Here is a 57,671-nt window from a genome sequence, read left to right as displayed (position 1 = left end):
TGACCAGTCTGCCTACCCCCGTCCCATCCTGTTCCAGGCATCCAGTCCGGCGATCTTGTAGGCTTCGGCAAGCGTCGGATAGTTGAAGGTGTTGTTGACGAAGAAGTCGACGGTGCCGCCGAGATTGATCACCGCCTGGCCGATGTGGATGAGTTCGGTGGCGCCCTCGCCGATGATGTGCGCGCCGAGCAGACGGCGCGTTTCGATCGAAAAGAGCAGCTTCAGGAAACCGGTGTTGACGCCCATGATGTGGCCGCGCGAGGTTTCGCGAAAGCGCGCCACGCCGACCTCATAGGCCGCACCGCTTTCACGCACCTGTTCCTCGGACTGGCCAACCGTCGAGATTTCCGGCACCGCATAGATGCCATAGGGGAATGTTTCCGGTGGCGGCGGCAAAGGCACGCCGAAGGCATGGCAGGCGGCTACCCTGCCCTGCTCCATCGACGTCGAGGCCAGGCTCGGAAAGCCGATGACGTCGCCGGCGGCGTAGATGTTCGGCACTCTGGTCTGGAACGTATGCGGATCGACCTTGATACGGCCCCTGGAATCGGCGTCGATACCGACCACATCGAGGCCCAGGCTGCCGACATTGCCGGTGCGACCGGCGGCGTAGAGCACGACCTCGGAACGGATAGTGCGGCCATCGGCCAGTTCCACCTCGGCGACATCAGGCTTGGAGCGGATTTCCTTCACCGCGCTGCCCAGCCGGATGGTCATGCCACGATCGCGCATCTGGTGAATGAAATCGTCGACGATCTCGCGGTCGACGAAATCGAGGATGGAGTTGCGCGGCTCGACCAAGGTTACCGGCACGTCAAGCGCGGAAAAGATCGTGGCATATTCGACCCCGATGACGCCGGCGCCGATCACGGTCAGCGTGCGCGGCAAGCGATCAAGCTCCAGCATCTCGTCACTGTCGAAGATGCGGGTCTTGTCGAAAGGCACGTCGCGCGGCCGGTGCGGCCTGGTGCCGACCGCGATCAGCGCATTGGCAAAACCGACCTCGCTGTAGTCGCCGGTGTCGGTGGTCAGGCTGACCTTGTCGGGGCCAAGGAATTTCACCGCAGCCCGGGCGCTCTTGACCGTGTTGCGCATGAACTGGTGCTGCAGCACCTCGACCTCATGGTCGAGCGTCTTGTGCAGGCGCTCGACCAGATCGCCGACCGAGATGTCTTGCTTGACCCGGTAGCCGCGCCCGTAGAAGCCGCGCTCACGCCAACCCGAAAGGTTGAGCACCGTTTCGCGCAGCGTTTTCGACGGGATGGTGCCGGTATGCACCGAGACACCGCCCAGACGCCGGCCGCGATCGACCACCAGCACCGACTTGCCGAGCTTGGCCGACTGCACCGCGGCCCGACGACCGGAAGGGCCGCTGCCGATGACCAGCATGTCGTAGTCCATATTGCCCCGTCCCCTGCCATGTGCGCTTTTGCTGCGCCGCAGCAAGCTAATGCTATCCGCGCCGCAAGTTCAACCGGTTCAGATTGCGCCTGGCGCCTTGAAGGCCGGCGCACCGCAAGAAGCCCGATCTTGATTCCGCCACAGGCCTTCACCATTTCATGGCTGAGCGGTCCGCACCCTATGTCGGACCTTGTTACGAGGAAATGACATGGACGCGCGCGTTCTCGACAGCGAAATCATCACCAGCAGGCTCGACGATGTCAGGGCCTATGACGGTGTGCGCACGAAGCGCATTCTGGCTTTCGTAATCGACTATGTCATCGTCGCGCTGCTTACCATTCCGTTTGCCATTCTGGTGTTCTTCCTCGGGCTTTTGACCCTCGGGCTTGGCTGGATGCTGTTCGGCATCCTGGTACCGGCCGTCGCCATCCTCTACATCTGGAACACGCTGGGCAGCACCGACCAGGCCACCACGGGCATGAAGATGATGGGCATCCGCCTTGACCGGCTCGACGGCAGGCCGATCGACGGCCTCACCGCGGTCGTCCATTCGGTGCTGTTCTGGGCCGGCAATGTCATCCTGTCGCCGCTCGTCCTGCTGGTGACGCTGTTTTCCGACCGCAAGCGCACCTTGCACGATCTTTTGCTTGGCACGGTCGTCAGCCGCACCGACCGCTGAAACGGCCCTCTGAAGAGCAGTCGCAACCGATTGAGCGTAAATGTGAAGGCGTCGAGTCGACCACGCCCACACAATCCTGTTGAATTTTTCGCCGTCCGCGCCAAAGGTAGAGCGATTCGAAGGAGTGTTTCCAAGGCTCGATGACGCAGCATCCGACCCAGTCGCCGCAGTTCTTCCTGACCGCGCCTTCGCCGTGCCCCTATCTCGACGGCCAGTTCGAGCGCAAGGTGTTCACGCACCTGGTCGGCGACAAGGCGGCGGAGATGAACGACCTCTTGACGCAAGGCGGCTTCCGGCGCTCGCAGAATATCGCCTACAGGCCGGCCTGCGAGACCTGCCGCGCCTGTGTTTCGGTACGCATCCTCGCCCAGGAATTCGTCGCCAGCCGCAACATGAAGCGCGTGCTGCAGCACAATTCCGACCTCGTCGGCCACATGCACAATGCCGAGCCTTCGACCGAACAATATTCCCTGTTCCGCAGCTATCTCGACGCCCGCCACCGCCGTGGCGGCATGTCCGACATGACGGTGCTCGACTATGCGATGATGGTCGAGGATACCCATGTCGACACCAAGGTGATCGAGTATCGGCGGCGTGGACCCGATACGTTCATCACCGGCAAGGGACAGGGCGAGCTGATCGCGGTGGCGCTCACCGACAAGATGGCCGACGGCCTGTCGATGGTCTATTCCTACTTCAATCCCGATTTCGAGGAACGGTCGCTCGGCACGTTCATGATCCTCGACCACATCGCCCGCGCCAGGGCGATGGGCCTGCCCCATGTCTATCTCGGCTACTGGGTCAACGGCTCGCGCAAGATGAATTATAAGATGCGCTTCATGCCGCAGGAGCATCTCGGCCCGAAGGGCTGGGAGCGCTACACCAACGAAGCGGTCGCGCGCTGATTAGTCTTTCCCAAGTCCGGGCTTAAACATTTTCAATCGAGACGATGCTGGTCTTTCCGCTGGTTGGCGGAGAGCGTGAGATTGCGCCGGTCCGCCATCCTCTCCCGAATTCATTGTGAAAGTCGCTGCATGTCATCTCACGATACTCACACCAAAGGACTTCTGCTCACCGCATTTGGCGGGCTGACGCTGACCGTGGATATCCCGCTGATCCGGCTCGCCCACGGCGAGGCGTGGACAATCTTGCTGCTGCGCACCGGCTGCACCTTGGCCGCGGCACTGATCATGTGGACCATCTGGCGCTCGTTCAGCAAGAATGCGCCGCAGCTTGTCCCGGGCTGGTCTGGTCTGATCGTTGCCGCGATCTACGGGCTCGGCGCGATTGCCTTCATCACCGGCGTCTACAACACTTCGACCGCCAACCTGGTTTTCATCCTGGCCTTCACCACCATGTTCGCCGCGCTGCTGTCGTGGGTGTTCCTGAAGGAGCGGCCGCGGCCGCTGACCCTTGCGGCACTGGCAATGATGATCGTCGGCGTCGCCATCATCGTCGGCGATTCCGTCGGCACCGGAAATCTGTTCGGCGACGTGATGGCGTTGTGTTCGGCCTTCCTGATCGCTTGCGCCATCACCATCTCGCGCGCCAGCGGCAAGGACATGGGCTTTACCGCGCTGATCGGCGTCATCCTGCCTTTCGGGCTGGCGGCGTTCATGGTTTCCAGGACCGGCTTTCGGGTGGAGGCGCCATGGTGGATCATCCTCAACGGCGCCGTCATCATGCCGATCTCGTTCTTCTGCCTCGCCAATGGACCGAAATACATTTCGGGGCCTGAAGTGGCGATGTTCTACCTGCTCGAAACGGTGCTGGCGCCGGTCTGGGTGTGGATGATCTTTGCCGAAACGCCGACGCGCAACAGCCTGGTCGGCGGCGGGATCCTGATCGTGACGCTGATCGCCCATTCGCTGTGGCAACTGCAGGAGGGGCGCAAGCGCCGGGCGGCACTCGCCGTCGCTTACCCGACTTAGAGGGTGGACAGCCGTCGTTCCAGACCCTCAGTGCACTCAACGCGTTGCAGTATCTGAAAAAGGCTCTGCAACGATCTGGTATTCGTCCTCGTAGACGACATATCCTAGACGGGAACTCTTCATGACCTCGACATGATGCCCATGCTGCGCAAGGAACGCCGCGAGATCATAAGCCCTTGCCAAATGTTCAGTTGCTGTTGGCTTGAACCAGCTTATTCCCTGGGTCGTCTGTTTCCGGTAAAAACCTTTCGATCTTGAAAGGTTGAAACGTGCGGTATCGGAAGGTTCTGTCGAAACCAGGCAAGACTATCTTCCAGCCGATCCAACGTGTGTTGATCAACATCCGTTTGGCCTCGCAATTCGTAGGCAGCGGCAAAAAAACCTTCGCGCGCCTGCGTGCCCTCAATGATTCTTGGCCGAACGAATCGCAAAAACATGCGCAGGATACTCCCCAAACGCGATGCCAGGTGAGCCGTGTTGTGATCCTGAAGATCAGACTCTGGCCTTTTTCTCGGCGACAATCTCGATCTGTGGTGGCCCGCCTTCGATCTCGGCCACGGCATCGGGAGCGACGTCATCGGCCAGTTCGACCTCGCGCAGCCATTCGCGCCAGATTGCGACCAGCAGGGCCATCAGCACCGGGCCGATGAACAGGCCGAGAAACCCCATGGTCTTGACGCCGCCGATCAGGCCGAAAAAGGTCGGCAGGAAGGGCAGTTTTATCGGCCCGCCGACGAGTTTCGGGCGCAATGTCTTGTCGACGATGAACAGCTCGACCGCGCCCCACAGGAACAGCGCCAGCCCGGCCATCGGCGATCCGCTGGCGGCGAGGTAGATCGAGACCAGCGTGAAGGACAGCGGTGCACCGCCGGGGATCAGCGCCATGACGCCGGTCAGGGCGCCGAGGGTTACCGGCGACGGCACGCCGGCCAGCCAATAGGCAATGCCGAGCACCAGGCCTTCGCCGATGGCGATGACGGTCATACCGGTCACCGTCGAAGAGATCGTTGCCGGCACGACGCGCGAGATCCGCTCCCATCTGGCCGGCAGGATGCGCTCGCCGAGGCGGTCGACCTGGCCGGCAAAATGCTCGCCGTCGCGATAGGCGAAGAACAGCGCGATCATCATGAACAAAAGCGTCAACAGCAGGCCGAAAGCGCTGCCGCCGGCCGCCAGCACACCGCGATAGATGCTGCCGATATTGGCGCCGCTGACCAGCTGGATCAGTTCACCGATGCCGCCTGGATGGCCGAAATTGGTCGTCCACTGCTGGTTCAGCCACTCGCCCACGACAGGCAGCGTGGCGATCCAGTGCGGTGTCACCGCGCCATGACGGTTGGTCTCGATCGCCCAGGCGACCCATTCGCGGACCTCGTTGATCGCATAGGTGCCGGCGAGCGCGATCGGGATCACCAGGAAGGCGAGGATGAAGAGGATGGCTAAGGTCGCGGCGATGGTGCGGTTGCCACTGACCGCGACAAGCAGGCGGCGGTAAAGCGGCCAGCTGGCGAAAGCGATGACGAGCGCCGCCAGCACCGGAAACAGGAAGCCGTGGAAGAAATAAACGCCGGCGGCGACGATCAGCACCAGCAGCCAGCGCGCCGCCGACAGCGGCGGGATGACGGCGGACCTGAGCGGCGTCGACAGGCCGAACAGGCGCTGCTGCCGTTCCGGTTTCTGGATTCTTGCTTCCTTCAAACGCCTGGCTCTCCCAAACACCCCTCCTGTCTATGCACTGATATAGTGCAGCAATCGTGACGATAGTCCAAATGGTGATGGAGCTGCGCGCGCCATTGGCGTCGCCGCGGGCCAGCATCCCCCTCTGTCCTGCCGGACATCTCCCCCGCAAGGAGGGAGATTGGCTGTCATGTCGGCTTTCGCAAATCGCCAACATTGGAAAAGCGGGCAGAAAGGGCGAAGCTTCCGATCTCCCCCCTTGCGGGGGAGATGTCCGGCAGGACAGAGGGGGGTGTGAAGGATTGCTAGCGCCTGAGATTTTCAAACCTGAAAACTGCCGCTACCCAAATTTCCCCGTCCTCGGGAATCCCTTCGGCACCATGCGTCCGGCTGAGGCGCGAGCGCCGATCCACTCAGTCAGTTCCTCACGCGACCGGATGAAAGTGCGGTCGGCCGAATCCTGCCAGGATAGGCCGGTCTCCAGCGTGAACGGCTTGAGGTCGAGAAGGCCGCCATCCTTGTATTTCTGCAGGCGCACGCCCTTGCCGCGGCCCATCTCCGGAATCTCGGCGAGCGCGAACACCAGCATCTTTCGGTTCTCGCCGACGATGGCGAGATGGTCACCGGTGACCGGGATGCAGCGCTTGGCTTCGTCCGGCGCCTTGACGTTCATCACCTGCTTGCCCTTGCGGGTGTTGGCGACGACTTCCTCCTCCGGCACGATGAAACCGTTGGCGTCGTGCGAGGCCAGCAGCAGCTTGCGCTTTGGGTCGTGAACGAAGGCGGTGACGATGTCCTGGTCATTGTCCATGTCGACGATGATGCGGATCGGCTCGCCATGGCCTCGCCCGCCAGGCAGCCGGTCGGCGCCGATGGTGTAGAATTTGCCGCCGGTGGTGAAGACCAGCACCTTGTCGGTGGTCTGGGCATGGAAGGCGAGCTTGAGGCTGTCGCCCTCCTTGAAGGTCAGCGTCGAGAGATCGGCCAGATGCCCCTTCATCGCCCGCAGCCAGCCCTTTTCCGAGACGACGACGGTGACCGGCTCGCGCTCGATCATGGCATGTGCGATGTCGGTCAGATCATGCTCGGGCGCGTCGGCGAACTGGGTGCGGCGCTTGCCGAGTTCGGTCTCCGGACCGAACTTGTCGCGGATGTTGGTGACTTCCCATTTGATCGTCGCCCACTGCTTCTCGTTCGAAGCAAGCAGTGCCTCGATCTGCTTCTTCTCGGCGCTCAGTCCGTCGAATTCCTTGCGGATCTCGAATTCTTCCAGCTTGCGCAAAGCGCGCAGCCGCATGTTGAGGATGGCTTCGGCCTGGGTGTCGGTGAGCGACCAACGGGCCATCATGACCTGCTTTGGCTCATCCTCCTCGCGGATGATCCTGATCACCTCGTCGATGTTGAGGTAGGCGATCAGGTAACCGGCAAGGATTTCCAGGCGCCGTTCGATCTCACCGAGGCGGTGTTTCGAGCGGCGGACCAAAACGTCGCGGCGATGCTCGAGCCATTCCTGCAGCACGCCCTTCAGCGACAGCACATTGGGCACCTTACCGCGCGACAGCACATTCATGTTGAGCGGGAAGCGGCTTTCGAGTTCGGTGAGCTTGAACAGCGATTCCATCAGGATGCCGGGGTCGACCGAACGGCTCTTCGGCACCAGCACGACGCGGATGTCCTCGGCGCTTTCGTCCCTGATGTCCTCGAGCAGCGGCAGCTTGCGCGCCATCAGCAGCTCGGCGATCTTCTCGATCAGCCGCGCCTTCTGCACGCCATAGGGAATTTCGGTGACGACGATGCTCCAGGTACCCCTGCCCTGGTCCTCCTGGAACCACTTCGAGCGCACGCGAAAGCCACCGCGGCCGGTTTCGTAGGCTTCGAGGATCGAGGCGCGGCTGTCGACGATGATACCGCCGGTCGGGAAATCCGGCCCCTGGACAAAGTCCATCAGCTTCGCCACCGGCGCGTCCCGGTTTTCGATCAGGTGAAGTGCGGCATCGCAAAGCTCCGCGGCGTTGTGGGGCGGGATCGATGTCGCCATGCCCACCGCGATGCCGGACGAGCCGTTGGCCAGCAGATTCGGAAAGGCGCCGGGCAAAACCACCGGCTCCTCGTCTTCTTCATTGTAGGTCGGCCGATAATCGACGGCATCCTCGGTGATGCCGGACAACAGTTCGGTCGCCACATCGGTCATGCGCGCTTCGGTGTAGCGCATGGCGGCGGCGTTATCACCGTCGATGTTGCCGAAATTGCCCTGCCCGTCGACCAGGGGATAGCGCATCGAAAAATCCTGCGCCAACCGCACCAGCGCGTCATAGATCGACTGGTCGCCATGCGGGTGGAACTTGCCCATCACCTCGCCGACGATGCGGGCGCATTTGGCAAAGCCCTGGTCGGGGTTGAGCCGCAGCAGGCGCATGGCGTGCATGATGCGGCGATGGACCGGCTTCAGTCCGTCGCGCACGTCGGGCAGCGCCCGGTGCATGATGGTCGACAGCGCATAGGCGAGATAGCGCTCTTCCAGCGCCTTCTTCAGATCGACCGGCTCGATATGATCGCCACCGCCATTTTCAGGCGGCAAAAGCCTTTTTCCCATGGGCTCGGACTAGCCGAGCGGGTGATTCGCGGCAAGAGCCCGACAGAGATACCGGCCCTTCTGCAACATGAAACCGCACCGCGGGGGATGTCGGCCAACATCAGGCTGTTACATGCGGGTTCTATGGCCAAGCGTGACGAGTATCCGGCTATCGGCTCTTCATGACAAATTCACCGGTTTGCGCAAAGACGGCGGGATCAGGTTTGCCTTTCACCGCGATTTTTGACCATTGTGCCGGGACACGCCTTTTTCCGGTCCAGTTCGTCACGGAATGGTGATGGCGCAAATAATTGAAAAACAATTTCAGGACACTCTCAGGGACCTTGCGATGACAATCAAACGCTCAACTCTTAGGAAATTAGCCCTTTCGACCTTCTTGCTCACGCTGCCGCTGAATGCGGCCCTCGCACAGGATACGGCAGTGGCCGACCGGCTGAAGGCCGCGCTTGTCGCACAAGGTGTCGACATCACCTGGACCGGCGTGACCGGCGACAACACCAGCATGGTGCTGCAGGGCGTTGCCATCAAACCGGCGGCGGAGAAGGAAGCGCTTCCCATCGGCGACGTCAAACTCGAAGGTGTGACCGAGGCAAATGGCGGCTATGACATCGCCACCGTATCGACGGCTGCCTTCACACACAGCAAGGACGGCGTCACCCTCGACCTCAGCCCCTTCGTCATCCATGACATGACAGTTCCGGCCGACGGCGCCACCGGCCCGCTCGGCTCGCTGATGATGTACAAGTCCGCCGAACTCTCGAACATGACCGTCAAGGTCGCCGACAAGACCGCCTTCTCGATGGACGGGCTTGCCATCGAAATCACGCCGCCGGCGGACGGCAAGGCAATGGAATTCACCGCCACCACGGAGAAATTCAACGCCGACCTGACGCTGGTGGACGATCCCAAGTCCAAGGAAGTCATCAACGCGCTCGGCTACCAGAACATCGCGGGCAATCTCGAAATGGCCGGCACCTGGCAGCCCACGGACGGCAAGATGGAACTGTCGAAATACGACATCTCGGTCGAGAATGCCGGCACGCTCGGCATGACCTTCAATCTCGGCGGCTACACGCTGGATTTTATCAAGTCGCTGCAGGAAATGCAGAAGAAGATGGCGGCACAGCCTGAAGGCGCCGACAATTCGGCGCAAGGCATGGCCATGCTCGGCCTGTTGCAGCAGCTTTCGTTCAACAGCGCCTCGATCCGCTTCGACGACGATTCGCTGACCAACAAGGTTCTGGACTATGTCGGCAAGCAGCAAGGCATGTCCGGCAAGGACATCGCCAACCAGGCCAAGGCGATCGTGCCGTTCGGCATGGCGCAGCTCAACAATCCGGAACTGACGGCGCAGGTTACGGCCGCGGTCAGCAAATTCCTCGACGATCCGAAGAGCCTCGAAATCTCGGCCGAGCCGCCGGCATCCGTGCCGTTCGCACTGATCATGGCGGGCGCCATGTCCAACCCGCTCGACCTGCCGAAGACGCTCGGCGTCACCGTCAAGGCCAACGAAGACTGATCGAAGCGATCTCAATATGCGAAAAGCCCGGCATGCCGGGCTTTTTTTGTCGGGATCAGCGAATCGAAAGAATCGGTTCGGGCGGTTCTTTAAGGCATCGCCCGAAGCGCGATCAGGCGTCCTTCTTGGGCACGGCAACGCGCAGCGCCAGCTCGCGAAGCTGCTGCGGGCTCGCTTCCGACGGTGCGTTCATCAACAGATCGTAGGCCTGCTGGTTCATCGGGAACATGGTGATCTCACGCAGGTTCTTGGCGCCGAGCAGCAGCATGACGACGCGGTCGACACCGGCGGCCATGCCGCCATGCGGCGGCGCGCCATACTGGAAGGCACGATAGAGGCCGCCGAAGCGCTCCTCGACCGTGGCGCGATCCAGCCCGACCGTCTCGAACGCCTTGACCATGGTTTCGGGCAGATGGTTGCGGATACCGCCGCTGGCGATCTCGAACCCGTTGCAGACCATATCGTACTGGAACGCCTTGATGCCGAGCAGGTCCTCGCCATTCAGCGCATCGATGCCACCTTGCGGCATCGAGAACGGGTTGTGGGCGAAGTCGATCTTCTTCTCTTCCTCGTTCCACTCGAAGAACGGGAAGTCGACGATCCAGCACAGTTCGAAACGCTCGCGATCGACAAGGTTCAGTTCCTCGCCGGCGCGCGTGCGCGCGGCACCCGCAAAGGAGACGAATTTCTTCGGATCGCCTGCAACGAAGAAGGCGGCGTCGCCATCGGCAAGGCCGAGTTGAAGGCGGATCGCCTCGGTGCGCTCCTCGCCGATGTTCTTGGCGAGCGGGCCGGCGCCTTCGAGCTTGTCGCCCTCCTTGCGCCAGAAGATATAGCCCAGCCCCGGCTGGCCCTCGCCCTGCGCCCAGGAATTCATGCGGTCGCAGAAGGCGCGGCTGCCGCCGGTCTTGGCCGGAATGCCCCATACTTCGGCCTTCGGATCGTTGGCCAGGATGTTGGCGAACACCTTGAAGCCGGAATCGCGAAAATGGTCGGAAACGGCCTGCATCTCGATCGGGTTGCGCAGGTCCGGCTTGTCGGAACCGTACTTGCGCATGGCGACATCATAGGGGATGCGCTGGAATTTCTGCGTCACCGGCTTGCCGTTGGCGAAGGTCTCGAAGACCCCGCGCATGACCGGCTCCATGGTCGACAGCACGTCGTCCTGTTCGACGAAGCTCATTTCGAGGTCGAGCTGGTAGAATTCGCCGGGCAGACGATCGGCGCGCGGATCCTCGTCGCGGAAGCAGGGCGCGATCTGGAAATAGCGGTCGAAGCCCGACACCATGATCAGCTGCTTGTACTGCTGCGGCGCCTGCGGCAGCGCGTAGAAGGTGCCGGGGTGGATGCGCGACGGCACCAGGAAGTCGCGCGCGCCTTCCGGCGACGAGGCGGTGAGGATCGGCGTCGAGAATTCGGTGAAGCCGACATCGCCCATGCGCTTGCGCATTTCCGCGATGATTTTTGTCCGCGCAATGATGTTCTTGTGCAGCGTCTCGCGGCGCAGGTCGAGAAAACGGTATTTCAGCCTGATATCCTCGGGATAGTCGGGCTCGCCGAACACCGGCAGCGGCAATTCCTTGGCCGCCGACAGCACCTCGATCTCGCGGGCGAATATCTCGATCTCGCCGGTCGGCAAATTGGCGTTGGTGGTCTCGGGCAAGCGCGCCTTGACCTCGCCGTCGACCCGAATGACCCACTCGCCGCGCACGGTCTCGGCAACCTTGAAGGCAGGCGAATCCGGATCGGCGACGATCTGGGTCAAGCCATAATTGTCGCGCAGGTCGATGAAGAGCAGGCCGCCATGATCGCGCACGCGATGCACCCAGCCCGACAGGCGAACGGTCGAGCCGACGTCGCTCTTCCTCAACTGGGCACAGGTATGGCTGCGGTAACGGTGCATTGTCATTGGTAAAGTCCGGGGTGCTCTAGTTGCCGGCCGAGGCATCACGGCCCGGCCCTGAAAATTTGCGCGAAAAGCGCATGGGAGGCCGGATTTGTCAAGGCAAGCGGCCCGTGTTGGTATCTTGGTTCCGCTTTCCCAGGCGACCTATGAGCCCAGTGCCGATAGCCGAAGACGCTGGGCAAGGTGCTCGACGACCAATGCAGCGCTGGCGGACGACGTTGCGGCATGATGAAGGCGAATTTCCGCCCCCGGCAGCGGGGGCACATGCCGGCCGGGATGGACATCTCGCAGGCCAGGCGCAAGCATGCTGCCTTTGACCACGGTGACCGCCAGGCCCTGTTCGACAATTGCCTCCGTGGCTGAGAGGCTCGGGCTGACATAGGCCAATCGCCATGGCCGGCCTGCCTTGTTGAGCGCCTCAATGGCCCAGGAGCGAAACAGGCAATCGGGGCTCGACAGAGCTACGGGCAGCGGATCGAGCTCCTCGACAGCCCGCGTCGCCGCCGCCGCCCAAATCGCCCTTTCGCGGCATATCAAATCCCCCTCGGTCGTGCCTTCCGGGTGCATGGCGATGACGGCGTCGAACGACGACCCAAGTCGTTTCAGGAGCCGGGCGGTGAGACCAATCTCCATTTCGACCTGCACCAACGGAAATCGCTCGGCGATGCCGGCAAGGAGGCGCGGCAGGATCTTGGTGCCATAATCTTCCATGACCCCGATACGAACCTGTCCGGCCACCTGCTGACCGGAAACACGCGCAATCGCCTGCTCATTGAGAGCAAGAATGCGGCGGGCATCGATCAGAAAGCCCTCTCCGGCGGCGGTGAGTTCAACGCGGGCTGTCGAGCGTCGGAACAAGATGGTCTCGATGCGCTCCTCAAGACGTTTCACCTGCAAGCTGACGGCCGCCTGCGTTCTGTTGAGCTGCTCGGCGGCTCGCGTGAACGAGAGGCGCTCGGCAACGACGACGAAGGCCCGCAGAAGGTCCGGATCGAGATTCGGGATGCTCATAGTGGAATGTTATCAAACTCATTGAGCTTATTCGATTCCTTATGGCCCGCCTGCCCGATATCCGTGGTTCAGAGTTGGCTAGGTCAGGAACCATGGAAATCACAGGAGTGCTCGCCGCGATTCTCTCCAGCGCTTTTGGGGGCACCGCCGTGGGCGCAACGCGATATCTCGCGGGCACGCTCGATCCTCTCGCTATCGGTGCGGTCCGGTTCGGCGGCGGCTTTCTGGTTTTGGCCGCCGTAGCTCTCTGGCGACGAGACAGGTGGCCGCCGAAGAGCGACTGGCTCGGCACTGGTGCATTGGGTCTTCTGTTCTTCGGGCTGTTTCCGGTGCTCTTCAATGGAGCCCTTGTCTACACGACGGCCGCGCGAGTTGCGCTTGCGCTTTCGACACTGCCTCTGCTCACAATGCTTGCCGCGGCAGTTCTGAGGATCGAGCCGCCGACCATCCGCAAGATCGTCGGTGTCCTGATCGCAATGGCAGGGGTGGCCGTAGCGCTCGGCACGAGCCTGACGACTGCTCCCCCAGATGCCTGGCGCGGAGATCTCCTCATGGTCGCAGCCGCTTTCTGCATGGCGCTCTACAACGTCTGGTCGAGACCATTTCTATCCCGCACCGCGCCAATCCCGTTCGTGGCGTTTGGGATGGGCGTGGGCGCGGTCTGCCTATCGGTCCTGGTGGTTTCGAACGGAGGCTGCGCGCGACTTGCCACTCTCAGCGCACCTCAGTGGATCGCGAGCGCATATCTGGCCATAATTTGCGGCGCCTTCATTTTCTTCCTCTGGGCATTCGCGCTCGGGCGCGCGTCGCCGACACTGGTTGCCGTCTCCGTTGCGGTTAATCCGGTGACGGCATCGATCTTCGGTGTCGTCTTCCTGGGCGAACAGGTAAGCGCAAACCTGATTGTCGGGCTGGTGGCAGTCCTCGCAGGAATAGGCATCGCAACGGGAGCAGCCGAGCGGCTCAGCCTGTGGCCCGACGATCGGCAGTCACGTCGAAGGCAGCCTTGAGCGCTGACCAAGCAAAACGCGGAAACGAATCCAGGCGAATACAGCGATCATCCCTGTTGCGCAGGGAATTGCTGCTGGCGTTGGCCAGGGTGATGGTTCAAGAAGGGATCACCGACACGTGATCGCCTCTTCATGTCCTCCATCCGCCCGATGATCCCGCTCCTTCTCGCCGCCGGCATTTTGCTCGGCGGCAATGGGCTGCAGAGCACGCTGATCGCGCTGCGCGGCGCGCAGGAAGGGTTTTCGGCTTCCGACATCGGCCTGATGGGCACCTTCTACTTCGCCGGCTTCCTGCTCGGCTGCCTGGCCATCACCCGCATCATGAAGGCGGTCGGCCATATCAGGGCGTTTTCGGCGCTGGCGGCAATCGCCTCGGTCGGCACCTTGCTTCTGGTGCTGGTCATCGATCCGGTGATGTGGTGCGCGGTGCGCCTTGCCGGCGGCTTCTGTTTCGCCGGGCTGTTCACCATCGTCGAAAGCTGGCTGAATTCCGGCGTCGGCAATCACGACCGGGCACGCGTGCTGGCGATCTACCGGATGGTCGACATCGGTTCGGTGACATCAGCGCAGTTCCTGATCCCGGTCTTCGGCGCTGGCGGTTTCGCCATCTTCGCCATCATGTCGATGATGATCACCTTGTCGCTGGTGCCGGTGTCGCTCGGCGACCGCTCCAACCCGGCGCCACCCGAAGAGGTCAAGCTCGACCTGGCGCGCGTCTGGCGGATTTCGCCGCTGGGCTGCTTCGGCTGCATCGCCGTCGGCGTCACCAACAGCGCCTTTCGCACCCTGTCGCCGGTCTATGCCGAGCAGATCGGCATGTCGGTCGCCGATGTCGTCACCTTCGTCAGCGTCGGCATTTTCGGCGGCGCCATCATCCAGTATCCGCTGGGTTACCTCTCCGACCGCTGGGACCGGCGCCGGGTGCTGCTGATGACGACGTGCTGCGCGATGTTCTCGGCGCTGGCGCTGGTGTTCATCGCCGGCAGCAATCCGGCGCTCAACTTCATCTTCATCTTCATCTTCGGCTGTTTCGCCATGCCGCTCTATTCGCTGTCGGCGGCGCATTCCAACGACCGCGCCGACACGGGCGAGTTCGTGCTGATCAACGCGGCGCTGATGCTGTTCTATTCCTTCGGCGCGATTGGCGGGCCGTTCGCCGCCTCGACGGCGATGCAATATTTCGGACCGGGCGCCCTGTTTGTATTCAGCGCGGTGGTCTATGCGATCTTCATCGCCGTCATCCTCTACCGGATGCAGGCCCGGTCAAGCGTGCCGGCAGGCAGGCGCAGCCGCTTCACCGCGCTGTTGCGCACCTCGACGGTTTTCGCACGATTGGCCAAGAGAAACGGCGATTCCGACGGGCCGGCTGGGTCGTGACGATGGCGCCAAAGCTTGACGAAAGCCCCGCCGGCTGAAATCTAGGAAGACCTTACTCCTGCCAAAAGCGATTTGATGAACGTCATCACCACCCAGAAAGAACTCGAGACCGTTCTCGCCGCTTTCGAAAAGTCGGATTTCGTCACCGTCGACACCGAATTCATTCGGGAAACGACCTTTTGGCCGATCCTTTGTCTGATCCAAATGGCTGCACCCGGCGTGACGGCGCTGATCGATCCGCTGTCGTCAGACATCGACCTGAAGCCGTTCTTCAAGCTGATGGCCAATGAAGCGGTGGTCAAAGTCTTCCACGCCGCGCGGCAGGACATCGAAATCATCGTCCACCTCGGCGATCTGGTTCCGCATCCGGTGTTCGACACGCAAGTGGCGGCAATGGTCTGCGGCTTCGGCGACAGCGTTTCCTACGATCAACTCGTGCAGCGCATTACCGGCGCGCGGCTCGACAAGTCGTCGCGCTTCACCGACTGGCGCCACCGGCCGCTTTCCGACAAGCAGCTCGACTACGCGCTGGCCGACGTCACCCACCTGATCGAGGTCTATCAGCACCTCAGCGCCGAATTGGAGCGGGAAAACCGCGCCCATTGGCTCAATGAGGAAATGGAGGTGCTGACCTCGCGCGAGACCTATGACCCGCATCCCGAGGACGCCTGGAAGCGGCTGAAGATGCGGCTGCGCAAACCGCAGGAATTGGCGATCGTGCAGGGCGTTGCGGCGTGGCGTGAGCGCGAGGCGCGCGAACGCGACGTCCCGCGCGGCCGCGTGCTCAAGGACGACGCGATCTACGAGGTGGCGCAGCAGGCGCCGCGCGACACGGCAGCCCTCGGCAAGCTGCGCACGACACCGAAGGGCTGGGAGCGCTCGTCGGCGGCAACGGCGCTGCTCGGCGCGGTCAACACCGCACTTGCCTTGCCCAAGGAGCAGATGCCGAAATTGCCAAAGAGTTTCCAGCCGCCCGAGGGCTCGAGCGCCGCGGCGGAACTGTTGAAGGTGCTGCTGCGGATCGTCGCCGAAAAGGAAGGCGTCGCCTCGAAGGTGCTGGCCTCCAGCGACGACATCGACCGTATCGCCGCCGAGGGCGAGGAAGCCGACGTACCGGCCCTGCAGGGCTGGCGCCGCGCGGTGTTCGGCGAGGCCGCGCTCAAGCTGGTGCGCGGCGAGATCGGCATCAAGTTCGACAAACGCAAGATAGCGGTGTTCGATCTGTAGACGAGCGTTCTTTCCTTCTCCCGCAAATGGGGAAGGGAGAGCTGCTCTGCTCAGACCGCGCCGAGCAGGTGCAGCGCGAACCAGATCCATCCCAGCAGAAGAATCACCGCACTGACGAAGAATGACCGGCTGCGCAGCAGCAGATTGTTGCTGGTCAGGTGAACCCAGGCATGGAAATAGCGCGACGCGACGAAAATCCACATCAGCGCCAGGGTCAGATAGTTGACGCCGTTGGTCAGGTGCAGCGTCAGGCACAGCACATAGAACAGCACCGGCAGTTCGAACTGGTTGGTGAGATTGGCGGCAACGGTGACGCTGGAGGCCGGCTCGGTCGAACGCACCTTGAACTGACCGGGTTTCGCCTCGCCTGACCTGACTGCGCCGTATCTGCGGCGACCCAGGACGCAGTATACGATGTAGATCAGCAGCACATGCGCGAGAACGGGCCAGAAGATCGTGGTCTGGTTCATCAAGTGCCCCCTGCCCGGTTGGGCTTCGCGTGCGGCATCAGGCCTGGCGTTTCTGGCCTGCAAGCCAGAAGGCCGCAATGACGATCACCGGTATGGCGAAAAGCGCGAATTTGGTGACGGTGAGCGCCGAGGCGAAAGACAGCGAGTCCGGGTTGGCCGACAGGAAATCGGACAGAAGCCGCGCCACCGCAAAGTTCTGAACGTAATGTGCAAGCGTGTAGGGAAGCACCAGGACCAACGCGAAAATCGACTGCAGCTGCGCCGGCAGCACGCGGAAAGCCTTCAATCGCCGGCCGGTGGCCAGGATGAGGCTGACCAGCGTGACCGACAACAGCGCCGGGAACAACAGATCGAAGGTCAGATAATGCCAGACGAGAATGATCTCGCCGCCGCGCCGGCCGAGCGCCGTCAGCCAGGCCATGCCTTCGTCCGGCGTAAACCCTAAAATGCGCATGTCGAGTGACGGCAAGCCGCCGCTCAACTGGCGGAAATAGAAGAATTCCAGCGCCGTCATGGCGATGAAAACCACCCCTGACAGGAAACAGAGCGCGCCTGCGTGGCGCGATAGCCGCAGGATCGTTGCCGTCAGGTTCCGCCCGAGCCCGTACTGGTCAGGCTCCGCCGGGATAGTTCGGGCTTTCGCGGGTAATCGTGACGTCATGGGCGTGGCTTTCACGAAGTCCGGCATTGGATATGCGCACAAAAGTGGCGCGCTCGCGGAAATCGGCAAGATCACGGCCACCAACATAACCCATAGCGGCTTTCAAGCCGCCCGCAAGCTGGTGCAGCACGCCGGACACAGGTCCTTTGTAGGGAACCTGCCCTTCGATGCCTTCCGGGACCAGTTTCAGCGTGTCGCGCACCTCGGCCTGGAAGTAGCGATCGGCCGAGCCACGGGCCATGGCGCCGACCGAGCCCATGCCGCGATAGGCCTTGAAGGAGCGGCCCTGGTGCAGATAGACCTCGCCCGGGCTTTCGTCGGTTCCAGCCAGCAGCGAGCCGATCATGGCGGCACTGGCGCCGGCGGCCAGCGCCTTGGCAAGATCGCCGGAATATTTGATGCCGCCATCGGCGATCACCGAGACGCCGGATTTGTGCGCCGTCTCGACAGCCGACATGATGGCGGAAAGCTGCGGCACGCCGACGCCGGCAACGATGCGGGTGGTGCAGATGGAGCCCGGACCGATGCCGACCTTGACGGCGTCGGCACCGGCGTCGATCAGCGCCTGCGTGCCCGCGGCGGTGGCGACGTTGCCGGCCAGGATGCGGACCGAGTTGGATAGTTTTTTCGCCCGCGTGACAGCGTCGAGCACGCGTTGCGAGTGGCCATGCGCGGTATCGATCACCAGAAGGTCGACGCCGGCATCGATGAGGCGCTCGGCGCGTTCGAAACCGTCATCGCCAACGCTGGTGGCGGCGGCGGCGCGCAAGCGGCCCTGCGAGTCCTTGCTGGCGTGCGGGTTGAGCTGCGACTTCTCGATGTCCTTGACGGTGATCAATCCGACGCAATTGCCCTGCCTGTCGACGACCACCAGCTTTTCGATGCGGTGCTGATGCAGAAGCCGCTTGGCCTCGTCCTGGTCGACGTTCTCCTTGACTGTGATCAGGTTGTCACGGGTCATCAGCTCATGGACCTTCTGCGCCGGATCGGACGCAAAGCGCACGTCGCGATTGGTCAGGATACCGACCAGCCGTCCGATCTTGTGGCCGCCGCTGCCGCCGTTCTCCACCACCGGAATGCCCGAGATCGAATAGCTGCGCATCAGGCCAAGCGCGTCGGCGAGCGTCGCGTCGGGGCCGATGGTGACGGGATTGACCACCATGCCGGATTCGAATTTCTTGACCTGCCGCACCTGCTCGGCCTGTTCGGCCGGCGAGAAATTACGGTGGATGACGCCAATGCCGCCGGCTTGGGCCATGGCGATGGCGAGCCGCGCCTCGGTGACGGTGTCCATCGCCGCAGAGAGGATCGGCACGTTGAGGTCGATGTCACCGGCGATGCGGGTGCGGACATCGGTCTCGCCGGGCATGACCTCGGAATGGCCGGGCTGCAGCAGCACGTCGTCAAAGGTCAGCGCCAATGCGCCGGTAGACGTTTCGATGATTTTTGCCATGGCCAGTCCCTCGATATAAACGCGGTGGGGGAATACAAAAAAGCGCTGGACCGGAATGGACAGCGCCGACTCGTTTCTTCCCTTTCAGGATTGGCGCTGGCTGGTACCACGTCCGAGCGCCGATGAAAAGCCGATGATTTCACGCTCCCGGAAAGGTGACTTTTCGGCGAAGGATGCGACCTGTGGTTGCCGGTCGCACAAAAGTGACAGCAAATTAATGCGACATGCCGGCGAAGGCATGGTAACCGCCCGCCTCAAGGCCGACATGCAACCGGCAACGCAACATTCAAGTCTGGACGCGTTCCTTGAACCGCACCATTCCGCTTATACTGGCGGTCGCCCTTTTCATGGAAAACATGGATTCGACCGTCATCGCGACATCGCTGCCGGCGATCGCCGTCGACATCCACACCAGCCCGATCGCGCTCAAGCTGGCGCTGACCGCCTATCTGGTATCGCTGGCGATCTTCATTCCGATCAGCGGCTGGACGGCAGACCGTTTCGGCGCCAAGAATATCTTTCGCGCCGCGATCGCGGTCTTCATCGTCGGGTCGATCGCTTGCGCCCTCTCCGGTTCGCTGCCGGCTTTCGTGGTGTCGCGCTTCCTGCAAGGCATCGGCGGCGCCATGATGACGCCGGTCGGGCGGCTGGTGCTGGTGCGCGCGACACCGAAAAGCGAACTCGTCGCGGCGATGTCCTGGCTGACCGTTCCGGCGCTGGTCGGACCGTTGGTGGGCCCGCCGGTCGGCGGCTTCATCACCACCTACTTCACCTGGCATTGGATTTTCCTGATCAATGTGCCGATCGGGCTGATCGGCATCTGGCTGGCGACGCGTTTCCTGCCGGAGACCGAACCCGCGCAGACCCCACCACTTGATTTCATCGGCTTCGTGCTGAGCGGGCTGGCGGCATCCGGCGTGGTGTTCGGCCTGTCGGTGGTCAGCTTGCCCTATCTGCCGCCAATCGTCGGTGTCCTCACCGTGGCGGTCGGCCTCGTATCGGGCGCGCTCTATCTGCTGCATGCGCGCCACGCCAAAAACCCGCTGCTGGCGCTCGAATTGTTCCACAACCAGGTGTTCCGCTCCTCGGTGCTTGGTGGCGGGCTGTTCCGCATCGGCATTGGTGCTGTGCCGTTCCTGCTGCCGCTGATGTTCCAGATCGGCTTTGGGCTGACGCCGTTCCAGTCCGGCATGATCACCTTCGTCTCTGCAATCGGCGCCATCGGCATGAAATTCGTCACCGCGCTGATCTTCCGCGTCGCTGGCTTCCGCCGCGTTCTGGTTGTCGGTTCACTGGTCGCCGCGGCCTCGATCGCCATCAACGGCCTGTTCACACCCGACACACCCTATCTCTTGATGCTGGCCATGCTGCTCGTCGGCGGCTTCATCCGCTCGATGTTCTTCACTGGCGTCAATGCGCTCGCCTATGCCGAGGTTTCGGCTGAAGACACCAGCAAGGCGACGCCGATTACCGCGGTCTTCCAGCAGTTGTCGGTCGCGCTCGGCGTGGCGCTGGCCGGCGGAATCCTGGAAGTATCGACGTCAATCCATGGCGGCCCGCTGTCGCTGGACGACTTCCACATTGCCTTCTTCATCGTTGCAGCGGTCTCGGCGGCGGCATCGCTATCCTTCGTCCGGCTGGCGCCCGATGCCGGCAACGCCATCTCCGGTCACGGCCGGCTGACAACACCCAAGACGCTGGAAACGGTGAGCCCGCCCGGCAATTGATGCGGCTGGCTTTACGTTTCGTCGTCCTCCGGCCCCTCGCTATGGCTCCGGGCGCTCGAGTCCTTCGGAACGTCCACTGGACGTTCCGATCCGCCTGGCGGCGGACCGGCCTCTCGCCCTTTAAAATCCTTGGCCAGCAAATAGAGCTCGACCGATTCATCCCGCGACGCCGGCGGCTTGACGTGATGCACGGAGCGGAAGTTCTTCTTGAGCATGGAGAGCAGTTCGTTTTCGGCGCCGCCCTGGAAGGTCTTGGCAAGGAAATGCCCGCCCGGCTTCAGCACCGACAGCGCGAAATCGGCTGCCACCTCGCACAGATGCATGGTGCGGATATGGTCGGTCCGCTTGTGGCCGGTGGTCGGTGCCGCCATGTCGGACAGCACGATATCGGGATCCCCGCCCAACGCCTCGGCCAGCTTTTGCGGCGCCAGCGGATCGAGGAAATCCATCAACAGCACCGGCGCGCCGGGCACGGCGTCCATTTCGAGATAATCGATGCCGATGACATGCGGCTTGTCGGCCGTCGATTTCGTCCGCGCTGCCGCGACCTGGCACCAGCCGCCGGGGGCGGCGCCGAGGTCGATGACCTTCATGCCGGGTTTCAGGAGATGATGCTTGTCGTCGATCTCGATCAGCTTGTAGGCCGCGCGCGAGCGATAGCCGTCAGCCTTGGAGCGCTGGACATAGGGATCGTTGATGTGGCGCTGCAGCCAGCGGCGCGACGATTCCTTCAGCCCGCTCTTCTTCTTGATCCGCGTCTTCAGCACACGAATGCTGGCGGACCCTGGTTTTTCCGGTTTCTTGGTCATTGCTTGATTTCTTGTCTGAGTTTTCTAGCTCGCCGAGTTGTGGCCGTTTTTCGACGTCTGCGCGTTTCGTGAACGGCTTCCCCCACTCCGTCTCGGCTTCGCCGAGCCACCTCTCCCCCCTCCGGAGGGAGAGGAAGGGTGCCGAGGCCGGCGTCCTCGCGCCTTTCCTCTCCCCCGTCGATCGGGGGAGAGGTGTCGAGCGAAGCTTGACGGAGTGGGGGTCGACTGCTCACGCTCTGCCACGGCCATCGTTGCGCCAGACGCCATCATCGGCCATCAGTTCGCTCAAAATACCTTCGCGCAGGCCACGATCGGCGACTCGCAGCCGCTCGGACGGCCACACGGCGCGGATCGCCTCGAGGATAGCACAGCCGGCCAGCACCAGATCGGCGCGATCGGCACCGATGCAAGGGTTGGCGCAGCGCTGCTGGAAATCCCAGCCAACCAGTCTTTCGACCATGCGATCGACGCTGTCGCGGTCCATCCACAGCCCATCGACACGGCGGCGATCGTAGCGCTCGAGCTCAAGGTGAACGCCGGCCAGCGTCGTCACGGTTCCGGACGTGCCCAGCAGATGGAAATTCGGGCTGGCCTTGAGATGGCTCAGCCGGTCGCGACCGTCGAAGCTGGCCAGCCGGCCGGCAACGTCGTCGACCATAGCGGCGAAGATCTCGCGCGTCACCGTGCGGCCGCCAAAGCGCTCGGCCAGCGAGACGACGCCGACCGGCAGCGACGTCCACGACACGATATGATTGGCCAGCCTTGGCGAACGGCGGCCAGCGAGGTCGATGAGCGCGATTTCCGACGAACCACCGCCAATATCGAACAGGACGACGCCTTGGGTGTCGCGCTCGACCAGCGAGCCGCAGCCGGACACCGCCAGCCGCGCCTCGGTCTGGCGGTCGATGATCTCAAGCTTCAGGCCGGCCTCGCGTTCGACACGGTCGATGAACTCGACGCCGTTTTCGGCCGTGCGGCAGGCCTCGGTGGCGATCAGCCGGGCTTTCCTGATTTTGCGGTTGCGCAATTTGTCGCCGCAGATTTTCAGCGCCTCGACCGCGCGGTCCATCGCCGGCTGGCCGAGCCGGCCATTGGCGGTTAGCCCCTCGCCCAGCCGGACGATGCGCGAAAAGGCGTCGATGACGCGGAACTGGCCATGCCGCGTCGGCACGGCGACCAACAGCCGGCAATTGTTGGTGCCGAGGTCAAGCGCCGCAAACACCGGAAGCTCCTGGACCGGCGGCCGACGGGCGCTCTGTTCCGGCCGTGGCACTACAGCGGCGGGCGAGGCCACCGATTCCGACGGTCTGTGGGACTCCGCCGCCGGGACACCGGCTTTGCCCGGCGCCGGCGATCGATTCTCCGTGGGACGTGCCTCGTCGCGCGCAAAAACCTTGCGCCCGCGCCTTCGCTTGCGCCGCTTCTTGGGCTTGCCTTTGTGGGGTGCGTCGCCCGCCTGCCCGTCCGTGGAGCGGAGCTCCGTCGGGCGGCGTTGCTGCCAGCTTGCATTCCCCGGGCCAGCCGACCGCTGGGAAGCGCTGGACACGCCCACCTCCGGCGCGCCGGCGCCGGTGTCGTGGTCTTCCACTGTCGTTCCTTCCGGCGCCGCGCGAACCTATGATGGACGCAGCAGGCGCTTCAGTGTTTTAAGTTGCCGCCAGACTAACAGCGCCGCGCCCGATCACCAAGAGCCGCGTGCCGAATTTTGCCGGCAGGCCGCAAACCGCCGTTCCGGTGCGGCCGCGTAATGAACCCGCACGCCGCAGATGCCGGCGCTACGCCTGCCGGCGTCTCTTTCGGCCGCTCACGCCGGACAAATCTTGCCGGCCACCGCTGCGACAAGGGTTCGCGGTTGAATAGCCGGCTTCGATGAGGCATTTCTGAAATGAGCGGAAGAATCCGGCACAGCCGGCCTCCCACCAGCCACGGAAAAGGAAGCGGACCCGCAACGCATGGCATTCCGGCAATGAATTGGCAGGCAATGAACTGGAGACGCTATTTCTGGCCGGTTGTCGGCATCGCCGCCGTGATCTTCTCGCTGCTGCTGCTCTGGCACGAACTGCGCGGCGTTTCACTCGACGACGTCTGGGACGGTATCACGGCCATTCCGACCCGGGGTTGGGTCCTTGCCGCGCTGTGTTCGGTCATCGCCTATGCCTCGCTTGCCGGCTACGACCACATCGCGCTCCTGCATATCGGCAAGCGCGTGTCGTGGCTGTTCGTCACGCTGTGCTCCTTCACGACCTATGCGCTGTCGCACAACATTGGCGGTTCGGTGTTTTCCGGCGCCGTCATCCGCTATCGCGCCTACGGCACCAGAGGCCTGACCGGTCAGGATGTCGGCGTGCTGGTGGCGATCTGCTGGATCACCTTCGTGCTATCGACGATTCTCGCCTCTGGCCTCGTTCTGGTGTTCGAGCCAGAGGTACTCGACCGGTTTTCCGGCATCGCTCATCATGGCCTGTCGGAAGCGGCCGGTATCGCGATGCTGCTGCTCGTCGCCGCCTATGTCTTCGGCAGCTGGCTGCATCTGCGCCCGCTGAAGATCGCCAGCTTTCAGCTCCACTATCCGGCGCTGCCGATCGTCGCCCGGCAGTTGCTGATCGGCCCGATCGAACTGCTGGCCGCCGCCGCGATCATCTTCTTTGCCCTGCCAGCAGCCCACAATCCCGGTTATTTCGTCATTCTCGGCGTCTTCCTCGTCTCCTTCTCGATCGCACAGATCTCGCATGCGCCGGGCGGGCTCGGCGTGTTCGAGGTGGTGTTTCTCGCCGGCCTGTCGGACATGGATCCGGTCGGCGTGCTGGCGGCGCTGCTGGTGTTCCGGCTGTTCTACCTGATCATCCCGCTGATTCTGGGCCTGGGGGTGGTGCTGTTCTTCGAACGCTCGCAGTTCAGCCGGACGGAGCCTTGAGGCGCGGGATTGGACTGGGGGCCGCGCGCCGGCATCTGAAGAGTGGTGTCTGAAATCACCTGACGAAACCTGCCATTGAACCACAGAGCAGGCTTGACTATTTTCCGCTGGCGGCTACAAGGCAGCGCTCACAGCGGCTTGCCCGCTCGGCCCGCACGGTTCATGACCGCGCCTGCTGGGGAATAGGTTAACGGTAGACCCACGGACTCTGACTCCGTTAGTCCTGGTTCGAATCCAGGTTCCCCAGCCAAAATCCCACAAGCAAACCGATGATTTAGCACGCCAATTTGGCATCGTTTTCATCTGCATCGCTATGTCAGTTACGCACAGTACCGGGCTTTTACGGGCGCTACCCGCAGTTGCCCGCAATTGAGCCGGTCGAGATTCCCGGAGCGAAAAAGATCGTTGCGGCCGGCGCGTGCTACTCGCTAAGCTTCATGAAGGTTCCAGCACAATGCCGCGTCATGCTCACTGACAGCCAGTACATTTTCGAAAGCATCAAGGAGGGCTGCTTGACGCTCTCCGATGACGAGTTCGTCATCGACAGGCTGGTGAAGTATTTCGGCAATGGGAGGATCCGATGGCATGTCGAATTCCGTGGGCATCGCGTCGAGCTGACGACAGGCCAGCTCAAGAAGCAGCCGACCTTCCGCAGGAAGATACTCGAACAGGCTGGGGTGCTGCCGCCCCAGCGTGCCGGAACCGACTACAGGCGATGGGCACTCGATCTGAGGAAGAATGCCATCGAGCTTCCGTGGCGGGATAGGCCGGTGGACGTCGGTTTCGCCATCGACAGGCTGACCAGCCATGGCGATGAGCGCTGGACGGTCGAATACCAGGGCAAGGCCATCAAATTCACGACGACCAAACTCCGCAGGCAGGTGAGTTTCCGCAAACGCATGCTGGCCAAGGCCAAGGTGTTGCCGCCTCAGTTGGACCCGGCTGCCTATCGGAAGTGGATGGACTGGCTCATTCAAAACGCCACTGACCCGCAGCCCGGCGATGTCTTGATGACGGAAAAAAGTTGGCTCGACGACCTGCCAGAGCTAGCCGGCTGGCAAAAATGAAGCGCCGCTTAAGGACCAGCTAGCAGTGGTGGCAATATCTAGAACAACAGCCCAAACTTGAATGGAAGACATGGACCGCTTCGACCTCGGCACCTACCGCCGCCCCATCTCCACTCGCTCGGCAGAAACCCAGCGTTGGTTCGATATCGGCCTCAACTGGTGCTACGGCTTCAACCATGAGGAAGGCATCAAGTGTTTTCAGAAGGCGCTGGAGACGGATCCTGACTGTCCGATGGTTCATTGGGGCATCGCCTATGCCGCCGGACCTTTCTACAATCTGACCTGGAAGGAGCATGGCGAGGCCGAGGCCGGCAGCGCGGCCAAGCGCTGCTTCGAGCATGTCCAGCTTGCGCGGGCCAATGCGGTTGCCGCCAACGAAATCGAGAAGCGGCTGATCGAGGCGTTGGCCGCCCGCTTCCAGAAGCCGCACCGGGTGAGCCCCGAGGAATTCGAACGGTGGGGTGACGCCTATGCCGCCGCGATGCGGCTTGTGTACAGCGACTTTCCCGACGACCATGATGTGATGGCACTGCTGGTCGAAGCGCTGATGATGCGCACGGTGCGGCGGCTGTGGAACCTCAAGACCGGCGCGCCGGCTCCGAATTCCGATGTCGTCGAGGCGCTCGATGTCTGCGAGCGGTCGATCCGGCTTGCCGATGAAGCCGGCGCGGCACAACATCCGGCGATCGTCCACCTGCACATTCATCTGCTGGAAATGTCCACCATGCCGGAGCGCGGCATGCGCTCGGCGGATCTGCTCGGCGAGATGTGCCCCGATGCCGGACATATGAACCACATGCCGGGGCACATCTATGTGCTGTGCGGCGAGTATGAGAAAGCCAAACGTGCCAGCGAAAAGGCGGTGCGCGCCAACGACCTCTATCTCGCCTATGCCGATGAGCCGACCTACTATCTGCTCGGCTGCTGCCACGATCTGCATCTGATGATGTTCACCTGCATGTTGTCGGGCCAGTACCAGCCTGCACTGTGGGCCGCCGACAGGGTGCGCAGCCTGGTCGCGCGCGACGTGGTCGCCATCCCCGGCCGGCCCAAGCTCACGCAGACGGTGGAAGGCTACCATGCGATGAAATCGCATGTGCAGGTGCGCTTCGGCCGCTGGCGGGAGATCATCGACGAACCGGCGACCGCGGAGCCAGGCCTCTATGTGCTGACGGCGGCCATGCAGCACTACGCCAAGGGTGTGGCGCATGCGACGCTTGGGCAATTTGCTGAAGCCGAGCGTGAGCGCGAAGCGTTCCATCGGCATCTGAAAGGCATTGCGCCCGAGCGGCGCTTCCTCAGCAATCCGACGCAAGCCTCACTGGCTGTCGGTGCCGCCCTGCTCGACGGCGAGCTGGCGTACCACCAGGGCCGGCATGAGGAGGCGTATGGCCATTTGCGGCAGGCGGTCGAGCTTGACGACAATTTGTCATACACCGAGCCGTGGGCCTGGATGCACCCGCCGCGCCATGCGCTGGCGGCGCTGCTTCTCGACCAGGGCCACGCCCAGGAAGCAGAGCAGGTCTATCGCGACGATCTGGGTCTGAGCGGCACGGTGCAGCGCTGCGCCCAGCATCCGAACAATGTCTGGGCATTGCACGGGCTGGTGGAATGCCTGAAACGGCGCGGCGAGACTGATGAATTGCCGACATTGCAGACAAGCCTTGCCGCGGCGCTGGCCAAGGCGGATGTGCCGATCACCTCGTCCTGCCTGTGCAGGACGAGCGCGCAGCAAGGCTGCTGTCACTGGCGCGAAGTCAGCCTGTCGCCACTGTTGCGGCCGATCGGCTAGCCAACAGATTGTCGGCGCCGTTGGCGGTGGAAATCCCCGCCGCCCGGTCGTCACCTGCCGATCAGCCAAGGCTCCATGCCGCGTCGTTCCACGCCTTCCTCGATCAGCACGGAGCAGTCGATCTCATCGTGAAGTTGGGCATTTGGGTCGGACGAAAGCCAGGAAGCATAGGACCGAAGCTGCTTGAGCCTGGCTGTTTTCTCCAGCCGTGCCTGGCGCTCATCCTCGGCTGGTTGAGCCGGTCTTCTGTCCTTCTGGGCAGGAAATGTCATCCTGGCTCTCCTCGGTCACTGAGCCTATGAAAACAGGCGCTCAATGGGACCTTGGCCCATTGCCAACACAGGCGCTGACGAGAGTCGCCATCCATCTTGATGATGGCGGACCCTTATCAACATGCACCCGCGCCACCGCCGGGTGCTCCTGGTCCGGGTTCGCTGCGGCGCATCGGCACTCGGCAGCCGGACTCAGATGCAGGGAAATGGAACCAGATCGGCCGTGCGACGTCATAGAAGCAGGTGCTCATACAGGAGTGTGACCTCCATGATCAGGCTCGTTCTTGCCGCGGCCGCCATGCTCGTCATGGCATGCGATGCAACGGCGGCGGCAAAACTGGACGCGGCCACCGTCAACAACGCCCAATTTGACGGCAGCGAAGCGAAAGGCGTCAGTGTGACCGTGCTGAAGGCGCAAATCCTCCTGGATCGTGCACGCTTCTCGCCAGGCCTGATCGACGGCCGCCAAACAGAGAACTTCACCCGGGCAGTCAGTGCGTTTCAAGCGGCCAACGGATTGCCTGCCGACGGCAAGCTTAGCCGCGAGACATGGGACAAGCTGGTCGCGACATCCTCGCGCCCCGCGCTTGAGACCTACGAGTTGACGCGCAAGGATGTGCGTGGACCGTTCACCAGGCGAATTCCGGCGCGCATGGAGAGGATGGCCCGCCTGCCCCGGCTCGCCTATCACAATGCCTTGGAAAAGATGGCGGAGCGCTTCCACATCAGCGAGCAGCTGCTTGAACGGCTCAATCCCGGCATCGGCTTCAGAAAGGCGGGGCAAAAGCTGCTGGTGCCAGCTGTCGCCCGAGGTGATCCGCCGCAAGACATTGGGAACGTCGAGGTCGACAAGAGCGCTCGCCAGGTTCGCGTGCTCGACCCTTCCGGCAAAGTGCTTGCGACGTACCCCGCCTCGATCGGGAGCCAGGAGAAGCCCGCGCCGAGTGGCGAGGCAGAGGTCAAACGCGTGGTGCGCCACCCAACCTATCACTACGATCCAGAGTTTGCCTTCAAGGGGGTGAAGACCAAGCGCCCCTTCACGATCGCTGCCGGACCAAACAATCCGGTGGGATCGGTCTGGATCGATTTGTCCATCGATAGTTATGGCATTCACGGGGCGCCGGACCCAGGCAAGATCGGAAAGACCTTCTCGCATGGTTGCATCAGGCTGACCAACTGGGATGCCGAAGACCTCGCCTCCGAAGTGCAAAAAGGCACAAAGGTCGTCTTCAAGGACGAAGCGGCAGGATCGGTCGAACAAGGATCGCAGTAGGTAGGCGCTACCGGCTAACCCGCTTTCGATCGTGGGGCTGGCGTCACCGAAGGCATGGGGCGGCGCCCCCTACCCCAGCCACTTCTCATAGTCGGACACCAGCAGGTGGATCGGGGCAACGTCTTCGTCGATGTTGGAAAAACGGCCGATCGGTTCGCGAAACACATTGTCGGTGAGATCGTCATTGACGGTCGAGACCTCGCCGATCAGCACGTCCTTGCCCTCGGCCCAGAAGGCATGCCAGACGCCGGGCAGCAGCGTGACGCTCTGGCCCGGGTCGAGCTTCAGGAGCCCACCCGCAGGCAGCCTGTGGATGGTTCCGTCGACCGGCACCGAGACCTCGGCCTTGGGATCGATGCCGCCGTCGCGGTCATGCATGAACAGTTCCAGCACCAGCTTGCCGCCGCCACGGTTGATGATGTCCTCGGCCTTGATGTTGTGGCGGTGCATCGGCGACAGCTGGTCCTTGCGCGAGATCATGATCTTCTCGGCATAAAGCATGCCCATGCCCTTCTTCATGTCCTCGTAGCGGCCGTTGCGAACGGTGAACAGGAACAGGCCGAGTTCCCTGAATTTCTCTTGCCCGTAATCGGTGATGTCCCAGCCAAGCCGCGAGGTGAATACGGCCGACGAGTCGACCTGACGCGCCTTCGCCTCCTGCGGCGACCAATAGGCGAAGGGCGGCATGATGTAGCCGAACGAGCGGATGAAAGCGTCGGCTTCGCGAATGATGTCGTTGATGGCGGAGCGCTTCATGATCATGATCCCTTCGTATCGATTTGTCTGGCAAATCGCATAGCCGAACGTCGATGCGGTGTCGATCCATCTCGCCGCCTGTCCGGCGTTGCGCTTAGGCGCATGGACCACAGATCCGCTTCGCTGGCCGCGTGACATCACGGATTTTCAGGGCCATAAAACCCGCGGATTCCTCATGGGGTGAAAGATGATGCCGACCGTTCACGATCTCGATACGCCATCCATCCTGATCGACACCACGCGCGCGGAAGCCAACATTGCCCGCGCCCAGGCGCATGCCGACAAGAACGGGCTGAAGCTCAGGCCGCATATCAAGACGCACAAATTGCCCTACTGGGCGAAGAAGCAGGTGGCGGCCGGCGCCGTCGGCATCACCTGCCAGAAGATTGGCGAGGCCGAGGTGATGGCGGATGCCGGGCTGACCGATATTTTTCTTCCCTACAACATCCTTGGGCGCGCCAAGCTGGAACGGCTTCTGGGCCTGCATGGGCGCGTCACCCTGTCGGTGACAGCGGACAGCATGGAGACGCTCGAAGGGCTGGCAACCACCTTCACCGATGCCGGTCATCGTCTGCCGGTGCTGGTCGAATGCGACACCGGCATGGGCCGCTGCGGCGTGCAGTCGGCTGATGAAGCGGTCGCGCTGGCAAGACAGATCGACAGAGCCGGTGGCCTCGCCTTCGGCGGACTGATGACCTACCCGGCCGCCGGGCGGGCAGCGGAGGCCGAAGTCTGGCTCACCGAGGCCAAGCAGGCAATGGCCGCGTCGGGCCTCGCCTGCGAACGCATCTCCAGCGGCGGCACGCCGGATATGTGGCGCTCCAGCGATACATCTGTTGTCACGGAGTATCGTCCAGGCACCTACATCTATCTCGACCGCTATCAGGTCGCCAAGGGCGTCGGCAGCCTCGACGACTGCGCGCTGACGGTGCTGTCGACGGTGGTCAGCCATCCCACAGCGACGCGCGCTATCCTCGATGCCGGCAGCAAGGCGCTGTCCAGCGACACGCTGGGTCTCGCCGATTTCGGCGAGTTGCTCGGCGTGTCGGGAGCGCGGGTGACGGGCCTGAGCGAGGAGCACGGCACCGTCACGCTTGCGGGCGACGGCAGGCTGCGCATCGGCGAGCGCGTGCGTGTCGTGCCCGACCATTGCTGCGTCGTCACCAACCTGTTCAACGAGGTCAATCTGGTCAACGGCGACAAGGTGCTGGAAACGCTCCCGGTGGCGGCGCGCGGAAGGATGGGATGAGACCGACGCGCCCGAACCGAACGCCAGATGCACTCAGCGTTGAAGAACTGGACCCAGCGCGGCTTTCAATGGATCGAGGGCATCGCCATAGAGTTTCCAACGTTCGACCGAGGACGAATAGATCGGCTGGCGTACCTGCCAGCGGCTCGGCGTCCGCACCGTGCGCTCGGTTTCGTTGAAACGCAGGCAGCCATCGTCCCATTCAACTCCGAGAAATCCAATCAGCCCACGCGCGCGGTTTTCGAAATCGGCCACCGTTTCTTCGTAGGGCATGTCGTGAATGGGCAAGGGAATGACCTCGGCCCAACGGCGCATCAAGCGATCGTATTGCCGGTAATACAGCCCAAGCTTGGTCAAATCGGCATTGTAGCCGTGCGCCTCGGAGAAATTATGCATGAAACAGGACGCGCAATTATCCATCGGGTCGCGCCGGCAATGGATGATGCGGGCATTTGGCAAGATGAGGCTGATGAAGGCCAGCATTTCGAAATTATGCGGCATCTTGTCGACGACCAGCCGCGCCTTGCTGTTGCGCTTGTTGAGATCGTCAAGATATTTCGAGCCAAGCTCTTTCGCCTTGGCCGGAGTGAGCGCCGCAATGGCCTTGGTGAAGACAGCCGGATCGAGTTTGTCGAACCCGAGTTCACCGGCCAACGAGCGAATGGTCGACAGTTCGCCGGCGCCATGGATATCACGATGACTGGCGCATATCTGCTCGGTCAGCGTCGTTCCCGACCGTGGCATACCGACGATGAAGACCGGGCGTCTCGACGGATTTCCTAATTTCGGCCGCGCCGCGAAGAAGTCGGCATCGAAAGTGTCGATGAAGCTGTCGTAAAGCTGGGTGTGCCGGTCAATGTCGAAGTCATTGCCGGAAATTGCCTTGGCCTGCGCGAAATGGCGGATTGCCAGGCGATACTCGCGCTGATCGTTGAGCATCTTGCCAGCGGCATGGTGCAGCACCACCCGCTCGCGATCGGTTGTCATGGGCAATTCCAGGCGAGCCCGTATTAGAGGCAGCGCGGGATCGTCCTTGACCGCCTTGCGCGCCAGCGCCATTCCGGCCAGCGCCTCGACATGGCTCGGGTCGATGGCAAGCGCGCGGCCAAAACATTCGACCGCCTCGGCCTGCCGGCCGATATCGGTAAGCAGATCGCCCATGCCAACAAGGGCCGTCAGCGATTGGCTGTCGACCGCCAGCGCCCGGCGATAGAAACCTTCGGCGACGTCGCCCTCGAGCTGACTACGGTAAGACCGGCCGAGATTGCACAGGGCTTCGATGAGCCGGCCGTCAAGCGCGATCGCCTTCTTTAGATGTTTGCGGGCGCGCTCGATGTCGCCGGTGACATTGTAGGCGTTGCCGAGGTTGTTGCGGAAGATGGCATTGTCCGGCTCGAGCTTGACCGCCCTTTCCATATAGGCAATGGCGGCGTCATGATGCTCGGCCTCGATGGCCAGAGTGCCCATCAAATTCAGCGCCATGGCATTTTTGGGCTGCGTGCGAAGCACCGTCTGGTAGCAGAACTCGGCCTCGCGAAAACGCTTGCGCCGCTGCAAGTCGATGCCGCGCTGCAATGTCCGTTCCGCCGGCTCGCCGGCGATCGGGAGCAAGTCGTGACCTGTTGCCGGAAGGCCGAAGGGTTGCCGGCGCGGCAAGAGCGGCATCCGTCCCCTCTCGTTCTCGCCGCTTACGACGAACCAATCAGAACTTCAGCGTAACGCCCAGCTGGAGATTGTGGGAATACAGCTTGGCATTCTCGTATATGCCGCCGCCATCATTATCTTCTAGATCCACGCTTGTCACGGCCTTGAACCGGTAGCCGAAGTCGAGGTCGACATTCTGCGTTACGGCGTAAGTAACACCGGCGCCCACCTGGCCAGCGAAGCCCCAGCCGCCAGACCCATAGCCATAGTCGTTACCGTTGAAAGTCGTGTCTGCGGTAACGTAGGCGGCGCCGATGCCGCCGCCGACATAGAGCTTGGCATCGCCGAAATGCGCGACATCGGCCCAGACATTGGCGAGAAGATAAGTGGCCGACAAATTGCCGGAAGCGGGACCGGAATCCGCGTCAAAGGGGCCGCTGTAGCTATACCCACTTGCCTTGTAGCGCGCATAGGACAGTTCGCCTTCGACACGGAACGTATCATTGATCCGCCGACCGACAGCGCCGCCGATCACGAACCCGGTCTTAAGATCAACCGAATAACCGTAGCCGTAGAAATCCGTTTTCACATGATTGGGAAAGCTGGCACCGCCAAACAGCGTGACATACCAGAGGTCCTCGGCCCTCGGAACATCGACGACCGCATCGGCCGCGTGTGCGGAACTCCAGCCGAGACCCAAGGCAATCACCGACGCACCGGCCAAAAGACGTAATTTCACGACAGAATCCCCTCGCAACACGTAAACCCAAGAAACCTTGGCTTGAGGGGAGGACAACGTCAAGGACAACAGGCCAAAGTCCGGCCCTTTGGAAACCCCTGTTGCAATGCAGCAACATAGCAGAAACTGCTAATAACACTTAGAGGCATATCACGACCGCCGCGCTCATCATTCGGCGCCGAGGCAAGATCAGCGCATCGTCAAATCGCGCTTGTCGGCCTGCCGTGCCGCAACCCTGCGCATGACAATCACCCTGCGGCGGCGGATTTCGGTGCGCATCGCCATCAGGTGCAGCGCGAAGAACAGCACGGTAAAGCCGAGCGCCATCACCAGAAGCGGCCATAGCAGGCTGGAGTCGATGGTCGAACCGCCCATGCGGAACACCGAAGCCGGCTGATGCAGCGTGTTCCACCAGTCGACCGAGAACTTGATGATCGGGATGTTGATGAAGCCGACCAGCGTGATGATGGCGGCGGCCCAGGCGGCGCGGCTGGCATCGTCGAGCGCGCGGGTCAGCGCGATGATGCCGAGATACATCAGGAACAGCACGAAGACCGAGGTCAGCCGGGCATCCCAGACCCACCAGGTGCCCCACATCGGCTTGCCCCAGATCGAACCGGTGATCAGCGCCAGCGCGGTGAAGACGGCGCCGATGGGCGCTGCGGATTTCAGCGCGACATCTGCCAGCGGGTGCCGCCAGACAAGCGTGCCCAGCGCCGAGACCGCCATCAGCGTGTAGCACATCATGGCCAGCCAGGCGAAAGGCACGTGGATGTACATGATGCGGACGGTTATGCCCTGCTGGAAATCCTCAGGCGCGGCGAAGCTCATATAGAGCCCGACGGCGAGGATGAGTGTGGCGATCGTGGCCAGCCATGGCACGACCTTGTCCGCCAGCCCGACGAAGCGCGTCGGGTTGGCGAGATCCATCCAGCCGGTCAGGCGTGAAGTCGTGTCGCTCATGCGGTTCTACATAAACCGCCACGGCGTTCGGGGCAATCGAGCGGTGGTGTCGCAGACGCAATTGGGGCGGTCGTGCCTGTACTCTCACCTGGACCTATGGTCCGACCTCCCACAAGGGGAGGTCGGAGAAAGAAGCTCAGGCGGCTGCTTCCTGCTGTTGCAGCACGGTGCGGCTGAGGCGGCGAACCTCCTCGTCGTTGAGCAGGCCGCCGGCGCGCAGCAGGCTGGCAAAGCGGCCATTGCGCAGCGACAGCTCGGTGAAGCCGCCCATCTCGACCACCCTGCCCTTGTCCATGAACACGACCAGATCGGCGTCGCGAACGGTGGTCAGGCGGTGGGCGATGATGAAGGTCGTGCGGTCGCGGCGCAACTCGTCGATCGCTTCCTTGACGCGGTCCTCGGTCTCGACGTCGAGCGCGCTGGTCGCCTCGTCGAGCACCAGGATCGGTGCGTCCTTCAGCACGGCGCGGGCAATGGCGATGCGCTGACGCTCGCCGCCCGAAAGCTGGCCGCCACGTTCGCCAACCACCGTGTCGTAGCCATTGCTCTTGGACAGGATGAAGTCCTGTGCGGCAGCCGCATTGGCGGCGGCATGGATCTCGTCATTGCTTGCATCGGCGCGGCCAACACGGATGTTGTCCTCGATCGAGCGGTTGAGCAGGCCGGCATCCTGGAATACGGTGGCGATCGAATGGCGCACCGACTTGCGGGTCACGGTGCGGGTGTCGATGCCGTCGATCAGGATACGGCCATGGGACGGCGAGAAGACACGCTGCAGCAGGTTGATGAGCGTGGTCTTGCCGGCGCCCGTCGGGCCTACGATGGCGACGGTCTGGCCCGCCTGCACCTCGAAGGACACGTCGTCGATGCCTTGGCCGGAATTGGCGAACTCAAAGCCGACATTCTCGAAGCGGACATGGCCGGTGACGTTGGCAAGATCGCGCAAGCCGTCCGGCTCGGCGGCATCAGCCGCGGAGTCCTCGAGGTGGTAGAAATCCTCAAGTTTGGCACGGGCCTCCGAAATCTGGTTCGCGAAAGCCGACATCTGGTCGAGGCGAGCGATCAGCATCGTGGCAAAACCGGTGAAGGCAATGACGTCGCCGACACCCAACTGACCATGAGTGACGAGATAGGAGCCGATCGACAACACGATCAGCATCGAGATTGCCGATGACAGACGGTGCAAGGCATTGGCCAGCGCCCACCAGTCGAGCACGGGGTTCTGCGCGTCGAGCAGGTTCTTGACGTAGCGGCGCAGCGTATCGGCCTCGTGGCCAAGGCGATTGTAGCTCTGCAGCACCGCAACGTTGCTGACCGAGTCGGTCACATGCGCGAACACCTTGTGGTAGTGACGCTCGACCGCAGCCTGGCCCGCCTTGGTGCGGCGCATGACCATCCGGCCGATGCCGACATAAAGCAGCCCGAGGCCAAGCAGCACCAGCGACATGCGCAGGTCCATGCTGATCGCGGTCGGAACCAGCAGCACGAGGGCGACAGCCGTGGACAGATGCTGGCGCATGAATTCGAGCCAAAGGCTGAACAGGGTTTCGACGGCGCGCAGCATCGTGTGCAGCGCATTGGAGGTGCCGTGCTGATGGTGCCAGGCGAGCGGCATGGTGATCACACGCTCGAAGGACTGGCACAGCACTTCGCTGCGCCGAGCATGGGCGAAGCGGTCAGCGCCGCGCGCCACCATGACGAAAGCAACGATGTTGAAGGCGCCGAGACCGGCCCACATGACCAGCGTGGTGAAGACAGAGCCACGCTCGGCGATGGCGCCGATGACGCGACCGAACATAATCGGCTCGAGAAGCGCTACGATGGCGAGAGCCACGTTGGCCGAACAGATCAACGCAACGCGTTTCCTGTCCGCGGCCAGATAACCGAGAGCTCGCCAGTAGATTTGCAGAAGGGTCACCCCAGTTACTCCGCCACGCTGTTTATTGTGCACTGCATCATTTTATTCGTACCGGTTGATACGTCGCAAAACAATGGCCGTGTACCCCTTCAGTTCCCTTAGAGCGAACAAAAGATGGCGACGTTCCGAAATCTGCCGTGATCACCTAACGGTTTGAGAAGACAGGTAAAATGTCAGGCATGCGGCGAAATCATGGCAGTTGGCAGGTGCTGCCATAATTTTAATCAGCAACAATGTCGGGCGGATGACTAAGGCCGCAATCGCCTTTTGCGAAGTATAGAGCGAAACAAAGCTGCAGGGCGCCCTTCCAGGTGAAGGGAGGCCAAACTCTCACTGCTCGTGGCGCCCCTGTCGGACGCCTCAAGCCTTTGATTTCATGCACTCCTCGGTGGCATGTCCTTCAATCGGCAGGCGGCAACGCCAGGCGGGACGGCCTCTCATCCCGCCGTGGCGGCAAAAGTCGCGCCCCGGATCCCAGGCTCGAGCGCATAGTTTTTGAGCAACATTGCATTAAGCCGGGATCCGGATGACCACCTCGGCAACTTCGCCGTCCTTCAGTTCGACTGCCGAAACCTTGGTCTTTGTCCCATTCACCTCCAGCGACACGGCCTTGGCCTTATTGTCGCGGATGACGCGAACCCTGAGTTCCGCTCCCAGCATTTTGAGATTTGCCGAGTACCCATTCCAGTGGCTCGGCAGCTTCGGCTTGAACTGGACACGTTTGCCGCGCCGTTCGATGCCCAGAATGCCCTCGACCGCAGCCCTGTAGAGCCAGCCGGCAGAGCCGGTGTACCAGGTCCAGCCCCCACGGCCGCCCTTGCCGTTGCCGGCATTGTCGTCGCCGGCATAGATATCGGCCGCCACGACATAGGGCTCGACACGATAGTGCTCGGCCGTGGCCTCGTCGGTCGCATGGTTGACGGGGTTCAGCATCGAGAAACAGCGATAGGCCTCGTCGACCTGTCCCATCTCGGCAAGCGCGATGACGAACCATGTGGCGGCATGGGTGTACTGGCCGCCATTCTCGCGCACACCGGGCGGATAGCTCTTGATGTAACCCGGGTCCTTCTCCGTCTTCGAGAAGGGCGGCGTGAACAGCTTGACGATCTTCAGCTTGTCGTCGACGAGCAGCTTCGTTGCTTGCTCCATCGCGGTCGTCGACCGTGCCGGATCGCCCTCTCCCGAAAGCACGCTCCAGGACTGGGCGATCGAGTCGATCTTGCACTCCTGCGAGTTGCGAGACCCCAAAGGGGTGCCGTCGTCGAAACTGCCGCGCCGGTACCATTCGCCGTCCCATGCGGTGCTCTCAAGCGCCCGCTTCAGAACATCGGCATGCTTTGCCCAGGCCTGTGCTCGCTTGGCGTCGCCCTCGGCCTTGGCGACGGGGGCGAAGTCGCCCAGCGTCTTCAGCAGGAACCAGCCGAGCCAGACGCTCTCGCCCTTGCCCTGCTCGCCAACGCGATTCATGCCGTCGTTCCAGTCGCCGCCGAGGATCAGCGGCAGGCCCGCGGGGCTGCTGCGCTTGATGGCGAGATCGAGCGCACGCGCGCAATGGTCGTAGAGCGACGCTGTCTTCTTCGAGATTTCCGGGGTGAAGAAGGCATCGTGCTCGCCCTCGCCCAGCGGCTGTCCATCGATGAAGGCCAATTGCTCCTTCAGGATGGTGGCATCGCCGGTGACCAGCAAATAGCGCGCCGTGGCGTGGGCAAGCCAGACCACGTCGTCGGAGATCAACGTACGCACGCCAGCACCCGTGCGCGGCAGCCACCAGTGCTGCACGTCGCCTTCGGGGAACTGCCGCCGCGCCGCGTTGAGGATTTGGTCGCGCGCCAGTTGCGGGTCATGCGCCAGCAGCGCCAGCGTATCCTGCAACTGGTCGCGGAAGCCGAAGGCACCGCTGGCCTGATAGAAGGCGGAGCGGGCACGGATGCGGCAGGCCAGGCTCTGATAGGGCAGCCAGTGATTGACCATGGCGTCGAGCGCCTTGTCAGGCGTCTCGACCTGGATGGTGTCGAGAAAGCCGCGCCATTCGCGCTCATTGTCGGCCAGCCGCTGGTCGAAATCCTTGACCCGGTGCTCTTGCACCAGCGCGCTAGCCTCCTCGGCGGACTCGGCGTCGCCGAGCAGCCAGAGCAGCGTCACGTCGCCGCCAGCCGGAATCTCGACATCGCGGGCAATCGCCGCGCACGGATCGTCACCAGCCTCGACACGGCCAGACAGCGCCGCACCACTCAGCACCGCCTGGGGTAGCTCGCTGGAACCATGCCGGCCCAGGAACTCCGATCGGTCTGTTGTCACCGAATGGACGCCACCGTCGGCCGCGAGGAAAGCAACGCGCTCGCCGAAATCCAGCCCGTAGGGGTTTTGTGCCAGCAGCGCGCCGCTGGCGGCATCCCGCGACGGGACGATGGTTGCCGCCGTGCGCGACCGGTGCCCGCCGAGCACCCATTCGGCATAGGCATAGACACGCAGCCGCGCCGGCACCGAGCCGGAATTCTGGATGCGCAGCCGTGAGATCTTCAGCGGATCGACCGGATCGACGACATGGGTGAGATCCATCGACAATGGTCCGCGCTTCGAGCGGAAGGTCGAGAAACCCTGGCCATGCCAGGCCTCGTAGGTCATCGAGGGATCGCGCACCATGGCGGCGAGCGGCGAGAATGCCTTGCCGCTCGCCTGATCGTAGATATAGAAGCCCTCGCCCGGCCGGTTCGAGACCGGATCATTCGACCACGGCGTCAACTGGTAGTCGCGGCTGTTTCGGCTCCAGGTGAAGGCGGCGCCCTCGGCCGAGGTATGGAAGCCGAACGAGGCGTTGGAGACGACGTTGATCCACGGCTGCGGCGTCGTGCGCCGGCCGGCCAGGCGCACGACATAGTGCCGCCCGTCGCCGTCGAAACCGCCAAAGCCGTTCCACTGGCTGAGCCCGCTGCCATCGGCGCTGACATTTGCCACCGCCTGCGAGGCAGGAGCATGCGTCGTGGGTGTCGGCGACGGCAATTCACGCGGAATCGGCAATGCTGCCAGGGCGTCCCGCGCCTGCAGAGCCGCGGCCTCGGCGCGCTCGATCTGGTCGAAGATAGTGCCGTTGCGCGTGTGCAGGACCACCCGGGCGACAGCGAGCAGCGTCTTGTAGGTGGTCTCGTCCATGAGGTCGCGGCGCACCGCGAAAATGTGCTGGCGCGGTCCGAGCTCCTTGCCGCGCAGGCGGCTGTTTTCGCACAGCGTCTCGACCGCCCGTTGCAGGTCCTGGACATAGGAGGACGCCTGCTCGTTGACGACGACGAAGTCGATCATCATGCCGCGGGTGCGCATATATTCCTGGAAACGCAGCGCCTGGGCAACGATTTCGAGATCGGCGACATCGCCGATCCTGACCAGGAAGATCGGGAAATCGCCGGAAATGCTTGTCGGCCACAGGCTCGACTGCTTGCCCAGCCCCGTGGCGATGGATTCAGCGGGAAGACGCAGGAACGGATCCGGATAGATCAGGTATCGCGCCAGCTTCTGCACATTGGCGGCATCGGTCAGGCTGAGGCCCATATGGCGGGTCTGCACCTGGCTGCGCGTCCAGGCAAGCATGGCCTGGCGGGCAAAGCTCTCCGGATGGTCGAGGCGGGCGATGGCTTCGTCCAGCTCGGTGCGGCCAGCGCCGACGACGGTCCAGAAGGTCAGCGATATCTTCTTGTTGGCCGGCACGCGCACCTGGCGGCGCAGCGACGCGACGGGATCGAGCGTAAAGCCTGAATGGCCGCCCAGCCTGGCGCCCGGGTCGAAAGCGGCTGCGTCGACGATGGTACGGCCACGGCCGATGAAGGCGCGCCTGTCGGTCTCGGCCTCGGCATCGCGCGCCGATCCGGACGGATCGGTGACGAAATGCACCATGGCGATATCGGGCTCGCTGGTCTCGCGCTTGCGCCGCGTGGCGAAGATCGCCGCGTTGTTCGCAGAGATTTCGGTTTCCACGAACATCTTCGAGAAGGCCGGATGCGCGTTGTCGGACGCCTCCAGGCCGAGCACCAGTTCGGCAAAGGAGGTCACTTCAATGTGACGGTCGGACGGACCGTCATTGTAGAGCGTGACCCGACGGCCCTCGCCATTGCCTTCCGAGATGACGATGCATTCGACCTCGGAGCGCAACGTGCCCACCGATTTGACGAAGCTCGCCTTGTCGTCGGAGAACAAGGTCTGCGCCTTTTCCTCGGCGGCGCGCTTCGGTTCGGCTGTAGCCGACCACCAGTCACCTGAGCCTGCGTCACGCAGGAAGATGTAGGAGCCGAGCCGGTCCTCGGTCGGATCCGGTTGCCAGCGTGTGACGGAGAGATCGCCCCAGCGGCTGTAGCCCGAGCCGGTCGCGGTGACCATCACCGAATAGCGGCCGTTCGACATGACGTTGGTCGACCGCAGCGACTGCAGCGGATTGAGCACGATGCGGGTGTCGGGGCTGTCGACTTCGGTCTCGTCCTTGGAGCGTTCGTCGGCCTCGGTCCTGACGGTCGCGGTCGGGATGTCGCGCGGCGCCCTCTCCTGCAGCAAGAGTTCGGCCGATTCGATGACCGGGTCGCTGTGGAAGCGGTCGCGCATGCGGCCTTCGAAGATGGCGTCGGCAACCGCCGCGATCGACATGCCCGAATGGTGGGCCATGTAGTTCTGGACGACGACATGATCCGTGCCTTCCGGCACGCGCTGCGGCGTGAAATCGACGGCATCGTAGTAACCGTGGCGGCCGAGCGCCCCGATCTCCCGCAATCGGGCGAGATTCAGCACGGCTTCACGCGGATTGAACTGGGCCGCCAGTATGGTGGCGTAAGGCGCGATCACCGTGTTCTGGCCAAGGCCGCGCTTCAGCCCGAGACCTGGAACGCCGAAATTGGTGTATTGGTAGGTCAGTTCGCGGTCGCGCGCATTGTAGGCGGCCTCCGAAATGCCCCACGGCACGTTCTTCTGGCGGCCGTACTGGATCTGGCGCTTGATGATCAGCTTGCTGGTCTGGTTGAGGATCGAGCCCTGCGGCTCCTTCATCACCAGCGGCGGCATCAGGTATTCGAACATCGAGCCGGACCAGGACATCAGGGCGCCCTGGAAACCGATTTCGACGATCGGCCGGCCAAGCCGGAACCAGTGCTCGGTCGGCAGGTCGCCCTTGGCGATGGCGAACAGGCTGGTCAGCCGCGCTTCGGAAGCCAGAAGGTCGTAGCAGCTTTCGTCGAGCTGGTGCTCCTCGACCCGGTAACCGATCGACAACAGCTTGCGCTCCGGCCGCATCAGGAAGGAGAAATCCATCTCGAAGGCGTAGCGGCGCGTGCGCTCGCGCAAGGTGAGCAGCTTGGCACGCAGCGCCTCGACGGCATTGTCGTCGCTGTGCGCGTCATGGACGTGCGCTTCGCAGGTGGCTTCCAGCCTTGCCGCCCAGTCGACGATGACGTCGCTCTGGGGCGACACGGCCTCGGTATGGATGGCGGTGGCCAATTTGCGGATCTCGCCGGCCAGCACAGCCAGGTTGATGGTGCGGATCGACGCCATTTCGGGCTGCGCCTTGATGGTGTCGACAGCGCGCCGCATGCCGTCGAGACGGTCCGCGAGACGCTGGCGCAGCGGGCGCAACTGACGGCGGTCGTCGGGCAAATCATCGAGGCTTTCGCTGAGGATGGTGACCGTGTCGAGAATGCCTTCGAAATCGCCCTGGAGATGGACGGAGGGCGCTTCGGCCCATTCGGCGCAGGCCGCCGCCACCGCCACCAGATGGCCAGCGAGATTGCCGCTGTCGACAGCCGAGATGTAAAGCGGATAGAGCGGCTTCAGTGTCGTCGTGTCGTACCAGTTGAAGAGGTGACCGCGCTCACGCGGCATGCCCTCGATCGTCGCCATGGTGGCGTCGATGCGGGTGATGGCGTCGGACAGGCTGATCCAGCCGAAGTCGCGGGCGGAGACGACGGACAGCAGGTAGACGCCGATATTGGTCGGCGAGGTGCGTGGCGCCACCACCGGCGCCGGGCTTTCCTGGAAATTATCGGGCGGCAGATGGTGGTGTTCTGCCGTCACGAAGCTTTCGAAATAGTGCCACGTGCGCCGCGCCACCGTGCGCAACGTGTGGATGTCGGCCTGCGATATGCGCAGCCGATCCTCGGTTTCAGCCGAACGGCTGATCCAGCTGGCGATGGCCGGCGAGCCAATCCAGAACAGGGCGAAGAAGAAGGCGACGAAGGCGCCGGTCGAATCGGCCAGCACCGGAATGGCAAGGCCGACGAAGCCGATGATCACGGCGCCATACATCATGCCGTAATACGACCCGACATCGTTGTCGCCCGCCTTATGCGCCTGCGAGGCGGTGCGCCATTCCAAAAGGTTCTGGCGGCTGACGAACAGCCGGTAGAGGGTACGCACGATGGCATCGCCCATCATCCAGGCGTTGTGCGCCATCAGCACGATTTTCAGCGCCACCATAGCGGTGCCGAAAGCGACGTCGCGCGCCAGGGCCGAGAAATGGCCGCGCGGCGTCTGGTCGCCGCTCTTGGGCAGGATGGCGTTGACGATGTCGAATGTCGGCGCCATGAACAGGCTGAGGATCAGCAGGGCCTGCCATTGCGCGGCCTGCGTGAAGGGCAGCAGCGTCCAGCCGGCGATCGCCGCCATCACCCAGAAGATCGGCGTCAGCGAGCGGCGCAGATTGTCGATCATCTTCCAGCGCGACAGCGCCGGCACGCCGGAGCGCGGATCGAGCATGAAGCCGAGCAGCTGCCAGTCGCCGCGCGCCCAGCGATGGTGGCGCGAGGCGTCGACCGAATATCGGGTCGGATAGTCCTCGACCAGTTCGACGTCGGTGACCAGCGCCGCGCGCGCGAGCGCGCCTTCCAGCAGATCGTGGCTGAGGATGGTGTTTTCCTCGATGCGGCCCTGCAGCGCGGCCTCGAAGGCGTCGACATGATAGAGGCCCTTGCCGGTGAAGGACCCGTCGCCGAAGACGTCCTGATAGAGATCGGACACGGCAAAGACATAAGGGTCGAGGCCGCGATTTGCCGAAAACACCCGCTGGAAGAACGACGCATCGTCGCCTGATGTCAGCGACGCGGTGATGCGCGGCTGCAGGATCGCATAGCCGGCCGTGACGACGCGCTTGCTGGCATCGAAATGCGGCCGGTTGAGCGGGTGGCAGAGCTTGCCCACGAGGGTGGCGACCGCGTCACGGGTGGTGCGCGTGTCGGCATCGAGCGTCATCACATGGACGACGTTCTCCGGCAGTGGCACGTCGAGCGGCAGGAACGTGGTGTCGCTGTCGCCGCGCAGCAGAAGATCGAGCTCGTGCAGCTTGCCGCGCTTGCGCTCCCAGCCCATCCAGGCCCCTTGCGCCGCGTTGAAGAGCCGGCGCCGGTGCAGGATGTAGAAACGCGGCGCGCCTTCGGAGGGATAGCGGGCGTTGAGACGGGCGATTTCGGTACGGGCGAATTCGAGGATTTCGGTGTCCGCCGCATCGATCTCGGTCTTCGAGTCTGGCCAGTCCGACAGCAGCGCGAAATGGATTTCATCGGCCGTGTTGGCGAGATGATGCACCTCGATGTTGCGGATGTTTTCCTCGACATCGTCGCGCGAGCCGATCAGCGACGGCACCACCACCAACGTGCGCGCCTCGGGCGGCACGCCGTGTCGGTAATCGTAGCCGACGAGGCGCGTCGGTTTCAGGAACAGCGATACGACCGTGTTGAAGAAGGCGAGCGCGCCCTCGCTGGCCGGCACGGCAAAAAGCGCCAGCATGAGGACGATCGAGGGCACCGACAGGCCGAGATTGGCAAGCGCGTTGCCGGAGAGGACGAGAAGCAGGGCCGTCAGCGCAAACACGGGTACGACGATGCCGAGCCACCCGGTCTTGCGGAAGGCACGCTTGACCGTCTGGCTGATGGTGGGCCGGTAGCCGATCGCCTTCTCCAGCTCTAGCCGGCGTGGGCCGACGAGAAAGAAGCCGACATCGGTGTGGGCGGACCCGGTTAAAACGACGTCGCCATCGCCATCACTAGCAGCGTGGCCGGCCAGCTCGATGGCCTTCTCGGCAACGCGATATTCCGAAAGGTTCGAGCGGCGCGCCAATTCCTCGATCGCGGTCCGGTACTGATCGCGCGAAAAAAAGTCGAGCGCGGCGAAATCGGTGCGCTCGCGCAGCACGGTGTCGATGCGGCTGACGCCTTCGAACCACACCGTCCAGTCGACGTCGTTGATGAGGCGCAGGCCGCGGATGATGTTGCCCGTTGTCACATTGCCGCTGGACAGCGTGTGATGTTCGGAAATGATGATTTCCTCGGCATCGGAGCCGGTCTTTTCGAGCTCGCCTTCCAGCCATTCCAGAGCCTTGCCGGCATTCTGCGATCCATCGCGCAAGCGATAGAGCAGCTGGGTGGCGAAGGTGGTGTCCTGCGCGTGGGCGCTGAAGTTGGACAGGATCGACTGCCGGTCGGCGCTGTCGTCGGTGGCCAGGACCTTGTCGGCCACATCGTTGGCGATCTGGCGCATCTGGCGGGTGCGATTGACCCTGACGGCCAGCCGGCGGAGATTTTCGATCAGGACGAAGCGCAACAGCGAAGGCAGCGCCCAGAGTTCGCCGATCTTCAGCGGCTCGACCGACTGGAAACCCTGGACGATGGACTTGAACATCGTCGCCGAAACGGAACTGTCCGAATGCGCCACATAGGTCCAGGCCAGCGCCAGCGCGCGCGGCACAGTGCCGTTGTCAGGCAGTTTCAGCGTCGGCAACTGACGATAGAACCGGCGCGGCAGGTCGCGCTTGACCTGGAAAATGGTCTCTTCGACCAGGTAATTGTTGTCGAGCAGCCATTGTGCCGCCGGCGTGATCGTCTCGCCCCTCGCCTGCGCAGCATTGGTCGACCGGTAAACTTCCAAAATCTTCTTGGCGCTGTCCCGGATACGGGCCTGAAAATCAAAGGGCGTCAGGCCGAACAGGTCCGTGAGGTCGCCTTTTGCCAGGCTTTCGCCAAGCAGCCGAAGGCGCTCTTCGGGCAGGTAATTGGAACGGATCGGCTCTTCGGTAATGGCCGGGAAGCTTGCGCTTGTCTTCTCGATTTGGGCAGGATTCGTCTGAATATTCATTGAAAATTCCGTAAGCGGGCACTGAGCGGCGTCACCGCCACGGCAATGGCCCTAAAACCGGTTCAAATGCAATTGGTTGCATAAACCCCACTTGCCGAAAGTTTGTTTCCGCACCGCGACAGGGCGTCATCTCTCAGCAAGACTCAAAGACAAGCACCCTACTTCCCACCAAGCCAGATCGGCGGAGAGGATTCAGGCTTTTTCGTGATGCCGCCAGCAGCTTACGCTATATTTCGCCGGTACCGCGATCATGTTTGGAAACAAGCGTTAATCGTTGCCGGCGACGGCGCAGATCCGGATCACGAACAGCGTTGCCTCATGGGCGGGCTGGACAAGCAGGCCGGTGCTGACCGGACCGGACCGCAGCGTATCGAGCGGTCCGAGGCGAACCGGTTCAGCGGCGGGCACGCTGACGTCGCCGTTCAAGCACAGGATGAGCGTTGTGCCGGCTTCAGTCCGGATTTCCACGGGGGCCGAAATCACCAGGCGTTCGACCGAATGCGTCATCCGGCTTCGGCGGGTCATGACATTGAGATCAGTGATCGGTCCGCCGATCAGCGCGGCCGAGGTCTGCACGTCGGCAGGGAAAGAAAACAGGGCAGTCGTCCTGTTTATGGATGTCGGCGGGTGGCCGGCGATCTCGAGGACGATGCCCTCGCCTTCGAGCACGGCAAGGGTGCGATCGATCCCGGCAAATTGCGAGAAAGGACCGCTCAATTCGACGCGCGCCATCGACACGCGCCAGTCGAAATCGTCGAGCCCGGCACCCCCAGGCGAAACGGCGATTTCCGTCGTCACGCCGCCGCCGTTCTTCCACGGCATCGACCGGTATTCGGCTGCCCGCAGGATGCGCATCGGCTCAGCCAATCAGCCGAGAATGCCGGGCAAATTGAGCTGGTGCTCCTTGGCGCATTCGACGGCGATCTCGTAGCCGGCATCGGCGTGGCGCATGACACCGGTCGCCGGGTCGTTCCAAAGCACCCGCTCCAGGCGCCTGGCCGCTTCGCGCGTGCCGTCGGCGACGATCACCATGCCGGCGTGCTGCGAGAAACCCATGCCGACGCCGCCGCCATGGTGCAGCGACACCCAGGTGGCGCCGGACGCCGTGTTGAGCAATGCGTTGAGCAGCGGCCAGTCGGATACCGCGTCCGAGCCGTCCTTCATCGATTCCGTTTCGCGGTTCGGCGAGGCGACCGAGCCGGAATCGAGGTGATCGCGACCGATGACGACAGGCGCCTTCAACTCGCCCTTGGCCACCATTTCGTTGAAGGCGAGCCCGAGCCGATGCCGGTCGCCGAGGCCGACCCAGCAGATGCGCGCCGGCAGACCCTGGAAGGCGATGCGCTCGCGCGCCATGTCCAACCAGTTGTGGAGGTGGGTGTTGCCAGGTGTCAGTTCGCGCACCTTGGCATCGGTCTTGTAGATATCTTCCGGATCGCCCGACAGAGCTGCCCAGCGGAACGGCCCGATGCCACGGCAAAACAGCGGACGGATATAGGCCGGCACGAAACCGGGGAAGGCGAAAGCGTTCTCGAACCCCTCCTCCTTGGCCACCTGGCGGATGTTGTTGCCGTAGTCGAGCGTCGGCACCCCAGCGTTCCAGAGCGCCACCATCGCCTCGACATGTTCGCGCATGGAGGCGCGGGCTGCCTTCTCGACCGCCTTGGGGTCGCTGACGCGCTTCTCGCGCCACTCGGCCATCGTCCAGCCCTTCGGCAGGTAGCCGTTGATGGGATCATGCGCCGAGGTCTGGTCGGTGACCATATCGGGGCGAATGCCACGCCTGAACATCTCCGGCACGATGTCGGCCGTATTGCCAAGCAGGCCGACCGACTTCGCCTCGCCGGCCTTGGTCCAGCGTTCGATCTTTTCCAGCGCCTCGTCGAGCGTGTCGGCGCGCTCGTCGACGTAGCGGGTGCGCAGGCGGAAATCGATCGAGTCCGGATTGCATTCGATCGCCAGGCAGCAGGCGCCGGCCATGACGGCGGCGAGCGGCTGGGCGCCACCCATGCCGCCGAGACCGCCGGTCAGGATCCATTTTCCCCGGAGATTGCCGCCATAGTGCTGGCGGCCGGCCTCGACGAAGGTCTCGTAGGTGCCCTGCACGATGCCTTGCGTGCCGATGTAGATCCACGAGCCGGCCGTCATCTGGCCGTACATCATCAAGCCCTTCTTATCGAGCTCGTTGAACTTTTCCCAATTCGCCCAGTGCGGCACCAAATTGGAATTGGCGATCAGCACGCGTGGGGCGTCGGGATGGGTGCGGAACACGCCGACCGGCTTGCCGGACTGGACCAGCAAAGTCTCGTCATCGGCCAGCGTCCTCAGGGAGGCGACGATGCGGTCAAAGTCGTTCCAGGTGCGCGCCGCCCGGCCGATGCCGCCATAGACGACCAGCTCGTTGGGATTTTCTGCAACATCCGGGTCGAGATTGTTCATCAGCATGCGCAGCGGCGCTTCCGTCAGCCAGGAGCGCGCGCTGATTTCGGTGCCGCGCGGGCTGCGGACTTCGCGGATGTTGTGGCGAGGATTGTTCATGGCGTCACTCCATAAAGGACCTGATGTCAGACGCGCGCCCAGGATGTCGCGGTCTCGAGGATTTTCCGCAGGGTGGCGCGGATCGGTGCTGCGAACTCTGCATCGTAAGGCACCGGCCAATTGTCCGGCGTACCCTTGCCATCGGGCTCGCGCATATAGCCGCGGTTGGAGAGTTCCATCTGCAGCGCATGCACACCTTGCTGCGGCTGGCCGAAATGGCGTGTGATCCAGCCGCCTTTGAAGCGGCCGTTGATGACAGAGGTTTCACCGGTTTCGGCCATGATCTGGCCGACCATCGCCTGCAGCGTCGGATCGGCGCTCCTACCGTCATTGGTGCCGAGATTGAAAACCGGCAGCGTGCCTTCAAACAGGCGCGGCAGCACTGAACGGATCGAGTGGCAGTCATAGAGGACGATCTTTTCGTGCAAGCCACGCAACCGGTCGATCTCGACCTGCAGGGCGGCATGGTAGGGCACGAAGAATTTCTCGCGACGCTCGTCGATCTCCGACGGCCCCGGTTCTTCGCCCTCGCGATAGAGCGGATCGCCATCGAAAGTCTCGGTCGGGCAAAGGCCGGTCGTCGCCTGGCCGGGGTAAAGCGAGGCGCCGGAGGGATCGCGGTTGACGTCGATGACGGTGCGCGAGATCGCGGTGTGCACCACCGTCGCCCCGAGGCCGGCGGCAAAGTCATAGAGATTGTCGATCCACCAATCGCAATCGCGGCGGCCGAGCCAGGGCGAGACCAGCCGATTCTCAAGGCCGGCCAGGTCGATGCCGGTGTGCGGTAGCGACACCAGCAACGGGGCTGTGCCGGGCGTGACCGTCAGCCAGGGCGCGCTTGCCATCACATCGCTCCGGAAATCGACGGCAGAGCCACGCCGCCGGCGGCCTCGATGGCCGCACCGCTGCGCACCATGGCGATGGCTTTTTCCATATCGGGGTGGAAATGGCGGTCATTGTCGAGATGTGGCACTTCGGCCCGGACCAGCTTGCGCACTGCCTCCAGAGCGTCACTCGAGGCCAGCGGCGCATGGAAATCGCAGCCTTGGGCCGCGGCCAGCAGTTCGATGCCGATCACCGCGGTGGCGTTCTCGACCATGCCGATCAGCCGGCGCGCACCGTGCGCGGCCATCGAAACATGGTCTTCCTGGTTGGCCGATGTGGGAATCGAATCGACGCTGGCCGGATAGGCTTTCTGCTTGTTTTCCGAGACAAGCGCCGCCGCCGTCACCTGCGGGATCATGAAGCCGGAGTTCAGACCGGGCTTCGGCGTCAGGAAGGCCGGCATGCCCGAAAGTGCCGGATCGACAAGCATGGCAATGCGGCGTTCCGACAGCGAGCCGATCTCGCAGACCGCGAGCGCGATCATGTCGGCGGCGAAGGCCACCGGTTCGGCGTGAAAATTGCCGCCGGAAAGCGCGGTGTCATCCTCGGCGAAGATCAGCGGATTGTCGGTGACGCCATTGGCTTCGGTGCCCAGCGTGTCGGCCGCCTGGCGCAGCACGGTGAGTGCGGCGCCCATGACCTGCGGCTGGCAGCGCAGGCAATAGGGATCCTGCACGCGTTCGTCGCCAACCCGATGCGATTCACGGATGGCGCTGCCGGCCATCAGATTGCGCAGGGCGTCGGCCGTCTCGATCTGGCCGGGATGCTTTCTCAGCACATGGATGCGCGGATCGAAGGGGGCGTCAGAACCTTTTGCCGCGTCGGTCGATAGGGCACCAGCGACCAGCGCCGATTGATAGAGCACTTCGGCCTCGAACAAGGCGGCCAGCGCATAGGCGGTCGAAAACTGGGTGCCGTTGAGCAGCGCCAGGCCTTCCTTGGCGCCCAGTGTCACCGGCTCCAGTCCATGTGAGACGAAGGCGACCTTGGCCGGGAAACGGCCATGCGGGGTAAAACATTCGCCGACGCCGATCATCACCGCCGTCATGTGCGACAGCGGGGCAAGGTCCCCGGAGGCGCCGACCGAACCCTGCGCCGGCACCACCGGGATGACGTCGTTGGCCAGCATTGCTTCCAGCAATTCGATGGTTTGCGGCCTCACGCCGGACGCGCCCTGCGCCAGGCTGGCGAGCTTCAGCGCCATCATCAGCCTGCAGACAGCAACCGGCATCGGCTCGCCGACGCCGGCGGCGTGCGACAGAACGATGTTGCGCTGCAAGGTCTCGAGATCCTCGGCCGGGATGCGGACGCTGGCCAGTTTGCCGAAACCGGTGTTGATGCCATAGACCGGTTCGCCCTTGGCGACGATCCTGGCGACGGCCTCGGCGCTCGCCTTGATCTTTGGCCGGCAGGCGTTGTCCAGCTTGGGCACGGCGCCACGATAGATGGCGTGCCAGTCGGCCAGCGTCGCATTGCCGGGCTTCAGGGTCAGTTCGGTCATTGTCCTCTCCAGATGCGGGCATGCAGCGGGTTGAAGCCCATGCGGTAGACGAGTTCGGCGGGGCGCTCGATGTCCCAGATCGCCAGGTCGGCGGATTTTCCGGCTTCCAGCGTGCCGATTTCTCCCAGCAAACCAAGCGCGCGGGCCGCCTCGCGGGTGACGCCGGCAAGGCATTCATCGACGGTCAGGCCGAACAGGGTCGCGGCCATGTTCATGGTCAGAAGCAGCGAGGTCAGCGGCGAGGTGCCGGGGTTGTTATCGGTGGCGACAGCCATCTTGACGCCGTGCTGGCGAAACAGGCCGATCGGCGGCTTCTTGGTTTCGCGAATGAAATAATAGGCGCCGGGCAGGATCGTCGCCACGGTTCCGGCCTTGGCCATCGCCGCCGCACCTGCCTCATCGGTGTATTCGAGATGATCGGCCGACAGCGCACCATAGCGGGCGGCGAGTTCGGCGCCATGCAGGTTGGACAGCTGGTCGGCATGGAGCTTGACCGGCAGGCCGGCCGCTTTGGCCGCATCGAAGACGCGCGCCATCTGTTCCGGCGAAAAGGCGATGCCCTCGCAGAAACCGTCGACGGCATCGGCCAGCCCCTCGGCGGCAACCGAAGGAAGAATCTCATTGGCGACCAGATCGATAAAAGCGTCCTTGTCGCCCTTGGCTTCCGGCGGCAGCGCGTGAGCGCCGAGGAAGGTCGTGCGGATCGTCACCGGCCGTTGCTCGCCCAGTTGGCGGGCGGCACGCAGCGACTTCTTCTCGTTTTCGAGGTCGAGGCCATAGCCGGACTTGATCTCGACGGTGGTCACGCCTTCGGCGATCAGCGCATCGAGGCGCGGCAGCGATTGAGTGACCAGTTCGTCTTCGCTGGCGGCGCGCAGCGACTTGACCGAGGAGACAATGCCGCCGCCGGCCCGGGCGACCTCTTCATAGGTGGAGCCGGCCAGCCGCATCTCGAATTCGTTGGCGCGGTTGCCGGCATGGACCAGATGGGTGTGGCAGTCGATCAGGCCGGGTGTGATCCAGCGGCCCTCGCAATCGATCGTCTCGACGCCCTGGGCAAGTGTTGGGGGCAGCTCCGACTCGGGGCCGGCATAGACAATGCGGCCGTCACGCGAAGCGACCGCGCCGTGTTCGACGATGCCAAGTCCGGCAGACCCTTCGGCCATGGTCGCGAGCCGCGCATTGCGCCACAGACGAAGATCCCCTGCCCGGCTTTTGCTCTGTCCAGCCATCATCTTTTCCGTTTCAATCGATAACGATTATGTATATACATATCGAAACGCACTGCAAGTGCCATCATCGCATGAGAGACAGAGAACCGGAGAGAAAAGTGGCAGCAATCTTTGCGGAACAGGCGCTCCTTCCCAATGGCTGGCGCGATAATGTGCGGATCACCCTGGCCGGGGGACGCATTACAGCCGTTCAGCCTGGTGCCGCTGCGACAGCCGACGACGAACGCCACGCGATCCTGTTGCCCGGCATGCCCAATTTGCACAGCCACGCCTTCCAGCGCGGCATGGCCGGCCTTGCCGAGCTTCGCGGCCCCTCCGCCGACAGTTTCTGGAGCTGGCGAGAGGTGATGTACCGCTTCGCCCTGTCGATGACGCCCAATCAGGTCGAGGCGGTTGCAGCGCAGCTCTATGTCGAGTTGCTGGAGGCCGGTTTTTCCCGCGTCGGCGAATTTCACTATCTGCATCACGACCGCGATGGAAAACCCTATGCCAACCTCGCCGAGATGGCCGAACGCATTGCGGCCGCGGCCGGCGAGACGGGCATCGGCCTGACGCTGTTGCCGGTGTTTTATGCGCACTCGTCTTTCGGCGGTGCCGTGCCAAACGAAGGCCAGCGGCGATTCATCAACGATGTGAATCGGTTCTCGCGGCTTGTTGAGAAATGCCGCGAATCGGTTCGTGCACTGAATCAGGCTGTCGTCGGCGTCGCTCCGCACAGTTTGCGCGCCGCGACACCGGAAGAACTGATTGAGGTGACTGCCATAGCACCGGATGGGCCTATCCACATCCACATTGCCGAGCAGGTGAAAGAGGTCGAGGATTGCCTTGCCTGGTCGGGCGCGCGGCCGGTCGAATTTCTGCTTGGGCATGCCAAGGTCGACAAGCGCTGGTGCCTGATCCACGCCACGCACATGACCGATGCTGAAACCGTTGCCATGGCCAGGAGTGGCGCCATCGCCGGCCTTTGCCCGATCACCGAGGCCAATCTCGGCGACGGCACTTTTGCAGCGCCACTGTTCAGAGACCATGGCGGCCGCTTCGGGGTCGGCTCCGATTCCAACGTGCTCATCGGCCTCCCGGACGAGTTGCGCCAGCTCGAATATTCGCAGCGCCTCGCCCGCCGCGCCCGTAATGTGCTGGCGGTCGCCGGCGGCTCGACTGGCCGCGCGCTGTTCGACGCCGCACTCGACGGTGGCAGCGTCGCGCTTGGCGCCGGTGCTTCCGCGATCGCCGCCGGCGCCTCGGCCGATCTCGTCTCGCTCGATCCCAAAAATCCCTCGCTGGCCGGCAAGACCGGCGACGCAATTCTCGACGCCTGGATCTTCGCCAATGGCAGCAAGGTCGACTGCGTCTGGGTGCATGGGCTCAAACAGGTCAGCGGCGGCAGGCATGTGAAGCGAGAGGCCATCGCCGGGCGGTTTCGCAGCGTGATGACGGCGCTTTCGGCATGAGCATGGCCGACACAGTGGTAGCGGAAGGTGGCGGCTCGCTGCACCAGCGCATCCTGACCGACATTAGCGAGAAGATCACGTCCGGGGCCTGGGCGCCCGGCCATCGCATCCCGTTCGAGCACGAATTGAGCGTGCAATACAATTGCTCGCGCATGACGGTGAACAAGGCGCTGTCACAGCTTGCCAAGGCCGGGCTGATCGAACGCCGCCGCCGCTCAGGCAGCTTTGTGCGCCGGCCGCAGTCGCAAGCGGCGGTGCTGGAAATCCACGATATCCGCATCGAGGTCGAAGCGCTCGGTCTGCCCTATCGCTACGAGCGCGTGATGCGACACAAAAGGCGCAGCAGCGCCGGGGACCGCGCCTCGCTGGAATTGGGCTTGGCCGGACCGGTTCTGGCGCTGGAATGCGGGCATTTCGCCGGCGAGCGGCCGTTCGCGCATGAACAGCGGCTGATCAACCTCACCGCCGTGCCCGAGGCAGCGGACGAGGAATTCGTGGCCATCGCACCAGGGCCATGGCTGATCGGCCGCGTGCCGTGGAGCGAAGCCGAGCACCGGATTCGCGCTGTCGCAGCCGACAGGCATATCGCCGCGGCACTCGACATAGAAACCGGTGCGCCTTGCCTGGTGGTCGAGCGGCGGACATGGAGCGCCGAACATCCGGTCACCCATGTACGCTTTACCTACGCAGCCGAGAGCCACACGCTGGTGGCAAGGTTCAGGCCGTCGCAGGGGTGAGGCGTGTCCAGCCGCAGGCTGGCGAAAAGCCAACGATTTGGCTTTTCGAACACCGAACGCCCGGAGCCATAGCGGAGGGCAGCGGCGCCGACCCCCACCCGGACCTTCGGTCCGACCTCCCCACAAGGGGGAGGTAGAAGGCCGCCGATCAAATCGCCGCGGTAATAATAATCTCGACCAGATAATCCGGGGTGGCGAGCTTTGCTTCGCCGGTGGCGCGGGCCGGCGTGTTGCCTTGCGGCACCCACTTGTCCCACTCAGCGTTCATCTCGGCAAAGGTGCTCATGTCGGCCAGCCAGATGATCGCCTGCAGGATCTTGGTCTTGTCGGAACCGGCCTTGGCCAGCAGTTCGTCGATAGCTGCCAGGATATCCTTGGTCTGCGATGCGACGTTGCCGGTTGGCTGGCCGACCTGGCCGGCCAGATAGACGGTATCTCCGTGAATGACGATCTGGCTCATGCGCGGGCCGACATCGATGCGACGAATGCTCATTGGATGGTTCCTTCCTGTGGCGGTTGCGCTTCTTTAGAGTCGCCGCCGGCTTCGGGCAAGATCGTCAGGTCGAATCCCCTTGGGCCAATGGCATATGGATGTGCAAACACGGCAAGTTAACCCTGCGGCCGCAATTGCGCCGGATTGGCTTGTTGACTAATGTAATAACATCACATATCCAATCGGCCGCTGCCAGCAGCCGGATTTCGCCGCCTACGGATCGCAGAATGACAAATACCTGCCTGACATTCCGCGACCTGACGCTTGGCTACGGCAGCCACCCGGCGATCCATCATCTCGACGGCACCATCCGCAAGGGCTCGCTGACCGCTGTGGTCGGCGCCAACGGCTCCGGCAAATCGACGCTGATGAAAGGCATTGTCGGCGTCCTGAAGCCAATGGCCGGCGAGGTTATCCGCGCGCCCGGTGTACGTGCCGCCTATCTGCCGCAGCAATCGGAGCTCGACCGCTCCTTTCCGGCACGGGTGGTGGATCTGGTTTCGCTCGGCCTGTGGCCACGGCGCGGCCTGCTTGGCCGCTACACCAGGGAAGATCGCGAAGACGTCAGCAAGGCGCTGATGGCGGTTGGCCTCGGCGGTTTCGAGAAGCGGCCGATCGACACGCTGTCGGGCGGCCAGTTGCAGCGCACGCTGTTTGCGCGTGTCCTGCTGCAGGACGCCGACCTCATCCTGCTCGACGAACCCTTCAATGCCGTCGACGCCAAGACGGTCGGCGACCTCATTGCCCTAATCAAGCACTGGCATGGCGAGGAACGCACCATCATGGTTGTCGTGCACGATCTGGACCTGGTGCGGCAGAATTTCCCCGAAACGCTGCTTCTCGCCCGCCAGCCGATCGCCTGGGGCGAAACCAGGGAAACGCTGAAGCCGGAAAACCTGTTGCGCGCCCGCCGCTTTCACGAGGCCTGGGAAGAAAATGCGCCCTGGTGCGAGCCGGGCGAGGACGCTCATGGTCACGATGACCATGGCCCCGATCACCATGACCATCGACACGGCGTCGGACCGAGGGCTGCCTGATGGACATGCTTTACGGCCTTGTCATCGCGCCCTTCGCCGATTTCGGCTTCATGCAGCGGGCTTTGATCGGTTCGCTGATGCTGTCGCTCGGCGCCTGCCCTATCGGCGTCTTCCTGATGCTGCGGCGCATGAGCCTGTCGGGCGACGCGATGGCGCACGCCATCCTGCCCGGCGCGGCCGCCGGCTTCCTGTTCTATGGGCTGGAGATCCTGCCGATGACCATCGGCGGCCTGATCGCCGGCGTCATCGTCGCGCTCGGCGCCGGCGCCGTCTCGCGCTTCACCATCCAGCGCGAGGACGCTTCGATGGCGGCGTTCTATCTGATTTCGCTCGCCATCGGCGTGCTGATGGTGTCAATCCGCGGTTCCAGCGTCGATCTCATGCACGTGCTGTTCGGCACCGTGCTGGCGCTCAACGATGAGGCCCTGACGCTGATCGGCGGCATCGTCGCGGTGACGCTGGTCAGCCTCGCCATCTTCTGGCGGGCGCTGGTCGCCGAATGCCTCGACCCGCTGTTCCTGCGCTCGGTCAGCCGGCTCGGCAGTCCGGTGCATTTCATCTTCCTCGGCCTTGTCGTGCTCAACCTTGTCGGCGGCTTCCAGGCACTCGGCACGCTTCTGTCGGTTGGGCTGATGATGCTGCCGGCCGCAGCCGCCCGCTTCTGGACAGTTCGCGTCGAGCCGATGTGCGTGCTGGCGGTGCTGATCGGCTTCGCGTCCTGCGTCGCCGGGCTGCTTTTGTCCTATCACGCGTCACTGCCGTCCGGCCCGGCCATCATCCTGTCGGCCGGCGTCGTCTATTTCGCCTCGATCCTGTTTGGCACGCGCGGCATTCTGCGCGCGCGCATCATCCATCACCGTCACAGAACGGCCTGATCCCGCCCCTAGAAGGAGACCCGTCTATGCTGAAATCGATCTATGCCGCCTTGGCTATGAGCGTTATAACATTAACCGCCTTTGGCGCATCGTCGGCCTTGGCGGCACCGCTGAAAGTGGTCGCCAGCTTCACCGTCATTGCCGATTTCGCCAAAAATGTCGGCGGCGACCGCATCGACGTCACCACCATTGTCGGGCCGGATGGCGACGCCCATGTCTACGAGCCGAGCCCGGCCGATGCTGTGGCCATGGCCAAGGCCGACATCGTGCTGGTCAACGGCCTGCATTTCGAAGGTTTCCTGCAGCGGCTGGTCGATGCCAGCGCCACCAAGGCGTCTATCATTACCTTGACCAAGGGCGTGACGCCGATCGATTTCAAGCCTGAATTCGCCGACGCCGACGCGGCCGAAGGTGCCGGCACCGGCGGCGGCAAGACGGTCACCGATCCGCACGCCTTCCAGTCGGTCGCCAACGCCAGGATCTACGTGAAGAACATCGCCGAGGCTTTCTGCGCGGCGGATGCGGACGGCTGCGTCAGCTACCAGACCAATGCCGCCGCCTACACGAGGAAGCTCGACGCGGTCGAAGGTGAAGTGAAAACTGCGATTGCCTCGATCCCGGAGAGCAAGCGCGTCGTCATCACCTCGCATGACGCCTTCGGCTATTTCGAACACGCGTATGGCCTGACCTTCCTCGCCCCGCAAGGCATCTCGACCGACTCCGAGCCATCCGCCGCAGACGTCGCCAAACTGGTCAATCAGGTGAAGCAGGACAAGGCGGCTGCGATCTTCGTCGAGAACATCACCAACCCGCGCCTGATCGAACAGATCGCCAGCGAAACCGGCATCAAGGTCGGCGGCACGCTCTATTCGGATGCGCTGTCGCAGCCCGACGGCCCGGCTGCGACCTATATCGACATGATGCACAACAACATCCGTCAGATCAAAGGCGCCATTCTCGGCAGCTGAGTATGAAGGATTGTCCAGCCGGGCCGCATCGGCCCGGTTGGATTTTCCGGCACGCAGTGTCTATTTGGCAGAGAATTCCTTCGGTATGGATTGCCGCCCATGTCGGGGAGTGGCAAGACTGCCGCCTGACCAGTTTGCGAGGATGCTGCCATGGAATACCGCGAAATCAGCGAGGACTATTCGGTTTCGGGCCAGATCCAGCCTGAGGACGTCGCCGCCATCAAGGAAGCCGGCTTCAAGAGCGTCATCTGCAACCGGCCCGATGACGAACAGCCCGGCCAGCCTTCTGCCGACACCGTCAAGGCAGCGGTCGAAGCCGCAGGGCTTGCCTTCCGTTACATCCCCGTCATCAGCGGCCAGATCACCGCCGAGAATGTCGGGGATCAGGCCGAAGCGCTCGACGAACTCGACGGCCCGGTCTTCGCCTATTGCCGCTCCGGCGCCCGCTGCACCAATCTCTATGGGCTGATCCAACAGTCGAAGGGCTGAACGGCCTTCCGTCATTCCGTAGGCTGGCGATCCTTCACACCCCCCTCTGCCCTGCCGGGCATCTCCCCCGCAAGGGGGTGTTTGGACCGGAGACATCGCGAACAGGTGTGCGAGGACATCGCGAACAGTTTGGCGTGCTTTGCGCCGGGAGGTTCGCGATGTCATTTGGGAACACCAGCGTGATGGATGGGAAGTTGGAGTTTGTGCGTTTTGCGGTGCAGGATGGCAGCAATGTCAGTGCGCTTTGTCGTCGTTTCGGGATTGGCCGAACCTGTGGTCACAAGTTGATCGCGCGGTATCGCGCCCATGGCGAGGCCGGGCTTGCGGAGCAATC

At 63.2% G+C, this 57,671-nt stretch carries 43 protein-coding genes and 1 tRNA gene; 21 read left to right on the top strand and 23 right to left on the bottom strand.

What is annotated here, in order from left to right; all coding sequences use genetic code 11:
* Positions 1-12 precede the first annotated feature (12 nt).
* Positions 13-1,401 carry a Si-specific NAD(P)(+) transhydrogenase gene (gene sthA / locus NKH97_RS23095; RefSeq protein WP_352611690.1) on the bottom strand — a complete coding sequence of 463 codons (1,389 nt, stop codon included), beginning with the start codon at positions 1,399-1,401 and terminating at the stop codon, positions 13-15.
* A gap of 208 nt (positions 1,402-1,609) precedes the next feature.
* Here sthA and NKH97_RS23090 point away from each other — a divergent pair, with 208 nt between their 5' ends.
* The 3 genes from NKH97_RS23090 to NKH97_RS23080 all read left to right on the top strand — a co-directional run bounded on the left by NKH97_RS23090 (position 1,610) and on the right by NKH97_RS23080 (position 4,011).
* Complete coding sequence (locus NKH97_RS23090) at positions 1,610-2,080, top strand: RDD family protein (RefSeq protein WP_352611689.1); 471 nt, start codon at positions 1,610-1,612, stop codon at positions 2,078-2,080.
* A gap of 140 nt (positions 2,081-2,220) precedes the next feature.
* Entirely contained in the window at positions 2,221-2,985 is a 765-nt protein-coding gene (locus NKH97_RS23085) for an arginyltransferase (RefSeq protein ID WP_023810205.1), read from the top strand.
* Between the two features lie 129 nt (positions 2,986-3,114).
* Positions 3,115-4,011, top strand: a complete 897-nt coding sequence (locus tag NKH97_RS23080) for a DMT family transporter (RefSeq protein ID WP_352774712.1) — start codon at positions 3,115-3,117, stop codon at positions 4,009-4,011.
* Between the two features lie 492 nt (positions 4,012-4,503).
* Here the strand turns inward: NKH97_RS23080 and NKH97_RS23075 are convergent, their stop codons facing one another.
* Positions 4,504-5,709 carry an AI-2E family transporter gene (locus NKH97_RS23075; protein WP_352798858.1) on the bottom strand — a complete coding sequence of 402 codons (1,206 nt, stop codon included), beginning with the start codon at positions 5,707-5,709 and terminating at the stop codon, positions 4,504-4,506.
* A 319-nt stretch (positions 5,710-6,028) separates the two neighbouring features.
* Positions 6,029-8,281, bottom strand: a complete 2,253-nt coding sequence (gene parC / locus NKH97_RS23070) for a DNA topoisomerase IV subunit A (protein WP_352774708.1) — start codon at positions 8,279-8,281, stop codon at positions 6,029-6,031.
* Between the two features lie 328 nt (positions 8,282-8,609).
* Between parC and NKH97_RS23065 the strand changes: the two genes are divergently transcribed.
* On the top strand, positions 8,610-9,800 hold the full coding sequence (locus NKH97_RS23065) for an aq_1923 C-terminal domain (protein ID WP_127267503.1): 1,191 nt from the start codon (positions 8,610-8,612) through the stop codon (positions 9,798-9,800).
* 112 nt (positions 9,801-9,912) lie between these two features.
* Here the strand turns inward: NKH97_RS23065 and aspS are convergent, their stop codons facing one another.
* Together aspS and NKH97_RS23055 are read right to left on the bottom strand one after the other, a co-directional pair.
* Positions 9,913-11,703, bottom strand: coding sequence for an aspartate--tRNA ligase (aspS, locus tag NKH97_RS23060; protein WP_023810199.1), 1,791 nt, complete (start codon positions 11,701-11,703; stop codon positions 9,913-9,915).
* Between the two features lie 147 nt (positions 11,704-11,850).
* On the bottom strand, positions 11,851-12,717 hold the full coding sequence (locus tag NKH97_RS23055; RefSeq protein WP_352611684.1) for a LysR substrate-binding domain-containing protein: 867 nt from the start codon (positions 12,715-12,717) through the stop codon (positions 11,851-11,853).
* Positions 12,718-12,758: 41 nt separating this feature from the next.
* Here NKH97_RS23055 and NKH97_RS23050 point away from each other — a divergent pair, with 41 nt between their 5' ends.
* The 3 genes from NKH97_RS23050 to rnd all read left to right on the top strand — a co-directional run bounded on the left by NKH97_RS23050 (position 12,759) and on the right by rnd (position 16,331).
* Complete coding sequence (locus NKH97_RS23050; protein WP_352798857.1) at positions 12,759-13,727, top strand: DMT family transporter; 969 nt, start codon at positions 12,759-12,761, stop codon at positions 13,725-13,727.
* Between the two features lie 132 nt (positions 13,728-13,859).
* Entirely contained in the window at positions 13,860-15,104 is a 1,245-nt protein-coding gene (locus NKH97_RS23045) for an MFS transporter (RefSeq protein ID WP_352798856.1), read from the top strand.
* A 75-nt stretch (positions 15,105-15,179) separates the two neighbouring features.
* Positions 15,180-16,331: a ribonuclease D gene (rnd, locus tag NKH97_RS23040; RefSeq protein WP_352798855.1), complete on the top strand. Its 1,152-nt coding sequence runs from the start codon at positions 15,180-15,182 to the stop codon at positions 16,329-16,331.
* Between the two features lie 50 nt (positions 16,332-16,381).
* Here the strand turns inward: rnd and NKH97_RS23035 are convergent, their stop codons facing one another.
* Genes NKH97_RS23035 through guaB form a run of 3 tightly spaced genes read right to left on the bottom strand, consistent with a single transcriptional unit; the run spans position 16,382 to position 18,915 of the window.
* On the bottom strand, positions 16,382-16,801 hold the full coding sequence (locus NKH97_RS23035) for an MAPEG family protein (RefSeq protein ID WP_127288888.1): 420 nt from the start codon (positions 16,799-16,801) through the stop codon (positions 16,382-16,384).
* A gap of 37 nt (positions 16,802-16,838) precedes the next feature.
* Positions 16,839-17,462, bottom strand: coding sequence for a hypothetical protein (locus tag NKH97_RS23030; RefSeq protein WP_352442524.1), 624 nt, complete (start codon positions 17,460-17,462; stop codon positions 16,839-16,841).
* On the bottom strand, positions 17,413-18,915 hold the full coding sequence (gene guaB / locus NKH97_RS23025) for an IMP dehydrogenase (protein WP_023810190.1): 1,503 nt from the start codon (positions 18,913-18,915) through the stop codon (positions 17,413-17,415). Before guaB ends, NKH97_RS23030 begins: the two co-directional genes overlap by 50 nt.
* Positions 18,916-19,220: 305 nt before the next feature.
* Between guaB and NKH97_RS23020 the strand changes: the two genes are divergently transcribed.
* A complete protein-coding gene (locus tag NKH97_RS23020) occupies positions 19,221-20,642 on the top strand; it encodes an MFS transporter (protein ID WP_352798854.1) in 1,422 nt (473 codons plus the stop codon).
* Between the two features lie 11 nt (positions 20,643-20,653).
* Here NKH97_RS23020 and NKH97_RS23015 read toward each other — a convergent pair whose 3' ends face one another.
* Both NKH97_RS23015 and NKH97_RS23010 read right to left on the bottom strand, forming a co-directional pair.
* On the bottom strand, positions 20,654-21,451 hold the full coding sequence (locus tag NKH97_RS23015) for an RlmE family RNA methyltransferase (protein WP_352442521.1): 798 nt from the start codon (positions 21,449-21,451) through the stop codon (positions 20,654-20,656).
* 229 nt (positions 21,452-21,680) lie between these two features.
* Positions 21,681-23,039, bottom strand: coding sequence for a Ppx/GppA phosphatase family protein (locus tag NKH97_RS23010; RefSeq protein ID WP_128305101.1), 1,359 nt, complete (start codon positions 23,037-23,039; stop codon positions 21,681-21,683).
* Between the two features lie 393 nt (positions 23,040-23,432).
* Here NKH97_RS23010 and NKH97_RS23005 point away from each other — a divergent pair, with 393 nt between their 5' ends.
* The 4 genes from NKH97_RS23005 to NKH97_RS22990 all read left to right on the top strand — a co-directional run bounded on the left by NKH97_RS23005 (position 23,433) and on the right by NKH97_RS22990 (position 27,224).
* The gene (locus NKH97_RS23005; RefSeq protein ID WP_023810186.1) at positions 23,433-24,365 is read left to right on the top strand and encodes a lysylphosphatidylglycerol synthase domain-containing protein; all 933 of its coding nucleotides are present in this window, start codon (positions 23,433-23,435) and stop codon (positions 24,363-24,365) included.
* A 176-nt stretch (positions 24,366-24,541) separates the two neighbouring features.
* Positions 24,542-24,615: transfer RNA gene (locus tag NKH97_RS23000), tRNA-Gln, on the top strand.
* Positions 24,616-24,829: 214 nt separating this feature from the next.
* Positions 24,830-25,432: a hypothetical protein gene (locus NKH97_RS22995; RefSeq protein ID WP_023810185.1), complete on the top strand. Its 603-nt coding sequence runs from the start codon at positions 24,830-24,832 to the stop codon at positions 25,430-25,432.
* Positions 25,433-25,502: 70 nt separating this feature from the next.
* Positions 25,503-27,224: a hypothetical protein gene (locus NKH97_RS22990; protein WP_352798853.1), complete on the top strand. Its 1,722-nt coding sequence runs from the start codon at positions 25,503-25,505 to the stop codon at positions 27,222-27,224.
* A 50-nt stretch (positions 27,225-27,274) separates the two neighbouring features.
* On the opposite strand, the gene NKH97_RS22985 is transcribed toward NKH97_RS22990, so the two are convergent.
* Positions 27,275-27,496, bottom strand: coding sequence for a hypothetical protein (locus tag NKH97_RS22985; RefSeq protein WP_352798852.1), 222 nt, complete (start codon positions 27,494-27,496; stop codon positions 27,275-27,277).
* 268 nt (positions 27,497-27,764) lie between these two features.
* On the opposite strand from NKH97_RS22985, the gene NKH97_RS22980 reads away from it, so the two are divergent.
* Positions 27,765-28,769, top strand: coding sequence for a L,D-transpeptidase family protein (locus tag NKH97_RS22980; RefSeq protein ID WP_502897090.1), 1,005 nt, complete (start codon positions 27,765-27,767; stop codon positions 28,767-28,769).
* Between the two features lie 69 nt (positions 28,770-28,838).
* On the opposite strand, the gene NKH97_RS22975 is transcribed toward NKH97_RS22980, so the two are convergent.
* On the bottom strand, positions 28,839-29,525 hold the full coding sequence (locus NKH97_RS22975; protein ID WP_013532294.1) for a D-lyxose/D-mannose family sugar isomerase: 687 nt from the start codon (positions 29,523-29,525) through the stop codon (positions 28,839-28,841).
* Between the two features lie 190 nt (positions 29,526-29,715).
* On the opposite strand from NKH97_RS22975, the gene NKH97_RS22970 reads away from it, so the two are divergent.
* Positions 29,716-30,774, top strand: coding sequence for a D-TA family PLP-dependent enzyme (locus NKH97_RS22970; RefSeq protein WP_352798875.1), 1,059 nt, complete (start codon positions 29,716-29,718; stop codon positions 30,772-30,774).
* A gap of 33 nt (positions 30,775-30,807) precedes the next feature.
* Here the strand turns inward: NKH97_RS22970 and NKH97_RS22965 are convergent, their stop codons facing one another.
* The 10 genes from NKH97_RS22965 to hutI form a co-directional block, all read right to left on the bottom strand.
* The gene (locus NKH97_RS22965) at positions 30,808-32,439 is read right to left on the bottom strand and encodes a tetratricopeptide repeat-containing sulfotransferase family protein (protein ID WP_352798850.1); all 1,632 of its coding nucleotides are present in this window, start codon (positions 32,437-32,439) and stop codon (positions 30,808-30,810) included.
* A gap of 37 nt (positions 32,440-32,476) precedes the next feature.
* Positions 32,477-33,226 (bottom strand): outer membrane protein, encoded by a 750-nt coding sequence (locus NKH97_RS22960; RefSeq protein WP_352798849.1) that lies wholly within the window; start codon positions 33,224-33,226, stop codon positions 32,477-32,479.
* Positions 33,227-33,346: 120 nt separating this feature from the next.
* Complete coding sequence (locus NKH97_RS22955; RefSeq protein WP_352798848.1) at positions 33,347-34,120, bottom strand: heme ABC transporter permease; 774 nt, start codon at positions 34,118-34,120, stop codon at positions 33,347-33,349.
* Positions 34,121-34,256: 136 nt separating this feature from the next.
* On the bottom strand, positions 34,257-36,038 hold the full coding sequence (locus tag NKH97_RS22950) for a glucan ABC transporter ATP-binding protein/ permease (protein WP_352798847.1): 1,782 nt from the start codon (positions 36,036-36,038) through the stop codon (positions 34,257-34,259).
* Between the two features lie 510 nt (positions 36,039-36,548).
* The gene (locus NKH97_RS22945) at positions 36,549-45,131 is read right to left on the bottom strand and encodes a glycoside hydrolase family 94 protein (RefSeq protein WP_352798846.1); all 8,583 of its coding nucleotides are present in this window, start codon (positions 45,129-45,131) and stop codon (positions 36,549-36,551) included.
* Positions 45,132-45,398: 267 nt separating this feature from the next.
* Complete coding sequence (locus NKH97_RS22940; protein ID WP_352553972.1) at positions 45,399-45,986, bottom strand: HutD/Ves family protein; 588 nt, start codon at positions 45,984-45,986, stop codon at positions 45,399-45,401.
* 12 nt (positions 45,987-45,998) lie between these two features.
* A complete protein-coding gene (gene hutU, locus NKH97_RS22935; protein WP_352798845.1) occupies positions 45,999-47,669 on the bottom strand; it encodes a urocanate hydratase in 1,671 nt (556 codons plus the stop codon).
* A gap of 26 nt (positions 47,670-47,695) precedes the next feature.
* On the bottom strand, positions 47,696-48,514 hold the full coding sequence (gene hutG, locus NKH97_RS22930; protein ID WP_023810175.1) for an N-formylglutamate deformylase: 819 nt from the start codon (positions 48,512-48,514) through the stop codon (positions 47,696-47,698).
* Positions 48,514-50,055, bottom strand: a complete 1,542-nt coding sequence (hutH, locus tag NKH97_RS22925; protein WP_352798844.1) for a histidine ammonia-lyase — start codon at positions 50,053-50,055, stop codon at positions 48,514-48,516. The genes hutG and hutH overlap by 1 nt, the downstream gene beginning before the upstream one ends.
* Positions 50,052-51,287 (bottom strand): imidazolonepropionase, encoded by a 1,236-nt coding sequence (gene hutI, locus NKH97_RS22920; protein WP_352798843.1) that lies wholly within the window; start codon positions 51,285-51,287, stop codon positions 50,052-50,054. The genes hutH and hutI overlap by 4 nt, the downstream gene beginning before the upstream one ends.
* A gap of 98 nt (positions 51,288-51,385) precedes the next feature.
* Between hutI and NKH97_RS22915 the strand changes: the two genes are divergently transcribed.
* Together NKH97_RS22915 and hutC are read left to right on the top strand one after the other, a co-directional pair.
* Positions 51,386-52,738, top strand: a complete 1,353-nt coding sequence (locus tag NKH97_RS22915; RefSeq protein ID WP_352798842.1) for a formimidoylglutamate deiminase — start codon at positions 51,386-51,388, stop codon at positions 52,736-52,738.
* Positions 52,735-53,475 (top strand): histidine utilization transcriptional repressor HutC, encoded by a 741-nt coding sequence (hutC, locus tag NKH97_RS22910; protein ID WP_352611667.1) that lies wholly within the window; start codon positions 52,735-52,737, stop codon positions 53,473-53,475. Before NKH97_RS22915 ends, hutC begins: the two co-directional genes overlap by 4 nt.
* 148 nt (positions 53,476-53,623) lie before the next feature.
* Here hutC and NKH97_RS22905 read toward each other — a convergent pair whose 3' ends face one another.
* Positions 53,624-53,968 carry a RidA family protein gene (locus tag NKH97_RS22905; protein WP_352611666.1) on the bottom strand — a complete coding sequence of 115 codons (345 nt, stop codon included), beginning with the start codon at positions 53,966-53,968 and terminating at the stop codon, positions 53,624-53,626.
* Positions 53,969-54,195: 227 nt separating this feature from the next.
* Between NKH97_RS22905 and aztA the strand changes: the two genes are divergently transcribed.
* From aztA to NKH97_RS22880, 5 genes are all read left to right on the top strand, one after another.
* Positions 54,196-55,005, top strand: coding sequence for a zinc ABC transporter ATP-binding protein AztA (gene aztA / locus NKH97_RS22900; protein WP_352611665.1), 810 nt, complete (start codon positions 54,196-54,198; stop codon positions 55,003-55,005).
* Positions 55,005-55,880: a zinc ABC transporter permease AztB gene (gene aztB / locus NKH97_RS22895; protein WP_031212890.1), complete on the top strand. Its 876-nt coding sequence runs from the start codon at positions 55,005-55,007 to the stop codon at positions 55,878-55,880. Before aztA ends, aztB begins: the two co-directional genes overlap by 1 nt.
* A gap of 26 nt (positions 55,881-55,906) precedes the next feature.
* The gene (gene aztC / locus NKH97_RS22890; protein WP_352611664.1) at positions 55,907-56,848 is read left to right on the top strand and encodes a zinc ABC transporter substrate-binding protein AztC; all 942 of its coding nucleotides are present in this window, start codon (positions 55,907-55,909) and stop codon (positions 56,846-56,848) included.
* A 150-nt stretch (positions 56,849-56,998) separates the two neighbouring features.
* Complete coding sequence (locus NKH97_RS22885) at positions 56,999-57,337, top strand: protein tyrosine phosphatase family protein (RefSeq protein ID WP_352629733.1); 339 nt, start codon at positions 56,999-57,001, stop codon at positions 57,335-57,337.
* A 158-nt stretch (positions 57,338-57,495) separates the two neighbouring features.
* Positions 57,496-57,671, top strand: a 176-nt coding sequence (locus NKH97_RS22880) for a helix-turn-helix domain-containing protein (protein WP_352798874.1), incomplete at its 3' end; no start/stop codon positions are given.

It is taken from the genome of Mesorhizobium sp. M0870, from assembly GCF_040319775.1.
In the GTDB taxonomy this organism is placed as follows: Bacteria; Pseudomonadota; Alphaproteobacteria; order Rhizobiales; family Rhizobiaceae; genus Mesorhizobium.
This window is presented reverse-complemented; position numbering and strand designations above follow the sequence as displayed.

Coding starts and splice junctions, on each gene's coding strand:
- NKH97_RS23015 (WP_352442521.1), bottom strand. CDS start 21,451: ATGACCAAGAAACCGGAAAAACCAGGGTCCGCCAGCATTCGTGTGCTG.
- aztB (WP_031212890.1), top strand. CDS start 55,005: ATGGACATGCTTTACGGCCTTGTCATCGCGCCCTTCGCCGATTTCGGC.
- NKH97_RS23085 (WP_023810205.1), top strand. CDS start 2,221: ATGACGCAGCATCCGACCCAGTCGCCGCAGTTCTTCCTGACCGCGCCT.
- rnd (WP_352798855.1), top strand. CDS start 15,180: ATGAACGTCATCACCACCCAGAAAGAACTCGAGACCGTTCTCGCCGCT.
- aspS (WP_023810199.1), bottom strand. CDS start 11,703: ATGCACCGTTACCGCAGCCATACCTGTGCCCAGTTGAGGAAGAGCGAC.
- NKH97_RS23090 (WP_352611689.1), top strand. CDS start 1,610: ATGGACGCGCGCGTTCTCGACAGCGAAATCATCACCAGCAGGCTCGAC.
- hutC (WP_352611667.1), top strand. CDS start 52,735: ATGAGCATGGCCGACACAGTGGTAGCGGAAGGTGGCGGCTCGCTGCAC.
- hutI (WP_352798843.1), bottom strand. CDS start 51,287: ATGGCTGGACAGAGCAAAAGCCGGGCAGGGGATCTTCGTCTGTGGCGC.
- NKH97_RS22990 (WP_352798853.1), top strand. CDS start 25,503: ATGGACCGCTTCGACCTCGGCACCTACCGCCGCCCCATCTCCACTCGC.
- parC (WP_352774708.1), bottom strand. CDS start 8,281: ATGGGAAAAAGGCTTTTGCCGCCTGAAAATGGCGGTGGCGATCATATC.
- NKH97_RS22965 (WP_352798850.1), bottom strand. CDS start 32,439: ATGCCGCTCTTGCCGCGCCGGCAACCCTTCGGCCTTCCGGCAACAGGT.
- NKH97_RS23030 (WP_352442524.1), bottom strand. CDS start 17,462: ATGACGTCACGATTACCCGCGAAAGCCCGAACTATCCCGGCGGAGCCT.
- NKH97_RS23050 (WP_352798857.1), top strand. CDS start 12,759: ATGGCCCGCCTGCCCGATATCCGTGGTTCAGAGTTGGCTAGGTCAGGA.
- NKH97_RS22995 (WP_023810185.1), top strand. CDS start 24,830: ATGCTCACTGACAGCCAGTACATTTTCGAAAGCATCAAGGAGGGCTGC.
- sthA (WP_352611690.1), bottom strand. CDS start 1,401: ATGGACTACGACATGCTGGTCATCGGCAGCGGCCCTTCCGGTCGTCGG.
- NKH97_RS22970 (WP_352798875.1), top strand. CDS start 29,716: ATGCCGACCGTTCACGATCTCGATACGCCATCCATCCTGATCGACACC.
- NKH97_RS22905 (WP_352611666.1), bottom strand. CDS start 53,968: ATGAGCATTCGTCGCATCGATGTCGGCCCGCGCATGAGCCAGATCGTC.
- aztA (WP_352611665.1), top strand. CDS start 54,196: ATGACAAATACCTGCCTGACATTCCGCGACCTGACGCTTGGCTACGGC.
- NKH97_RS22945 (WP_352798846.1), bottom strand. CDS start 45,131: ATGAATATTCAGACGAATCCTGCCCAAATCGAGAAGACAAGCGCAAGC.
- guaB (WP_023810190.1), bottom strand. CDS start 18,915: ATGGCAAAAATCATCGAAACGTCTACCGGCGCATTGGCGCTGACCTTT.
- NKH97_RS22885 (WP_352629733.1), top strand. CDS start 56,999: ATGGAATACCGCGAAATCAGCGAGGACTATTCGGTTTCGGGCCAGATC.
- hutH (WP_352798844.1), bottom strand. CDS start 50,055: ATGACCGAACTGACCCTGAAGCCCGGCAATGCGACGCTGGCCGACTGG.
- hutG (WP_023810175.1), bottom strand. CDS start 48,514: ATGGCAAGCGCGCCCTGGCTGACGGTCACGCCCGGCACAGCCCCGTTG.
- hutU (WP_352798845.1), bottom strand. CDS start 47,669: ATGAACAATCCTCGCCACAACATCCGCGAAGTCCGCAGCCCGCGCGGC.
- NKH97_RS23005 (WP_023810186.1), top strand. CDS start 23,433: ATGAACTGGAGACGCTATTTCTGGCCGGTTGTCGGCATCGCCGCCGTG.
- NKH97_RS22980 (WP_502897090.1), top strand. CDS start 27,765: ATGATCAGGCTCGTTCTTGCCGCGGCCGCCATGCTCGTCATGGCATGC.
- NKH97_RS23045 (WP_352798856.1), top strand. CDS start 13,860: ATGTCCTCCATCCGCCCGATGATCCCGCTCCTTCTCGCCGCCGGCATT.
- NKH97_RS23065 (WP_127267503.1), top strand. CDS start 8,610: ATGACAATCAAACGCTCAACTCTTAGGAAATTAGCCCTTTCGACCTTC.
- NKH97_RS23035 (WP_127288888.1), bottom strand. CDS start 16,801: ATGAACCAGACCACGATCTTCTGGCCCGTTCTCGCGCATGTGCTGCTG.
- NKH97_RS22955 (WP_352798848.1), bottom strand. CDS start 34,120: ATGAGCGACACGACTTCACGCCTGACCGGCTGGATGGATCTCGCCAAC.
- NKH97_RS22985 (WP_352798852.1), bottom strand. CDS start 27,496: ATGACATTTCCTGCCCAGAAGGACAGAAGACCGGCTCAACCAGCCGAG.
- NKH97_RS22940 (WP_352553972.1), bottom strand. CDS start 45,986: ATGCGCATCCTGCGGGCAGCCGAATACCGGTCGATGCCGTGGAAGAAC.
- NKH97_RS23055 (WP_352611684.1), bottom strand. CDS start 12,717: ATGAGCATCCCGAATCTCGATCCGGACCTTCTGCGGGCCTTCGTCGTC.
- aztC (WP_352611664.1), top strand. CDS start 55,907: ATGCTGAAATCGATCTATGCCGCCTTGGCTATGAGCGTTATAACATTA.
- NKH97_RS22975 (WP_013532294.1), bottom strand. CDS start 29,525: ATGAAGCGCTCCGCCATCAACGACATCATTCGCGAAGCCGACGCTTTC.
- NKH97_RS23080 (WP_352774712.1), top strand. CDS start 3,115: ATGTCATCTCACGATACTCACACCAAAGGACTTCTGCTCACCGCATTT.